The sequence below is a fragment of the Pseudodesulfovibrio sp. JC047 genome (genome assembly GCF_010468615.1).
GTDB lineage: Bacteria > Desulfobacterota > Desulfovibrionia > Desulfovibrionales > Desulfovibrionaceae > Pseudodesulfovibrio.
Genome location: NZ_WUEH01000001.1, coordinates 57672 through 115342, shown reverse-complemented (window position 1 = coordinate 115342; position 57671 = coordinate 57672). Strand labels below are relative to the sequence as shown.

Annotated in this window: 53 protein-coding genes (2 of these 53 cut by a window edge); 16 read left to right on the top strand and 37 right to left on the bottom strand. The window is 52.3% G+C overall.

The window, feature by feature from the left end; translation table 11 throughout:
* The 19 genes from GO013_RS00555 to GO013_RS00465 all read right to left on the bottom strand — a co-directional run.
* A protein-coding gene (locus GO013_RS00555; RefSeq protein ID WP_163808093.1) for a methyl-accepting chemotaxis protein crosses the window boundary here: on the bottom strand, positions 1–1419 show its 5' portion. The gene continues 465 nt to the left of window position 1, outside the view; the window shows 1419 of its 1884 coding nt (coding positions 1–1419); the start codon lies at positions 1417–1419; its stop codon lies beyond the left edge, outside the window.
* Between the two features lie 434 nt (positions 1420–1853).
* Positions 1854–2345 (bottom strand): GNAT family N-acetyltransferase, encoded by a 492-nt coding sequence (locus tag GO013_RS00550; protein ID WP_163808092.1) that lies wholly within the window; start codon positions 2343–2345, stop codon positions 1854–1856.
* Positions 2346–2348: 3 nt separating this feature from the next.
* Positions 2349–4271 carry an ATP-binding cassette domain-containing protein gene (locus GO013_RS00545; RefSeq protein ID WP_163808091.1) on the bottom strand — a complete coding sequence of 641 codons (1923 nt, stop codon included), beginning with the start codon at positions 4269–4271 and terminating at the stop codon, positions 2349–2351.
* 65 nt (positions 4272–4336) lie between these two features.
* Positions 4337–4987: a ribulose-phosphate 3-epimerase gene (rpe, locus tag GO013_RS00540; protein WP_163808090.1), complete on the bottom strand. Its 651-nt coding sequence runs from the start codon at positions 4985–4987 to the stop codon at positions 4337–4339.
* Between the two features lie 161 nt (positions 4988–5148).
* A complete protein-coding gene (locus tag GO013_RS00535) occupies positions 5149–5475 on the bottom strand; it encodes a hypothetical protein (protein WP_163808089.1) in 327 nt (108 codons plus the stop codon).
* 12 nt (positions 5476–5487) lie between these two features.
* Entirely contained in the window at positions 5488–5937 is a 450-nt protein-coding gene (locus GO013_RS00530) for an AsnC family transcriptional regulator (protein WP_163808088.1), read from the bottom strand.
* Between the two features lie 188 nt (positions 5938–6125).
* Positions 6126–7304: a heme b synthase gene (gene ahbD, locus GO013_RS00525; protein WP_163808087.1), complete on the bottom strand. Its 1179-nt coding sequence runs from the start codon at positions 7302–7304 to the stop codon at positions 6126–6128.
* Between the two features lies 1 nt (position 7305).
* Entirely contained in the window at positions 7306–8286 is a 981-nt protein-coding gene (hemB, locus tag GO013_RS00520) for a porphobilinogen synthase (RefSeq protein ID WP_163808086.1), read from the bottom strand.
* A 185-nt stretch (positions 8287–8471) separates the two neighbouring features.
* Positions 8472–9665, bottom strand: a complete 1194-nt coding sequence (ahbC, locus tag GO013_RS00515) for a 12,18-didecarboxysiroheme deacetylase (RefSeq protein WP_163808085.1) — start codon at positions 9663–9665, stop codon at positions 8472–8474.
* Positions 9666–9808: 143 nt separating this feature from the next.
* Complete coding sequence (locus tag GO013_RS00510) at positions 9809–10942, bottom strand: OmpA family protein (protein ID WP_163808084.1); 1134 nt, start codon at positions 10940–10942, stop codon at positions 9809–9811.
* 102 nt (positions 10943–11044) lie between these two features.
* Positions 11045–11380: a hypothetical protein gene (locus tag GO013_RS00505; RefSeq protein ID WP_163808083.1), complete on the bottom strand. Its 336-nt coding sequence runs from the start codon at positions 11378–11380 to the stop codon at positions 11045–11047.
* 8 nt (positions 11381–11388) lie between these two features.
* A complete protein-coding gene (locus tag GO013_RS00500) occupies positions 11389–12588 on the bottom strand; it encodes a zinc-ribbon domain-containing protein (protein WP_163808228.1) in 1200 nt (399 codons plus the stop codon).
* Between the two features lie 90 nt (positions 12589–12678).
* Positions 12679–13884, bottom strand: coding sequence for a glycosyl transferase family 2 (locus GO013_RS00495; protein ID WP_163808082.1), 1206 nt, complete (start codon positions 13882–13884; stop codon positions 12679–12681).
* Complete coding sequence (locus GO013_RS00490; protein WP_163808081.1) at positions 13881–14954, bottom strand: glycosyltransferase family 4 protein; 1074 nt, start codon at positions 14952–14954, stop codon at positions 13881–13883. Before GO013_RS00490 ends, GO013_RS00495 begins: the two co-directional genes overlap by 4 nt.
* Before the next feature lie 155 nt (positions 14955–15109).
* On the bottom strand, positions 15110–15709 hold the full coding sequence (gene fliS, locus GO013_RS00485; protein ID WP_163808080.1) for a flagellar export chaperone FliS: 600 nt from the start codon (positions 15707–15709) through the stop codon (positions 15110–15112).
* 12 nt (positions 15710–15721) lie between these two features.
* Complete coding sequence (gene fliD / locus GO013_RS00480) at positions 15722–17467, bottom strand: flagellar filament capping protein FliD (protein ID WP_163808079.1); 1746 nt, start codon at positions 17465–17467, stop codon at positions 15722–15724.
* 160 nt (positions 17468–17627) lie between these two features.
* Complete coding sequence (locus GO013_RS00475; protein WP_163808078.1) at positions 17628–18500, bottom strand: flagellin; 873 nt, start codon at positions 18498–18500, stop codon at positions 17628–17630.
* 490 nt (positions 18501–18990) lie between these two features.
* Positions 18991–19770 (bottom strand): hypothetical protein, encoded by a 780-nt coding sequence (locus GO013_RS00470; RefSeq protein WP_163808077.1) that lies wholly within the window; start codon positions 19768–19770, stop codon positions 18991–18993.
* A gap of 81 nt (positions 19771–19851) precedes the next feature.
* Positions 19852–20871 (bottom strand): zinc dependent phospholipase C family protein, encoded by a 1020-nt coding sequence (locus tag GO013_RS00465; protein WP_163808076.1) that lies wholly within the window; start codon positions 20869–20871, stop codon positions 19852–19854.
* A gap of 37 nt (positions 20872–20908) precedes the next feature.
* On the opposite strand from GO013_RS00465, the gene GO013_RS00460 reads away from it, so the two are divergent.
* The 3 genes from GO013_RS00460 (at position 20909) to dnaA (ending at position 24241) form a co-directional block, all read left to right on the top strand.
* Complete coding sequence (locus tag GO013_RS00460) at positions 20909–21436, top strand: hypothetical protein (protein ID WP_163808075.1); 528 nt, start codon at positions 20909–20911, stop codon at positions 21434–21436.
* A gap of 96 nt (positions 21437–21532) precedes the next feature.
* Entirely contained in the window at positions 21533–22261 is a 729-nt protein-coding gene (gene thyX / locus GO013_RS00455; RefSeq protein WP_163808074.1) for an FAD-dependent thymidylate synthase, read from the top strand.
* Positions 22262–22879: 618 nt separating this feature from the next.
* Entirely contained in the window at positions 22880–24241 is a 1362-nt protein-coding gene (gene dnaA, locus GO013_RS00450) for a chromosomal replication initiator protein DnaA (protein WP_163808073.1), read from the top strand.
* A gap of 132 nt (positions 24242–24373) precedes the next feature.
* On the opposite strand, the gene tsaB is transcribed toward dnaA, so the two are convergent.
* From tsaB to GO013_RS00395, 11 genes are all read right to left on the bottom strand, one after another.
* The gene (tsaB, locus tag GO013_RS00445; protein ID WP_163808072.1) at positions 24374–25162 is read right to left on the bottom strand and encodes a tRNA (adenosine(37)-N6)-threonylcarbamoyltransferase complex dimerization subunit type 1 TsaB; all 789 of its coding nucleotides are present in this window, start codon (positions 25160–25162) and stop codon (positions 24374–24376) included.
* A 14-nt stretch (positions 25163–25176) separates the two neighbouring features.
* A complete protein-coding gene (rseP, locus tag GO013_RS00440) occupies positions 25177–26235 on the bottom strand; it encodes an RIP metalloprotease RseP (RefSeq protein WP_163808071.1) in 1059 nt (352 codons plus the stop codon).
* Positions 26236–26301: 66 nt separating this feature from the next.
* The gene (gene dxr, locus GO013_RS00435; RefSeq protein ID WP_163808070.1) at positions 26302–27510 is read right to left on the bottom strand and encodes a 1-deoxy-D-xylulose-5-phosphate reductoisomerase; all 1209 of its coding nucleotides are present in this window, start codon (positions 27508–27510) and stop codon (positions 26302–26304) included.
* A 19-nt stretch (positions 27511–27529) separates the two neighbouring features.
* Complete coding sequence (locus GO013_RS00430; RefSeq protein ID WP_163808069.1) at positions 27530–28333, bottom strand: phosphatidate cytidylyltransferase; 804 nt, start codon at positions 28331–28333, stop codon at positions 27530–27532.
* Between the two features lie 96 nt (positions 28334–28429).
* Positions 28430–29167, bottom strand: a complete 738-nt coding sequence (locus GO013_RS00425; protein ID WP_203529284.1) for an isoprenyl transferase — start codon at positions 29165–29167, stop codon at positions 28430–28432.
* 12 nt (positions 29168–29179) lie between these two features.
* Positions 29180–29734: a ribosome recycling factor gene (frr, locus tag GO013_RS00420; protein WP_163808068.1), complete on the bottom strand. Its 555-nt coding sequence runs from the start codon at positions 29732–29734 to the stop codon at positions 29180–29182.
* Between the two features lies 1 nt (position 29735).
* Positions 29736–30455: a UMP kinase gene (gene pyrH, locus GO013_RS00415; RefSeq protein ID WP_163808067.1), complete on the bottom strand. Its 720-nt coding sequence runs from the start codon at positions 30453–30455 to the stop codon at positions 29736–29738.
* Positions 30456–30571: 116 nt separating this feature from the next.
* A complete protein-coding gene (gene tsf / locus GO013_RS00410) occupies positions 30572–31381 on the bottom strand; it encodes a translation elongation factor Ts (RefSeq protein WP_163808066.1) in 810 nt (269 codons plus the stop codon).
* Positions 31381–32253 (bottom strand): 30S ribosomal protein S2, encoded by an 873-nt coding sequence (gene rpsB, locus GO013_RS00405; protein WP_163808065.1) that lies wholly within the window; start codon positions 32251–32253, stop codon positions 31381–31383. The genes tsf and rpsB overlap by 1 nt, the downstream gene beginning before the upstream one ends.
* Positions 32254–32424: 171 nt before the next feature.
* Positions 32425–33537, bottom strand: coding sequence for a spore photoproduct lyase family protein (locus GO013_RS00400; RefSeq protein WP_163808064.1), 1113 nt, complete (start codon positions 33535–33537; stop codon positions 32425–32427).
* Complete coding sequence (locus tag GO013_RS00395) at positions 33530–34492, bottom strand: ParB N-terminal domain-containing protein (RefSeq protein WP_163808063.1); 963 nt, start codon at positions 34490–34492, stop codon at positions 33530–33532. The genes GO013_RS00400 and GO013_RS00395 overlap by 8 nt, the downstream gene beginning before the upstream one ends.
* A 264-nt stretch (positions 34493–34756) precedes the next feature.
* Between GO013_RS00395 and fusA the strand changes: the two genes are divergently transcribed.
* The 5 genes from fusA to GO013_RS00370 all read left to right on the top strand — a co-directional run bounded on the left by fusA (position 34757) and on the right by GO013_RS00370 (position 40405).
* Positions 34757–36817 (top strand): elongation factor G, encoded by a 2061-nt coding sequence (fusA, locus tag GO013_RS00390; RefSeq protein WP_163808062.1) that lies wholly within the window; start codon positions 34757–34759, stop codon positions 36815–36817.
* A 116-nt stretch (positions 36818–36933) separates the two neighbouring features.
* Positions 36934–37656: a lysophospholipid acyltransferase family protein gene (locus GO013_RS00385; RefSeq protein WP_163808061.1), complete on the top strand. Its 723-nt coding sequence runs from the start codon at positions 36934–36936 to the stop codon at positions 37654–37656.
* Between the two features lie 3 nt (positions 37657–37659).
* Positions 37660–39324 (top strand): ribonuclease J, encoded by a 1665-nt coding sequence (locus GO013_RS00380; RefSeq protein ID WP_163808060.1) that lies wholly within the window; start codon positions 37660–37662, stop codon positions 39322–39324.
* Positions 39325–39400: 76 nt separating this feature from the next.
* Complete coding sequence (locus GO013_RS00375) at positions 39401–39871, top strand: tetratricopeptide repeat protein (protein ID WP_163808059.1); 471 nt, start codon at positions 39401–39403, stop codon at positions 39869–39871.
* 66 nt (positions 39872–39937) lie between these two features.
* A complete protein-coding gene (locus GO013_RS00370) occupies positions 39938–40405 on the top strand; it encodes a hypothetical protein (RefSeq protein ID WP_163808058.1) in 468 nt (155 codons plus the stop codon).
* Positions 40406–40570: 165 nt separating this feature from the next.
* Here the strand turns inward: GO013_RS00370 and GO013_RS00365 are convergent, their stop codons facing one another.
* Positions 40571–41887 carry an L-serine ammonia-lyase, iron-sulfur-dependent, subunit alpha gene (locus GO013_RS00365; RefSeq protein ID WP_163808057.1) on the bottom strand — a complete coding sequence of 439 codons (1317 nt, stop codon included), beginning with the start codon at positions 41885–41887 and terminating at the stop codon, positions 40571–40573.
* A gap of 6 nt (positions 41888–41893) precedes the next feature.
* The gene (locus GO013_RS00360) at positions 41894–42415 is read right to left on the bottom strand and encodes a hypothetical protein (protein WP_163808056.1); all 522 of its coding nucleotides are present in this window, start codon (positions 42413–42415) and stop codon (positions 41894–41896) included.
* Positions 42416–42602: 187 nt separating this feature from the next.
* Here GO013_RS00360 and GO013_RS00355 point away from each other — a divergent pair, with 187 nt between their 5' ends.
* Together GO013_RS00355 and GO013_RS00350 are read left to right on the top strand one after the other, a co-directional pair.
* Positions 42603–44354, top strand: a complete 1752-nt coding sequence (locus tag GO013_RS00355) for a chloride channel protein (protein ID WP_163808055.1) — start codon at positions 42603–42605, stop codon at positions 44352–44354.
* 86 nt (positions 44355–44440) lie between these two features.
* On the top strand, positions 44441–44962 hold the full coding sequence (locus GO013_RS00350) for a hypothetical protein (protein ID WP_163808054.1): 522 nt from the start codon (positions 44441–44443) through the stop codon (positions 44960–44962).
* 77 nt (positions 44963–45039) lie between these two features.
* Here GO013_RS00350 and GO013_RS00345 read toward each other — a convergent pair whose 3' ends face one another.
* The 5 genes from GO013_RS00345 to gcvH all read right to left on the bottom strand — a co-directional run bounded on the left by GO013_RS00345 (position 45040) and on the right by gcvH (position 50067).
* Positions 45040–45486 (bottom strand): YhcH/YjgK/YiaL family protein, encoded by a 447-nt coding sequence (locus GO013_RS00345; RefSeq protein ID WP_163808053.1) that lies wholly within the window; start codon positions 45484–45486, stop codon positions 45040–45042.
* Entirely contained in the window at positions 45483–46847 is a 1365-nt protein-coding gene (locus tag GO013_RS00340; protein WP_163808052.1) for an FAD-dependent oxidoreductase, read from the bottom strand. Before GO013_RS00340 ends, GO013_RS00345 begins: the two co-directional genes overlap by 4 nt.
* On the bottom strand, positions 46837–48279 hold the full coding sequence (gcvPB, locus tag GO013_RS00335; protein ID WP_163808051.1) for an aminomethyl-transferring glycine dehydrogenase subunit GcvPB: 1443 nt from the start codon (positions 48277–48279) through the stop codon (positions 46837–46839). The genes GO013_RS00340 and gcvPB overlap by 11 nt, the downstream gene beginning before the upstream one ends.
* Positions 48276–49610, bottom strand: a complete 1335-nt coding sequence (gene gcvPA, locus GO013_RS00330) for an aminomethyl-transferring glycine dehydrogenase subunit GcvPA (RefSeq protein WP_163808050.1) — start codon at positions 49608–49610, stop codon at positions 48276–48278. Before gcvPA ends, gcvPB begins: the two co-directional genes overlap by 4 nt.
* 76 nt (positions 49611–49686) lie before the next feature.
* Entirely contained in the window at positions 49687–50067 is a 381-nt protein-coding gene (gene gcvH / locus GO013_RS00325; RefSeq protein WP_163808049.1) for a glycine cleavage system protein GcvH, read from the bottom strand.
* 312 nt (positions 50068–50379) lie between these two features.
* Between gcvH and GO013_RS00320 the strand changes: the two genes are divergently transcribed.
* The 6 genes from GO013_RS00320 to GO013_RS00295 all read left to right on the top strand — a co-directional run.
* Positions 50380–51075, top strand: a complete 696-nt coding sequence (locus GO013_RS00320; protein ID WP_163808048.1) for a methyltransferase domain-containing protein — start codon at positions 50380–50382, stop codon at positions 51073–51075.
* Positions 51076–51087: 12 nt separating this feature from the next.
* On the top strand, positions 51088–51507 hold the full coding sequence (nikR, locus tag GO013_RS00315; protein WP_163808047.1) for a nickel-responsive transcriptional regulator NikR: 420 nt from the start codon (positions 51088–51090) through the stop codon (positions 51505–51507).
* Between the two features lie 58 nt (positions 51508–51565).
* Positions 51566–52342 (top strand): GTP cyclohydrolase FolE2, encoded by a 777-nt coding sequence (gene folE2 / locus GO013_RS00310; protein WP_163808046.1) that lies wholly within the window; start codon positions 51566–51568, stop codon positions 52340–52342.
* Between the two features lie 220 nt (positions 52343–52562).
* Entirely contained in the window at positions 52563–53993 is a 1431-nt protein-coding gene (locus GO013_RS00305) for an FAD-dependent oxidoreductase (RefSeq protein ID WP_343219510.1), read from the top strand.
* A gap of 370 nt (positions 53994–54363) precedes the next feature.
* Positions 54364–55380: a sigma-54 dependent transcriptional regulator gene (locus tag GO013_RS00300; protein ID WP_163808044.1), complete on the top strand. Its 1017-nt coding sequence runs from the start codon at positions 54364–54366 to the stop codon at positions 55378–55380.
* Between the two features lie 68 nt (positions 55381–55448).
* Positions 55449–57671: the 5' portion of a tetratricopeptide repeat protein gene (locus GO013_RS00295; RefSeq protein ID WP_163808043.1), read on the top strand. Its footprint extends 897 nt past the window's final position; the window shows 2223 of its 3120 coding nt (coding positions 1–2223); it begins with the start codon at positions 55449–55451; its stop codon lies off the right edge, out of view.

Genomic DNA, 57671 nt, shown 5'->3' with positions numbered 1-57671 from the left:
GCCAGCCCGGGCGGCCTCAATGGCGGCGTTCAGGGCGAGCAGGTTGGTTTGACGGGCAATCTCTTCAATGATGGAAATGCGTTCGGCGATATTTTCCATGGCCGAAACCGCTTTAATGACGGCTTTTCCGCTTTCCTGCGCTTCTGTGGCCGTGCTGGTCGCAATCTGTTCGGTTTGCAGCGCATTTTCGGCGTTGTGGCTGATGTTGGATGACATCTGTTCCATGGACGAAGAAATTTCTTCAACCGAAGCTGCCTGCTCTGTTGCGCCGTTGGACAGGACTTCAGATGAAGTGTTCATGGACTGACTGCCGCCTGCCACATGGTTCGAGGACATTTTGACGTTTTGGACAACATGGCGCAACCGTTCGATCATGGTGCGGAGATTGTCTCCCAACTGGCCTATTTCATCCTTGGATTGGACATCCACGGTCACATCGAGGTCTCCAGATGAAATGCGGTTGAAAATCGTGGCAATTTTCGAAAGCGGAGTGATGATGATTCTGCCTGTAGCCAGGAGAATGATACAGATCATGAGGAGTGTGACCCCCAGACCTATCCAGAAACATTTCCAGGCCATTGCATCGCTTGCCGCGTACATGTCGTCCAGGCTGATGGAGGCCGCAACGCACCAGCGCGTGAGTGGGTCGGTGCCCCAAACCTGATGTTTGCGGATGCCTTTGTATGTATAGTTGGCCGCTCCTTCCGGGGTGGCGAGGAGGGCTTTGCCAAAATTGAGTTTTTTGACGTTGGTTTGGATGATGATATCCGTATTGGGGTGGGCAATGATAAGCCCTTGTGAGTCAATCATATACAGATATCCGGATTGACCTATATGAACGCCTTCAATAAATTTTTCATTGAAATCGAGAATTTCTGCGGAGAGTCCCAAAATGCCGATAACCGATCCATTGGCCGTAATCGGGATGGTGAAGAGTGCGATAGGGCGTTTGGTCATGGGAGAAAGGCTCGGGGGGCTGATTTTGATATCACCTGTGCTGCTTTGGCGGATATTTTCGGCATATATCGGATCGTTGGCGATATTTAATCCGACAGCGGCACCTTTTTTCCCATCTGCGACGATTTTTCCGTTTGGCGTCATGAGAAAGGCATTTTCATACATGGGGGAACCGGCAAGCACTTGTTCGAGAAACAGTGACGATCCGGTGTACGTCCCGTTTTGGATATCTTCGATGACTTTTTCATTGTGAACCATGATTTGGCTGTCACGAAGAATGCTTTGGGTCCAGATATCCAGTTCTTTGAGAGTTTTGTCGCGGAGTGTTTTCATCATGGTTTGCATTTCGAATTCCAGATTCGAAGCTCCGGTGGAATAGGCGACATAGGTGACGGAAAAAATTGAGAGGATGACAAGTGGAATGATGGCGAGCATGAATTTAAGACGCAGGGTGAGCTTCATAATGTCCTCCAGACGTGCAGATGAGCATGGTGGGGGGGCGGAAATACCGTGTTGTACACGGTTTTAAGCCCGATTAATTTGATATTGATCGGGAGAAGCAACCTTTGGCGAACGCACGGATTCACGACGCATTTTTTATTTGCTGGTTCTATCCCGATGTTTTCATTACCCGATTGATACATCCTCCTTCTATTGTATACCGATACCTTTGTATACTAATAGACGGTGTTTTGGTTTTCTGCATCATGTTTATAATATACCGACTGTTTGAGTGTGGAATGCACGAAAAAAAGTGAACAGAGAAGGGAAAGATCGGAAAGGGCTGTTTTGATCGGGGGCCGTTGGCATGGGGTTTGGACAGACGAATAACGGGCACGGCGCATTTCTTTACGCACCGTGCCCGTTGTTTTTGAAAGAAAGAAGGAGTGTCCTTTTTAGAGCGTCAGGGCCATTTCATGCCACTCGGCGCCGCCGTGATCGGACTCGGAAACACCGCTGTCCGTGAAACCATGCCGAGCGTAATAGGGAATGAGGTTGTCCTTGCACAACAAAAGAATACGCTGTTTGTCGAGTTTGCGGGCCTGTTTGATAAAGGCCTTCATGAGCTGATCGGCAATGCCGCGTCGTTGGAATTCAGGCAGGACGGACAGGGAGAAAATGACGATATTCTTACCTTCCGGATCATGTCCGATAAGTTGCTTGAATTCTTCGTCGGTAATATCGTCCTTGTCGGTCGCACCAGAGTTGACCTGACCCACGATATGCCCATCGAGTTCGGCGACGAGATAGCCTTCCGGGTATTCGGTGATCCGAGTGTTCATGGATGAGATCAGGGCCGCTTCAGATGGGGGGAAACATTTACATTCGATGGTATGACAGGCGGTGAGGTCGTGTGATTCAGCCATACGGATACGTACATTCTTCATAGTCTAATCCAGTTCAACGCCTTCAAGGGCGGATTCGAGTTCTTCCCAGAGTCCATAGGTGGTGTCCAATTTCGTCTCAAGCGTTTCGAGGTCTTTCTGGTCATCAGCCATGGTTTGCGGGGTTTTTTTGAAATAGTCAGGCTGCGACATTTTGGATTGCAAATCGTCGAGCTGAGTTTCCAGCGTCTCAATGAGTGCGGGCAGTGTTTTGAGTGTTTCCCGCTTTTTTTCCAATTCGAATTTTTCTTTATAGCTCAGTTTTTTCTTTGTCGATTTTGGCGCGGATTTCTGCTTGGCTGGTTTGGTCTGTGTGACGGGCGTCGTCGGGCGTTGCCTGAGCCAATCGTCATAGCCACCGACATAGTCCGCGACCACGCCGTTGCCCTCAAAAGCAATGCTTGAGGTGACAACGTTGTTGAGGAAGGTCCGATCATGGCTGACCAGCAGCAGGGTGCCGGGGTAGTCCATGAGCAACTCTTCAAGGAGATCAAGTGTCTCGGCATCAAGGTCGTTGGTCGGTTCGTCCATGACCAGGACATTGGACGGACGGGTGAAGAGTCGGGCCAGCAGGAGTCGATTGCGTTCTCCTCCAGACAGGACAGAAACCGGGACGGTTGAACGGTCCGGGGTGAAAAGAAAATTTTTCAGATGCGACATGACATGCCGCTGTTGTCCATTGATGGTCACGTAATCGTTGCCATCAGCAACATTGTACCGAGCCGACTGCGTTTCATCGAGTTGGTCGCGAAGCTGGTCGAAATAGTTGATCTGGAGATTGACACCGTGTCTGATGGAGCCACTTTGCGGTTCGAGTTCCCCCAGCAGAATTTTGAGCAGTGTGGTTTTGCCCACACCGTTCGGACCGATCAAACCGACCTTGTCGCCACGCATGATGGTGGTAGAAAAATTCGAGATAAGGGGTGTGTCATCGAATCCGAAACAGAGCGAGTTTGCCTCGACAACCAGTTTTCCGGTGCGTTCTGTTTCCTGAATGACCATGTTGACGGAACCGACACGATCTCGACGCGCCTTGTGTTCTTCCCGCATTTTTCGAAGGTCGCGGACACGCCCCATGTTGCGGGTACGGCGGGCCTTGATGCCCTGGCGAATCCATCGCTCTTCTTCGGCCAGCTTTCTATCGAAATTATGGTTTTGTTTGGCCTCGGCGTCGAGGGCCGCATCCTTGCGTTCAAGGTACGTCGCATACGGGCAATCCCAATTGAAAAGTGATCCGCGATCAAGTTCCACGATTCTCGTGGCAATTTTTCGTAAAAAGGTCCGATCATGGGTGACGAACAACAGGGCTGTTGTTTGACGCAGAAGGAAGTCTTCCAGCCAGTCGATGGAGTCGATATCCAGATGGTTGGTCGGTTCGTCAAGGATGAGCAGATCCGGATTGGAAACCAGTGCCCGAGCGAGCATGGTCCGACGTTTGGTTCCACCAGACAGGGAGGAAAAACGTTCGTCGCCATTGAGTTTGAGGTGTGAGAGGACGGTTTCGATGGTCTGATGGTGTGGCCATCCTCCGGCTTTTTCCAGTGCCTCTTGCGCTTGTTCCAGCTTGGCAACCAGCGTGTTTTCGTCAGCGTCTGTCGCGTCATTCAGTGCCCGTGACGCTGCATGATAGGTCGTCAAATGGGTGCCCACCGCCCCCAGTCCTGCCGCTGTGACGTCATAGACCGTGCCGCGCAAGTCCTGCGGAACTTCCTGTGGCAGCATGGCGACACGGGTGCCCCGCGCGTAATCGACACTGCCTGTGTCCGGAGCTGTAATGCCTTCGATAATGGAGAGCAGGGTGGACTTGCCTTCTCCGTTTCTGCCGAGCAGGCAGACCCGTTCACCCGGTTCGATCTGCATGGACACGGAGTCCAACAGTCGGGTGCCGGTGAAGTTGATTGAGATGTCGCGCAGGGAAACAAGAGCCATGATACCTATCCATTGAAAAGGGGGCTGCTAGCAGCCCCCGGAAGTGTTTTTGATAAACGACCGAGTTATTCGCAGATGTCCTGAAATGCCTGATATCGCGTGTCATACGGGGGATACCCGAAGAAAGCTGATCCGGAAACCAGCACGTCCACACCGGCCTGAGTCAATTCCCGGGCATTGTCCAGTGTCACGCCGCCGTCAATTTGAATGAGGGTTTCAGCTCGGGCTTCATCAATCATGCCGCGCAGTTCTCGAACTTTGTCCAGGCAGAATGGAATAAATTTCTGTCCGCCGAATCCCGGGTTCACGGACATGATGAGTACCATGGACAGTTGCGGGATGAGATATTTGATCGTTTCGAGCGGGGTGTGCGGGTTTAGGGCGACCGCTGGTTTGGCCCCGGTCTCGGCGATCTGTGCGCAGACCCGTTCGAGATGGTCACAGGCTTCGGCATGGACACAGATCAAATCGGCTCCGGCGTCGGCAAAGTCCTGAATATACCGTCCCGGGTCGCTGATCATGAGATGGCAGTCGAAAAAGAGATCCGATTTTTTACGCATGGCCTTGATGATTGGCGGGCCAAAGGTGATGTTGGGCACGAAATTGCCATCCATCACATCGAGATGAACCCATTTCAATCCGGCCTTTTTCAGGGCTGTCAATTCGGATTCCATATTGGCGAAATCCGAGGAAAGCATCGAGGGTGATAATATCATACAGTCAACTCCGCTTGGTCAATTTTGTTATGGGAGGTGTACCCGCTCCTGTGGCGGATCGCAAGTTTTTCGAGTGAAGCAGGGTGGAAGAGTGGCAAATCGACCTTTTGGAAAGGAAAAGCGGAGAATTTGCAATCAAGAAGCGGATGTTGGAGATTCTTTTAGTGCGGCGTGTTGATGAATTTATCAGTTGAATATCCCAGAAATCCACCGAGAATAAGAGCGAAAACAATATCTTGCAGAAAAATGATCGGTATGCCGGAGTGCATGAGGACGGCCAGAGGCAGTGCCGTCAGGCCGCCGAAGAGCATTCCGGCTGCCCAATGATTCAGAGGAAATCGGGCGTAGGAAAGGAGAACGGCAAGCCCGAGCCAATGTAGAATGATGGCCACGATCGGTTCCCATTCGGTATTGAGAAGTGCCATGGGAATGGCGTTCAGAATGCCGGCAGCCAAGCCGAGCAGCAGGCTTTTGACGATCTTGTGCACGTCGGACTCCAGCTATTTGTCCATCTTGAAATCGACCTTGATCTTGAACAGTTTGTCGGCTGGCAGATTCAAGACCTTGATTCCAGTGGCTACGGTGATGGATGCGAGGATGGCCTCCACGGTGCTCATGTCCGGGGCGATCAAGGCAAACCAGACATTGAATTCGTTTTCACGCAAATAGTTATGTGTCACGCCATCGTGCTTGTTGACCTCGGCTACGAACTCGTCAAGTTTGTCTTCCGGGCAGGATGCCGCGCAGAGGGTGGATTGCCATCCCAACGTGTGCGAACTGAAATTGGCTCCCATGCGCCGGATAACGCCGGATTTTTTCAAGTCGCGCACGCGGTTCAACACCTCGGATTCCGTGAGACCGACCTGTTCGCCAACATCTTTATATGGGCGGGAAGTCAGAGGAAAGTGGGATTGGATGATGTCGAGTATTTTCTTGTCGTAATTGTCCATACGGTATCTCCGGGCACCCCTGTGGATGTATAATCCGCGTGCAGGGGCTCCAAATTGTGTCAGTTTTTACGACCATGACGGACGCGTTGTCTCAAAAAAACGTGTGTGGCAGTGGGGCTCATAGACGAACCCGAAGGAAGGGGAAACCTTCATGATTGGTTGTCCCTTCCTTCAGATATCGAAATCAACTATTTTTTTGGTTTTTTCTTTGGCTGATAGGAGCAGAGCGGCTCTTCTTTGAGATAGTGACCGTTCATGGTCTGTGCGCGTGCTCGGCATCCGCCACAAACTCGTTCATATTCGCAATAGCCACATTTCCCATCATAGACTTCCGGATTGCGAAGATTGAGGAATTGTTCGGATTTTTTCCAAATGTCCGGGAAAGGTGTTTCACGGACCTGACCACAATCAAGATCAAGATAGCCGCAGGGCTGCACTTGACCACGATGGGAAATGAAACAGAACCCCACGCCACCGAGACAGCCACGCGAAACCGCGTCCAGCCCGAAGTTCTCGAAGTTGACCGGAATCCCATCTTCTTTGGCGCGTTGGCGCAGAATGCGGTGGTAATGCGGGGCGCATGTCGCCTTGAGCTGCATGTCGGTTGTCTTGCGGAAATCGTAGAACCAGTTGAGCACTTCTTCGTACTCTTCGGCCGTGATGATTTCTGTGCCCAGCTCCACGGCCCGGCCTGTCGGCACGAGCAGGAAGATGTGCCATGCCGATGCACCAATTTCTTCGCACAGGTCAAAGATGTCCTTGAACAAGTGGAGATTGTTTTTGGTGACGGTGGTGTTGATCTGGAATTCGATGCCCACATCCTTCAAATATTGGATGCCACGCATGGACGCCTTGAATGCACCGACTTCGCCGCGGAATTCGTCGTGTTGGGCTGCTCCTGGTGCGTCGATGGAGATGGAGCACCGTTCAACGCCGGCATCTTTCATCTGTTGGGCGGTTTCCGGGGTGATGAGGGTGCCGTTTGGCGCCATGACACACCGTAATCCCTTGGTCTTTGCGTAGGCGACGAGTTCATAGACGTCGTGCCGCATCATTGGCTCGCCGCCGGTAAAGATGATGATCGGATTGCCCACATCCGGGAATGTATCGATAAGCGCTTTGGCTTCGTCGGTGGACAGTTCGCCCTCATACGGTTCCGGGTGTGCCTCTGCCCGGCAATGCTTGCAGGCGAGGTTGCAGGAACGGGTCACTTCCCAGGCAATAAGCCGGCAAATGGGGGTGACGCCATCGTCGAGGAAACGTTTGGGTGCATTTTCAGCACCGGGATGACTCTTGCCGTGAGGATGTCCGCCGGGATGTCCTTCTGGAGGGCAGCCGCCGGGATGGCCTTGATGATGTTCACTCATGTTATTTCAGTGCCTTTAAGACGTCTTCCGTGAAGTATGTAAGAATGAGATCTGCCCCGGCGCGCTTGAAGGCGACCAGGGATTCCATGACCACGCCCATTTCATCAATCCAGCCATTCTGGGCTGCGGCCTTGATCATCGAATATTCACCGCTGACTTGATAGGTGGCCACCGGAGTGTCAAACGCGTCTCTGACCTGACGGACCAGATCAAGGTACGGCAAGCCCGGTTTGACCATGAGAATGTCCGCTCCTTCCTCAAAATCGGCAGCGGCTTCCCGCAACCCTTCCCGGGAATTGGGCGGGTCCATCTGATAGGTTTTGCGGTCTCCGAATTGCGGAGCGGATTCGGCTGCTTCGCGGAACGGACCGTAAAAGGCGGACGCGTATTTGATCGCATAGGACATGATCGGCGTATTGGTGAATCCTGCGTCATCCAACGCGGCCCGAATGGCGGCAACACGACCGTCCATCATATCAGATGGAGCGACCATGTCGGCACCGGCCTTGGCCTGGGCAACGGCGGCTTTTGCCAGAAGATTCAGCGTGGGATCGTTTTGGACGTACTCGTTTTTCACCATGCCGCAATGACCGTGGGAAGTGTATTCGCACAGGCAGGTATCGGCGATGACCATGAGATCAGGGAAGCTGTCCTTGAGCAGACGGATGGCCTTTTGGACAATGCCCTTGTCGTCATAGGCCCCGGAACCGAGTTCGTCTTTTTCAGCCGGGATACCGAACAGGATGCAGGCTCTCAGCCCGTTGTCCACAGCGTCTCCGACCTGTTTTTTCAATTGTTTCAGGGATAATTGATATTGGCCGGGCATGGATGAGATTTCCTTTTTGAAGGAATCGTCGTCCGTTTCGACCACAAAGTATGGCATGATGAGATCATTGGCTGTCACCGTGTTTTCACGAACCATCTCACGCATGGTGAGACTGCTGCGAAGGCGACGGCCACGATAGAAATCAGAGGGAATCATATGCACTCCAGATCAAGAAATTTCGTGAGAATATTTCTATACTCGTTTTCGTCGGTTCCGCCAACACGTGCAAGATTTTGCTCGCGCATAACCCCGACGCCGAAGGCGGAGCACTGAAAAATGGAAAATGGATCCGGGGAACCCTTGTGAAAAGGGTTCCCCGGCCATGAAAGGCATTTTTCGTCTTACAATTTTTCGCCGGTAATCTCGTCGTCTGTGAGATAGCAAGCGGGGTCCTGTGCCCAGAAGTCGTCGTAGTAGGACTCTGCGCGGGAGCGGAAGTTGCCACCACAGATGTTGAGGAAGCGACACTTGGCGCATCGTCCACCAACATGGGGGCGTTTGTCCTTGAGCTTTTGGAGCAGTTCGATCTTGGGATCGGTCCAGATCTCGGAGAAAGGACGTTCCAGGATGTTGCCGAAGGTGTGGTGACGCATGAACTGGTCAGCGTGAACCTTGCCGTCCCAGGAGATACAGCCGATGCCTCGTCCCGAGGAGTTGCCTTCGTTCATTTTGAGCAATTCAAGGACTTCCTTGGCGCGTTCCGGGTCTTCTCTGAGCATACGGAAATAGACATATGGGCCGTCGGCGTGGTTGTCCACGGTCAGCACTTCCTTGGGCTTGCCTTTGTCGAACAAGGCCCGGGTGCGATCCATTATCAAATCGACGACATCACGTGTTTCCTGATGATTCAAATCTTCCTTGATCAGTTCAGAACCACGGCCGGAGTAGACCAGGTGGTAAAAACAGATGCGGGGGATTTCCAGATCTTCAATCAGATTGAAGAGGTGGGGAATCTCGGCGGCATTGCGTTTGTTGATGGTGAAACGCAGACCGACCTTGAGACCTTCAGCCTGACAGTTTTCCACGCCTCTGAGGGCCAGCTTGTACGCACCGGAGACGCCACGGAATTTGTCGTGGACTGCTTCGTTGCCGTCAAGGGAGATGCCCACATACGACAGGCCGACTTCCTTGAGTTCACGGGCTTTGGACTTGGTAATCAAGGTGCCGTTGGTGGAAATGACCGCACGCATTCCTTTCGAAGTGGTGTATTTTGCCAGGTCGACAAGGTCTTCCCGGACCAGCGGTTCGCCACCGGAAAACAGCATGACAGGGGCACCAAATTGGGCCAGATCGTCAATCATTTCCTTGGCTTTTTCATTCGAAATAGGGTCCTTGTGTGCGTTGACATCAACAGCCTGCGCATAGCAGTGGACACACTTAAGGTTACACCGTTGGGTCATGTTCCAGACAACAACGGGTTTCTTATCTTTGGAAAATTGGAGAAGATGGGAGGGCAACTGCCCTGATTCACGGCCATAACGCAGGGCGTCGGAAGGTTCTACTGCTCCGCAGTAGAGCTTGGATATTCCAATCATTTAATTAAACCTCTCAGCTGAAATGAAGGTCTCAGGTACATATAATTTTCGCAGTGGAAAGAGCGCAAAAAAGGGCCAGGAAAGGCCCCTCTTCACGCGTTTCCGAATGAAAAATTAAGAATTATTGCCCAAAAGTCAAGAAGTCATTGTCCAGCCTGGTCGGCCAGACGGATTTCTACACGCCGGTTCTGCCGTTGTTCTTCGGGGGTTTTCCCCTGATTGAGCGGTCTGGATTGACCATACCCAATGGTTTCAATGAGTGCCGGATTTACTCTGCCCTTGGTGACGAGGTAGGTCTTGACCGCCTCTGCTCGTTTTTTTGACAAGGTCTGGTTGTACGCAGCGTTTCCGCTGGCATCAGAATGGCCACCGACAATGAGGTGTCTGCCACGAAGTTCCGGGGATGTGAGCGTCTCGCTCAAGGCGTCCAGGAGCGGATAGGATTTTTGCTGGATGGAAATTTTGTCAAAGTCGAACTGGATATTCAGATCGACTCCCGGCACATGGGGACGGACCACGGTGGCCGGCGTGACATCCGGTGGCAGAGCAACGCCATGTCCCGGGTCGAGAGCGTCCTGATTCTTGGACATGTGAGCTTGTTCCATAAGGGCTGGTTTGACCTGTGTCGGAGTCTCCACATACGGATACTGCGTGTCCGGTGACGGCAGCCATGCCTTGAGCGGGATTGTCATATCTTTGGCAATCGCTCGGATAATCATATTGAAGGGGGCTTCGCTCATCCTGAATTCATGTTTGAAATAGAAATAGTCGTCCGCCGGACGCTCTTCAAGACGACCGGATTGCATCATGGTCCAGAGCAGGACGCCACTGCCTGCCGCGTAGATATCGAGCTGGATGGTTATTGCGGTATCATCCACTGTATGGCCGGCATAGAAATATGGAACCTTGCCGAGGACAAGCAGGTCGGCTCCTCGTCTCCGAGCGGTTTCCAGCGCCGAGGTCATCCCTTGATACCGAGTGCCCGGTTGCATTTCCATGATGGGAAACAGCCGCTCTTCGGCCCAGGCTGAATAGAATATCTGGGCAAAGGAATGAGCCAGGCTGGCATGGTCGCTGGTTTGTTGCTGAATGATAAACGGATAAAAATAGGCGGTGAGAGGGCGATGCTGTGTGCCCTTGGGATGGACCGAGACCTGTAATGGCGATTTCCTGACGGAAGGGTCAGTGTATATCTTCGTTTGGTCAGTCAGGGACAGGTCCACGTTTGCACACGCGGAGACTGTGAGTAACAGTGCGAAAAGTAGTACTTTTTTCATGGTATTCACCGGCTTATGGTTACAACCGTCCAGTATTGTGCGTCAAGAAAACGGCGGGGACGGATGAGACTGGCTTTATTATAGCAATATATGTGCCGGAGATTATTGGACGGTTTGAGTCGGGGTGGGGGCTGACTCAATGGATTCTAACAATTGATCGCGTGATTCCTTGAGTCCCTGGCGGAGTAACAGCCGTTTCCCGGTGGAGAGCCGTTTGAATTCAGGCCGGTCAGCCAATTTGGAAAGGCGGTCCATCTCAATGATGACATTGCGGATCAATTTTTGGATGTCCCGTTCTTTGGGATTGAGTTGCGAGGCCAGCACCGCCAGATCCCGTATGTCAAGAGCCATCTCCTTGAGATGACGAGGGTCTATCTGGCGGGCCAGTTCGCGATGCGCCTTGAAGCTTTCAATCTTGTTTTTAAACCAACCGATCATGCCTTCTCCTACATCGTGGGCATTTGCCCTTGCATTCCAACCAGGGCGAGAATCAAACCGATCAACAGGGGCATGAGCATGACAGGAATAATGATGAAGTATGATATCTTGTGAATGTATTTGAGACCGATGGCGGTCAGGACCAATCCCCAGATGGCATTGACCACCATCCACACGCTGACAATTTGCAAGGTCAACAGGGGAATTATGCCGGTAATCATTGGAGCATAGGCGTAAGCAACCGCTCTGAATGAGCCTTCGAAACCTTTGGACCCGGCTTTGAATACCTTGAGGATGAGGTGATAGAATCCGGTGATGAAATAGATCGACATGGCTGCAAAAGCTGGGGTGACCAGCAGTTCGAACAGTCCATTGGTCGCGTTGTATGCAACGACTTCCAACCCATTTGACGTGATGTCGATGCTGGGAGTCAGGCCGGCAACGCCCCAGGCGAATTGTGCCAGCGCCTGGATCATGGCGACCAGAATGGCAAAGGTCAGGGGTTTGGAGAGTCCCCCGCCCACCGGCATGACCGAGAAAAACAGGCGCGGTGAAAACAGGGCGAGTTTGATGGTCATGAAGAGTCCGCCGAAGAAACCATACCGGTCCAGTTGTTCGAAAGGCGGTGGGACTTCCATGACATTTTCCGTGTCTGTGGAATTTCCCGAACCCGTTTGCATGGGGTCTGGGAAGTCCGCATTGAATTCGCCGGTCCAGCCTTCAACCGGCTGCTGTTCCTCGGGCGTGTGTGATCGGTCTGAAGACGATGTATTGTCACTATTTCGCAGCGAACCAAAGGTGTCTGTTTCGGTTTTACGCGGATGGTCGACGTCTTTTTTTTCGTGGTCCTGATGGGACACTCTGGGGGGCTGTCCATCGGGAGTCTGTCCCTGATGTTGGGACACGGGCGGGGCCATGGAGTCCAATCTATTCCAGAGGTCTTCAGTTGGTGGTTCCCCAGATGTGGGCCGGGGTGAAATTGGGTGCTCGCCCGTGCCTGTTGGAAGTGTTTCGGAGTGGTCCGGGGCCGCATGGTGTGATTCCTGAACAGAGGGGGCCGGGTCTTCCAGAATGAATTCCTGATCAGGAAGCTCGCGGAATTTAAATTTTGTATGACATTTTGGACAGGTAGCAACCTGCGAATGGGGAGGTATCTTGCTTTCGTCCACTTCGCGGGCGAAATTGCATTTGGGGCATAGTATCTGCATTGTCGTTCCTTGAATGACTTGAATAGTGACGTTGAGAGGTCCTAGCCATTTTGTACGCAACAATCAAGTCGTCTGCAAATCCGTGCAGGATTATGCAGGATTTTTTTCGAGTAAAAGCATTTGTAACGCTCCCATGAGGAGTGATGCTTCGGCAAAAAGACTTCGTTCAATACTCGGATATTCTTCATTTAACAGGTGTTTGACCGTGTTGCCGCCGGCTGCGTCGAAACGTTTCAATTTGGCGGCCAGCATGTCCGGTGATTTGAGGAGGTTGCTGGAATGCAGAATTGGCGCGTCCAAAGCAAGGGCCGTGCGTCCCTGAATTCCGGTCAGTCGTTCATGAATTGGGCGTTCGAAACGGATGCCGTCCATGTTTTTGAACAAACGTAATTGGAGGTCGGGCCATAGGCCGTAGCCCACCTTGGTGTGGTGTTCGTTTGGATACAGGGTCATCCGTGGAAAATAGCAGGCTTCCAGGCGTTTGACGAGCATACAGGCCGGAAAGAGGTCCCAGACGTCTTCACTGAACCGTTCGTCACCATCCAGATACAGCACCCAGTCGCCTTCGCAGTGGTCGAGCATTCGGTTGCGTTGTGCGGCAAAATCATCCAGTGGATGGGCGAAATGGCGGATCGGAACCGCGCAGGAAATGGGGATTTCCGGGATGGTTTCACTATCCCAGACCACGACCACTTCTTTGACCCAATCCGGGAATTGGTTGAAATAGATATCCAGATTGGGTTCATCCGGGCTGAGAATGGCACCGACTGACAGATCAGGCGCAGCCACGCCCACATGGCTCAGATAGGAGCTGTTGATGGCCTGATGTGGTTTGGTTTGTGAAAAAAGTCGTTGCAGGGACTGGTACTGGTGTTTGTTTTTTTCATCCAATGCGGGATTCAGGGCAAGGGTGGCCGATGCCGGGGTGACATTGGCAAGAGCCAGAAGATATAAGTGTGCCCATGGCGACGTATCGCAGATCAGTTGGGCCTGTGCGTCAGGGGATATCCATTCGGGGTTGGATTGCAGGAAATCACGCGCTTTTTGTGTATTGGTTTCACAGACAAAGAGATGTGCTGTTTCGGGAAGTGCGTCACGGAGGGCAAGTGCGTGCGCTCCGTCTTCCAGCCCGAAAAGCACCATGGTTTTGGCGTGGCTTTTTTGAAATATTTTCAGCATTCGTTCTGTGAAGGCCGGAATATCCTGTGTCGTGGCAGCACAGGGCGCTTGATCTTTCCCCTCTGTGAAAGTGAAGGCCAGCACAGCGTCGGTATAGTGGGATATCAGTGTACTCATGAAAGCAGTCCTTTGCGAAGAAGCAGATCCTGATAGATGGTTTCGAGTTGACGAGTCACGGTTTGCGCACGGTAGAGTCGGGTGGCTTTTTCCTGTCCGGCCACTCCCATGCGGCGGGCTGTTTCCGGGTGGGCCAAGAGAAAGATGACGGCATTGGCGTATTCTTCGGCATTTCGGGCCACCAGTCCAGTCTTCATGTGCTCCACCAATTCCAGTTGTGCGTTGTCTTTCAATCCTTCGCAGGGGTGGGTGATGACCGGAAGACCACACGCCATGGCTTCGGCGATGACCAATCCAAAGGATTCACCTGTGTCGTTGGCATGGGCCAGGAGTGAGACGGTGTCAAGAAAATTGGATATTTGCACATCGGTTTGGACCGGATCATGAAAGACGACATGGTTCGAGAGGCCGTGGTCGGCGACAAAGGCTCGGGCTTCGGGGATGGCCCCGATGATATGGTAGGTGAAATCCGGGATATCGCGAACCACCATGGGAAGAAATTCCAGAGCCAGATGTGACCATTTTCCGGGATCGGCCCGAGAGATGCGTCCGGCTGTCGGGGTGGAAAAATCCCTGTCCTTGCGTGCGACTGTCGTGAAGAAATCCGTATCGACCGGGTTGTAAAGAAAGGAATAGCGAGACGTATTCGTCGGGATGCCAGTGGTTGCGGCATATCGGTCTAGACAGAATCGAGAGACAAACAAGGTGCGGTCGATGATGGCGGCGGATGGACTGGGGTCGTGCCGGCCAAAGACGTTGGTTTCGACCACGATGGGCGTTCGTGCGCGTTTCATGGGGATAAGCAGTTCGGGTTCCGGCCAGCCCGCTCGATGAACATGGACGATATGGGGTCTGAATCGGTCGAGGACCGTGAGCAGATCCGGGTTGATATAGGTCGGAATACCGAGTGCTCGAATTTGTTGGCCCCGTTCGCCATCGCGAGGACTGAAGACGGCCACCTCGAATTGGGTGGGGTCCAGATTGGCGACAAAAAGTTGCATGACTTTTTCCGTGCCGCCAAGGGTCAGCGATTTGGTGACGTGCAGGACGCGAACAGGAGAATCAACCATGGGCGAAAGGTGACATACGGTCGGTCTCTTGTAAACATGTCCGATGCGTCTCGGAAAGAAAAAAGGGGGTTGGCCTGAAAATGCCTCGGAAGCAGATGGCTTCCGAGGCGATATGTGTGTCTGACGAGAAAACGGGGTGTGTCAGTGCGACTTTTTTATCGATTAGAATTGCTGTAGGCATTGGCCGCACGAAACTTGGCGGCAGCAGCGGCAGAGCGCATTTTGAGTGGTTGTTGTGGCGCCGTGGGAGGCTGTGGTGACGTAAGGGGCTTTTTCGCGAGAGGGGCGGCCTGTTGCGTGGTGCTGGTCGATGCAGTTGGCGTGGTCGCTTCCTTTTGAGATTGAACCGAAGCGTCAGCCGTGCCTTGTGGCGAGGTACTTTTCCCTTCGTGTCCCGGAATGATCTGAGCATACGCTGAACGGAGTCCGTCCAGAATATTGATGACGTCATCAATGCGTTTGTTGTCCAGACGAATATTTGCCTGGAGCAGTTGCGAGGTACAAAATTGGTACAGCGAAGCGAGGCGTGGCGTGATGTCGCCGCCTTTTTCCTTGTTCAGGCTTTCGGATAATTCATGGATGATCGCCATGGCCTTGGAAATGTAAATGCCTTTCTTGGCATAATCTTTTTTGTCGATCTCCACCTTGGCACGTTTCAGAAATTTGATCGCTGCCTCATAGAGCATGAGGAGTAATTCTCCCTGTGTCGTTGTTTCGATCTGTGTTGCGAGGTATGCCTTCGCTGGGTTGGCCATGTATATATCCTCCTACTTGCCAAGCTGTCCGATTGCCGAATCGAGTTGTCCCTGTTTGAGACTGTATTGCCCTAACAGTGCATCCAGACGGGCAAATTTCAGACGCATGGTTGATTCCATCTTGCTGATACGAGCGTTTTCATAGGCGATCTTGTCATCAATTGAACTCATGATGTCGTTGTAATTGTTTTGCAAGACCGAGAGGGGACCGCCCTCAAATGTAAATTTGTTGTATGGTTTGGTCAGTTCTTTCAATTCATCGATAAGTTCGCCTGCTTTGCCTTGCTGGATGGCGATCTTGCCCGAATGAGTGCCTGCCGCCGTGTTGTCGAGCCGAATGGCCATACCAACCGCATCGCCTTTCATGCCGGTAATTTCCCAGCCATTGATCGAGGCTGGTTCGCCATTGATCGTGGCACTGGTGATTTGGCTTCCGTCGCTGACGACTTCAATGTCATAAAAACCGGGCTTGGTCGAACCGTCCAGTAGTGATTTGAATGAAATGTCCGGCGATAGGCTTTTTCCTCGGCATTCTGACGAGATGAGCGAGGCGACCGCGTCCGGGTTTTCATCCAATGCCTTGGAAAGGTCTTCGTAATCAATTTTTAAAAGACCATATGTCGGCGAGCCTTGTTCCGCATCGGTCATGATGCCCAATTGAGACAGGGCGGAATAGGCGTCACCCGTCAGGGTGTCTTTATCCCAGGCAGAAAATCCAATGCCCATGTCGGCAGTGATATTCTTGAGATTTTGTGAAATAATGTCAATACCATAGTTGCCAGTCAGGATGGAACCTTTGGTTTCTGTGGGGTCAACCAGTGACTCGCCGCCTGTACTGGTTGTCCCTTTTGTCTCATCGACCTTGGTAATGGCGAGAATCTGTGCGCGGACCGTGTTGACGGCTTCGACAAATGCGGTGACCGTGTCCTGCATCGCCTGCTTGTCTGTGGTGACGCTGATGCCGATAGTACTTCCCGGAGCGGCATCTTTCAGGTCGAGTGTCAGTCCTTCAATGGCGTCGTCGATGGTATTGGTGGACCGTTCAAGCCAGCCCGTACCGGGGGCGGGAAATCCGTTGATTCGGATTTGTGCGTTTTGTGCGTCCTGTGTCTGGATGAAGTCTCCTGAGCCGAACGCGAGTGTTCCCGCATTGGAGATGACTATTTGATTGTCTGCTCCCTGATCGATGCCGGTAAGCTGTAGGTGATAGGTCGATCCGTCGTAGATGGTGGACGCACGGATGTTGTTTCGCGAATCTGGATGATTGTTAATGATATTCACAAAATTTTCGAGCGTTGTCCCGGCAGCAATATTATCGATAGTGAAGCTTTCTCCTCCATAGGAGTAGGTGAAAGAGGTGTCGGTGGAGGTCATGACCGAATTCAGGGCACTGGCCCCTGAGGTGGTAATGAGGACGTCGTTGGTGGCCAATTGACCAACTTCAACGGTGTGAGAGGCTGCCTGAGCGTCGGCATTTGCCGTGGCGACAAGGACACTTGAGTTGGTGCTTGTTACGGCTTTGGACATGAATTCGTTGACGCTATCGAATCCTTCCAGGGTCGTTTTCAAGGTGAGCATCTGGGTATTCAAATTCTGGAATTGTCCATTTTTGATTTCCCATGACGCCCTCCAGTTTTCCAGTCTGGTGACACGCTTTTCTTCAACTTCGACGAGACTGTCGATGAGTTTGTTGAAGTCTGTCCCGTTTCCAAGACCGGCAAAATTGATTGCGCCTGATGAGTATGTGCTTTCTACCATAGTGTGTTCCTTGATCGGAATATTTTTCCCATTCCATTAGGTCATCACTGCACTTGCAATCCTAGTGCCACAGTCAACGGCGTTTTCAGTTTGAAAAAAAGGCCGAACTCCGGAAAAGAGTTCGGCCCAGATGCTCGCTGTAAAGCGGTGTGCTTTACGATTAACCGATGAGAGACAAAGCCATTCTCGGCATGGAGTTGGCCTGAGACAGCATGGAAACAGCTGCCTGTGTCTTGATCTGGTTACGGACGAATTCCGTCATCTCAGTTGCGACGTCAACGTCAGAGATACGGGATTCGGCAGCCTGAACGTTTTCAGCCTGGATTCCGAGAACCGTGACCGTGTTTTCGAGTCTGTTTTGCAGGGAACCGAGGTTGGCGCGAATCTTATCTTTGGAGATAATTGCCTTATTCAGGGTTTCCAGAGAATTCTGTGCCAGGGCCTGTGTTGAAATGGAGTTACCAGCTTCGCTTCCGACACCAAGGGCGTCTGCGCTTGAATCGGCAATGTCAACGTAGTAGTAATCTTCCTTGCTGTCGTTACCGGTACCGAAGTGGACCTTCACCATACCAGTCGCTTCAATGCCGCTTCCGTCATGCGCACCAGCCAAGGCACCATTGAGCAGGTGAATGCCGTTGAAGTCGGTGGAGTCGGCGATACGAGTGATTTCCGAAGCCATGGCCTGATATTCTGAGTCAATGATCAGACGCTGGTCGGAGTTGTAGGTACCCGTTGATGCCTGCATGGCCAATTCCTTCATGCGGATCAGCTTTTCATCAATAACGCCGAGAGCACCATCAGCGGTTTGGATGAGGGAGACGGCATCGTTGGCATTCCGGATACCCTGGTTCAGGGACTGGACATCAGAGCGCATCAATTCGCGAACAGCCAAGCCGGCGGCGTCATCAGAAGCCGTGCCAACACGGAGTCCTGAAGACAGACGACGGGTGGACGTTTCCAGAGAACCATACGACTGACCCAAGTTACGGGATGCATTCATTGCCATCATGTTGTGGTTAATTACGAGAGACATAATTTCCTCCTTGAAATTGTTGCGGCTTCCTTGCCTAGGTTGCAATCTGAAATCTGTTTTTCAGATAAACCTTTCGTTTGTTGCCCTCTTTATCGTCGGGGTGCGGGAAAACTTTAGGGCGTATGCGCGTTTTTCGGCATCAAACTTTGAGAATGTTTGGAAAAGGTTTTTCCACGCATGCAAATGGTCCTTGCCGGCGTTGGATCTGACCGGCGGAGCGGGGCATTGGAAGGGAGGAATGAGTTTAGGTGGGGCTACTCAGGAAATTGGAAACACTGGGCTCGACGTGGGCATTTACCTGGTGGATTCTGGTGGGGTGTGCCACGTCCAATGCGGTGGGCAAGTCTATGGATCAAAGCAGGGGCTGCGGGCAAGGCTTCAATACATTATATAAGATGGTGATATTTCTTTGGGGTGGAAAATGGCAAGAAGCTGATGTGTCTCAAAGGCACGCCCCGAAAGAAAATGACTTTCGAGGCGTGCTGTTGTGTTATTCGTCAGAACCGAAGAGCCCCTTGAGAACGCCTCCGGCAGAGCCTGCACCATTGGTGACGCCGTCTACCGCTTTGCCCAATTCCTTCTGAAGCTGTTTGCCGACCTGGGAAATCGTACCGGTGATGTCGCCAGTCATTTCGCTCAGGACAAGGGCGAACGCTTCGGCAGGAGTGGTTTCTTTGTCTTTGCCGATGTCCTTGAGATGGATGTCGGGAAGATCAATGCCCATTGATTGTTCACCAAAGGCATTCAACATGGAGCCACCAAGGTTGATGTGTCCGTTTTTGACAATGAAATTGTTGATCTGAATCGTTTTTTCAGAGCCGGTTTCCGATGGTGTTGTTTCGGCGTGCTGGTCCTGCTTTTCTTCGCTGGCCACGGTCTTTTTTATGTTGTTGACAATGGTTTTGAAGTTGTCGGTATTGCCCTTCTTTTCATAGCTGATAATGGGGCCGTCAACGAATATTTCTTCAATGATGATTCGATCGGTTGTCAGAGAATCCTTGACGATTGAGACCCGAATCGTGTCGCATTCAATGGCGCTGGGCATGGAAAATCCTTGGGGGTTGCCGAGCAGGAAGTCGGATAAGGCCCCTGAACCTGAAAGAATGGAGATGTCGGCCGAGCCGAGTTTGACTTCGGTTTTCGTGATGGGAGGGCCATATTTTTCGACGGCCACTTTGATGATGTCACCAAGGTTGAGAACAACCAGAATGACGACGGCAATAATGGCCGCGAGAAGCGTACCGATGCCAATGAGCATGTATTTTTTCATATTTTCTCCTTTTTTGAGGTGAAATCCATTTGAAAACAGTAGGGTATTTATGGCTATAGGGCAACAGGTTCAGACAGAAAATCAGGGTAATTGCGGAAATGGTGGCGTGGCAAAATGACGCATGTCCTGGGTGCTCGAAGCGTTTTCACCTGTCTCCAGTGAAGGCCCTTTCTCTGTAAACAGGGGTGACCAGTCCGATGAGGATGATGGTGTGTCAGTGTCACAAACGGCCAGTGTCCTTGTAACAGCCTTATCGATCATGGTTTCGATGGACTCGGTGTACATCAGACCGGAAACTGGGTGTTGATACGTGATCGCATTGCGAAGCGTGTCCGCTTGTCGCAGGAGCTGTGGGGCATGGAACAGGGCAATGATTTCACGGGCCTGTCTGGGAAGAAAAGGGGTTGTCGCATAGAGGGGGCGGGCAAGCCATTGCCGGGAATTGAATTTCTGGAGTGTCGCGAAAATAGTGAGGGCCTGTTTTAATCCGGCTTGAAGCTCGTTGGCTGAACATTTGGACATCATTGCCAATTGGTGGATAGGCACGGCCTGATAGAGAGCTTCTCCGGTGCGTTTGAGAAGATGGGCGATGGAAAACAGGGGGCGACCGACCATTTCTGGACAGATGAGCATGTCCATTAGCGATTCGAGTGCGCGATGACGTTGGCGTGCCAGTGAACGAGCTTTTGGAGTCGGTGCAAAATAGTCTCCGGACAAGTACCAGACCATCGGGTGCATGGTAGCGTCTGCGAAAATATGGGATGCCATGCCAATAAACAAGGCTGTTGCCAACTCGGTGTGTGGGGTTGAACGGACGTGCTCGGCCTGGAGTTTGAGCAGGGTGAATGTGTCCTGACCGTCAATGCCGTGAAAGGCGTGGGCCAGATGTTGGAAGGTGTGTCCCTGACGGTGGATACCGTAGAAAAAAGCGTCGTGGATGATGGACCCCAGCAGCAGGCCATGAGTGTGTGTGGAGAGAACTGCAGAAAGTTGGGGATCAGCAACGCCGGTTGCCGTTCGTAGGGCTGTTTTGAAATGTATCAGTTCTTTTGGCATGACTTTTCGGTTTGCTTTTTTGGGCTGCTCCTTGATATGACTCAAGGAGTACTCACGTTTATCAGAGACTCAAGGACAATCCATGACAAAAAATTTTATCAATGAACAGTATAATGTAGAGGACCCTTCTGCAAGCAAGGGATTTGCTCCAGGAGAAAAGAGGGGCGACTATGCGGATGCCTGGCGTGAGACCGGTCGGGTCGTTTTGGTTGGCCTAGCCGGATCGGGAAAACGCGAGCTTGCCCGATTGCTTGCCGAGCGGACCGGGCTGGATGTGGTTATGCCGAAAAATGGAGCCGAAGCGGTTGCCGTCTTGACCGGTCCGGCAAGTGTTGTTGTACTCGATGATGTCTTGGTCGAAGAGGCCGAGGTCCAGTCGTCTGTGCATGATGCCGGCAAGGTCTTTTATCTTATGGCAGACTCTCGGGTGCTGTCCGAGCGGGTGGCGACCCGAGATGGAAATGACGATACAGAAGCGCTTTGGCGATTGTTCTCAGCCCGTTTGACCGTCATGGAACCGATATTTTATAGCGTGCTGCATTTCATTCTTCAGGGAAGCCAACCTGTCGAGACGCTGGTTGACGATGCCGTAAAAAAAATCAGGTATTAATTCCATTTCAGACCATGTGGGTGGATGACATGCGTTGCGGTTTGCGGTAGACACAGAACCTCGCTTGCGACACAGACTATTCAGAGGGAGATTTACATGCCGGAAAAGAAACTCAGGGTCGAACTTATGACCATGACTCCTGACGCTTTGTCACTTATTTATGCTGCTTTTCGCCAGTGCTATCATGCTGGATTTGTGGCAGATATGTGGCCAAAGTTGCTTTCTGGCGATATTGATCCCGAAGTCCAGGCCGACTTTGTGGCCAAGACCATGGAGTCCGGACACGACAGTCCTGTCGAGCATGTTTCGATGACTTTTGCCATCGAGGGTATTTCCCGGGCGTGTTCCCATCAGATCGTGCGGCATCGCATCGCTTCGTACTCACAGCAGAGCCAGCGATATGTTGCCGAAAATGACATGGAATACATCCTTCCTCCGGCCATTGCCAAGATTCCCGAAGCCAAGGAACGATTCGAAGCGTTCATGAGTGAGGTGCAGTCTGCATATTCCGACCTGCGTGAAATCCTTGTCGCCAATGGCCGGAAGGCCAAGGCCAACGAAGACGCACGATTTGTATTGCCCCAAGCGGCTGAGACAAAGATAGTCCTGACCATGAACTGTCGGAGTTTGCATCATTTCTTCCATTTACGGTGTTGCAACCGTGCACAATGGGAAGTCCGGGCCATGGCGGATCAGATGCTTGCCATCTGCAAGGAAAAATTACCAGCAATCTTCATGAACGGTGGTGCTCGGTGTGAACAGTTGGGTTATTGCCCGGAATCGCCGAAATTCGCTTGTGGGAAGTATCCGACCCGCGACAAGTAACCAATATAAGTTTTCCAAAGCTTGGGATATATTCCCATGTGTATGACACCGTGTGCTTTTAGGACATTTTTGTGTCTGTTTTTGTTTTGTTTGTTTTTTCAGTCTCTTAACGTTGTTCAAAAAAGGCCTGTTTGTGTCAGGCTTTGACGGGCAAGGCTTTTCCGTCGATGCCGTACCGCCACAGAGGATCGTAAATAAGAGTGAGAATTGTTGTTGTCAGTATTCGATATATAAAATCAAGATGTTAGCTGAATTCACGTCGGTTTCAATAGGGGTTTATATCGAAAAGGCTGTCACAAAAAAAAATCAATGGAAAAGAAAATTGGTGAAATTTTAAGTAATTTTATGAAATATTAGTTTTAAACTGTTTAAAACTTTTTTAACAGTTGTTTAAAGTAGTCCTCTCTAGACTTGTTTTAGAGCCTGAAAACCCTTGCAACACGGTTGTTTCATCGGGGGGATCGGCCCAAACAGGGGCGGGGTGCGGGTTTCTAAATTTTACCTTGTTTTACAGCAAGATAGCCCCGCGAGAGCTTGTCAATAACCTGAGCTGATGTTCGGCCTCACATAGAATTACGAGAATTGTCTCTCGAACGGTGATAAACTATTTCCAACTACATGATCGATACTGCCTGGAAGCAAATTTTGCTCTCTCTTGAAAAGAGCCTGACTCCGAGTCTCTACACTGTATGGATTAAACCCCTACAGGGTCGAGTGGATGGAGCACGGCTCACTCTGACTGCGCCCAATGAATTCGTCGCCAATTGGGTGCGCGACCGTTTGCTTCGGGTCATCAGGGAGTCTGCGGCTGAAGTGATGGGCGAAGACCCGCGCATCACCATCAAAGTTGGCGCGAAAAAAAATGTAACCCGGAAACCCCGTTCCACTCGACGCAAGCAGGTGAAGAGTACCCAGGTGCCCCAGCATCTTGGTCTGCCGCTTGAGCAGGGACCGCGTCCTTTGAAGGCACCGAACTGGCGATTCTCTTTTGATGATTTCGTCGTTGGCCCCTCCAATGAACTCGCCTGTGCTGCCAGTAAAACGATTGGGCAGACGGCATTCAATTCCGATCATCTCTTTTTGAGTTCTGGTCCCGGCCTGGGCAAGACACATCTGCTCCAGTCCGTTGGACAGCATTTGTGCAAATCCGCGCATCGCAAGAATCTGCGTGTCGCATGTCTTTCTTCCGAGGAATTCGCCACCCGTATGGTGTTGGCTTTCAAATCCCGCCAGATCGATCAGTTCAAGGCGCAGTTTCGAGAAGGGCTGGATGTCCTTTTGCTGGAAGACGTGCATTTCTTTCAGGGAAAGGAAAAGATGCAGGAGGAACTGTTGGGTACCATGACCGCCCTGCGAGAGCGGGGGTGTAAGGTTGTGTTGACCAGTTCATTTATGCCCAAGGAATTCAAAGGGGTTGACGACCGGTTGGTGTCCCGCTTCTGTTCTGGTTTCATGGCGCATATCAATCGACCGGATATGGAGACTCGATTGCGGATTGTGCGGGAAAAAGCCCGTAAGCTGCAAGTTGATGTCCCTGTTGCCGTGTCCGAATTGTTGGCGGAGCGTATTACCACGGATATTCGTCAGTTGGAGAGCTGTTTGAACAACCTTGTGCTCAAGGCACGGTTGCTCAATAGGGCGGTGACAATGAATCTGGCGTGGGAAGTGTTGGAGAATTATGCCATCCAGAATTCAACACCGGATTTCCCGCATATTATCGAATTTATCTGTAAAAGTTACAGTCTTTCCGAAGAAGAATTGAAATCGAAAAGTCGTAAACGTCAGGTGGTTTTGGCGCGAAATACCGCGTTCCTCCTGGCTCGGAAGCACACGGATTTGTCGCTGAAGGCAATCGGTGAACGGTTGAATCGCCGGCATTCCACAGTGCTTAAGGGAATCACCAAACTGGAACGTGAGATTTCGATGCAGACCCCGTTGGGCCGGCAGATCGAAAATACGACCCAGCGGTTGACTCCATAATACAGCCCCCCACAGAGTCTCCCGGAGCCGGTTCTCTTCAATTTTGAAAGTGTCGGTTCCGGGAGAAATTTCAAAGCCGACGTCATGTCGGCTTTTTTTATGGGGAAGTATCTGTGTTTTGGCAGGCAGAATTTATTTTTTGCGGAGGGCTTCGAGTTTCTTTTTGGTTTCAACAGGATCAAGCCCGCGTTTGCGCGCAATGGCTTCCAGATTGTCTTCCGCATCAGTCGGGCGGACATAGACGGGATCAATGGATTCCTGACTGAAAAAGGCCGTGTCGGCACAGGTGAGGAGTGTTTCCGGCGTCGGGTTGTCCCAGTGCCGGTCGAGCAGGGTATATCCCGGACAGGAAGCGATGAGGTCTGCGAAAAATTCGGGATTTTTCTTGACGCCGCTTCCCATGATGAACGCTGTATCACCCAACTCCTGGATGCGTTTCGCGGCTTCCGGCAGTGAGCAGGATTCCAGCGGTGCCAGCTCAGTTAATCCGGGGGCTTCAAACGATTGGGTATAGACCAGACCGCGGCGGGCATAGGTCAGCACATGGATGGGGCCAGTAAGGAGTGGGGCTGGGCCGGAAGCGAGCAAGGGAAGGTAGTCCAGACCAGCGAGAGGCAGTCCGTATCCGGCTGCCAAGCCTTCTGCCGCTGCCAGGATGAGCCGAAGCCCGGTAAAGCTGCCAGGACCCCGGACACAGGCGATACGGCTGATGGTTTCCATTCCGATATCGAAGCTGGCCAGGGTTTGTTGCAGGCCCGGGATCAGGAATTTGATGGATTGTCCGGGGACAGTCCACTGTCGAGACACCAAAAGAGTGCATCCGTCAGGACCGGGTTGTCCCAGAACCATTTGCAGGCGTTCCTCACTGCCGCCGATGGCAAGCAGGAGGTCATGTGGTTGAATTCGTTTTGGTGCGGCCATGATATCTCTCCGATTTATGAAAGCAGTCTGCGAACATCATTGAAGATGGCGAGACCCATGAGCAGCAATAGAATAAGCAGGCCAAAACGCATGGACAAGCCTTTCCATTTTTCATTGAGCGGCCGGCGGAAAATGATTTCCAGCGTGAAGAACAGGATGTGTCCGCCATCCAGCACCGGAATAGGTAACAGGTTGATGATGGCGAGGTTGACGGAAATGAGCGCCATCATGGCGAGTAGCTCATAGACGCCGTTCTGGGCGCTGTGGCTGACCATTTGAGCCAGCATGATAGGACCGCCGACCATTTCGACTGGGATGAGTCGTTCAATGATGGAAATGAAACCTTTGACCACCTGCTGTGATTGATGCCAGGTGTGCATGAGGGCAATGGTCAGGCCGGAGCCTTCTGTTTCTTCGTATCTGAATTGGCCGCTCATGTTGATGCCGACCATGGGAACGGTGACTGGTTCCCCGAAAATATTCTTATGCGTCTGCACCTCTGGAGTGACGTGCAGGGTGATGTGTGCTTCTCCGCGATTGACGACCACGGTCAAAAGTTGGCCTTCAGCCGTTTGAATGGATTGGACCATTTCCGACCATGAAGCGATGGGGTTTCCGTCAATGGAGGTGATCAGGTCGTCTTTCTGGAAGCCTGCCGAAGCAGCCGGGCTGTCTGGCAACACGCCGCCAACGAGTGGCAGGATGATCGCCTGCCCTTGGGCCAGTGCAAGGAACCAATAGATGAGAAAGGCGAGCAGGAAGTTGAAGAAAGGGCCTGCGGCAACCACGCACAGGCGTTGCCAGGCAGGGCGGTTGGCAAAGAGTTCTTCATCGGCAAAATCGGTTTCTTCTTCGCCTTGTTCACCAGCCAGAGCGACATAGCCTCCCAGCGGGATGGCAGCGAGTTTGTATTCGGTTTTGCCGGACGTGAAGCCGGCGAGTTTGGGCCCAAAACCCAATGAGAAGGCCTTGACCCCCATGCCGAATACACGGGCAACGGCAAAGTGACCCAGTTCATGAAAAAATATCAGTCCGCCGAGAACCAGAACGATGGCGATGATGCTTGTTATCATTTTTTCCTCATAGGCCGTCTGTTTTGATAACGGCTCGGATCTATATAAGCATTTTTGAAAATTTGGCTAGAGCGTACTCAATGCTTCTCTGCGTACCTGTTGATCCAGGGACAGAACAGCGTCTGAAGTGGTGACATCAACCGTGGAGTGACGCTCCAGAGCGGATTCGATTATGGCCGGGATATCGAGGAAACGGATGGTTTCGTCAAGGAATGCGGCCACGGCCACTTCATTGGCGGCATTGAGGACGATGGGATGACTGGGGCTGGCGGCATACGCATCACGAGCCAGTTGCAGACACGGAAAGGCTGTTGCATCCGGTTCTTCAAAGGTCAGAGTGCCGACGTGTGCAAGATTCAGTTGGGGAACATCCACGGTGACCCGATCGGGAAAGCACAGACAGTGGGCGATGGGAATCTGCATGTCCGGCGTTCCAAGGTGAGCGAGCTGTGAGCCATCGGTATATTCCACCAGCGAATGGACAATGGATTGGGCGTGGACCACAACGTCCACCTTGGACGGAGGCATTCCATACAGGTGGCAGGCCTCGATCAGTTCCAGTCCTTTGTTCATCAGCGTTGCCGAATCGATGGAAATTTTGGCACCCATGGACCAGTTCGGATGGGCCAGGGCTTGTTTGCGGGTCACGGTTGAGAGAAATTCAGTATCCTTGCCGCGGAATGGACCGCCCGATGCGGTCAGGATAAGCCGAGACAGTGCTTTTTCCGAGTGTTCGATATGCCCCATCAACCCTTGGAAAAGGGCGTTGTGTTCCGAATCGACCGGCAGGATGATTGCCCCGGATTTTTGACAGGTTTCACGAATGATGTGGCCGCCCAGAACAAGGGATTCCTTGTTGGCCAGACCGATCATCTTTCCGGCTTTGGCCGCGGCGAGAGTTGGTTCGAAACCGGCAGCACCGACAATGCTCGACAGGACCAGATCGACCGTGTCAAGTCGGGCCAGTTCCACATAGGCCTCGGGACCGACCAGAATTTCAGGGGTGTAGTCCGTGGGCAGATTTGCCATGAGATCCGTGCGTGCCTGATTGGTCAGCACCGCAGCGAATTGGGGACGAAATTCTGTACAAAGTTCTGCCAACTTGGTGCCGTTGTGCCCGCCAGCAAGAGCCGTGACGGTAAATAGTTCCGGGTGCTTCCGTATGACTTTGAGGGCAGACGTTCCAATGGACCCTGTCGCTCCAAGGATGCTGATGGCACGAGGAAAGTCCGGGAGCTGGGCTTTTTCAGGCCAAAGGGAAATATAGGATTTCACGAGAGTCCCGGTTCTGTCATTATTTGAAGAAAGGATGGACCATGGAAATCAATCCATAGGTCGGGATTGCCAACAAAAGGCTGTCCACTCGGTCCAGAAGACCGCCATGTCCAGGCAAGATGACCCCCGAGTCCTTGATGTCCAGTGTCCGTTTCAAGGCGGATTCGAAGAAATCACCGAATTGGGCGGCAATGTTGAGTGCCATGCCAAGCAGTATCCATTGCCACCATGCGGCCGAGCCACAGGTGATGCCATAGGCTGTCACGGCAATGGTACAAACGGCAAGACCGCTGAGTGAACCGACCCAGGATTTTTTTGGGCTGACCCGTGGCCATATTTTTTTCTTGCCCCAGAGCGTGCCTGCATAAAAGGCCGTGGTGTCGGAGATGGCCGCTGCACCGATTACGAGGATGATTTCGAGCGTGTGCATGGTCAGGAAGAAATGGAAATTGAGTGGAATGTAGACCAGACCGGCGAGGAAAATGGCCGCATGTCGGTACGAAGCGGTGATATCCTTGCTATATCTGATGAGGAAAATGAATCCGGAAGCCCAGAATGCGATGAGCAATACGGCTGCCGGGTAGTGAATATTGTCTGTGGTGAACGCGCCCAGAAGCAGGAAGGTAAAGGCCGCACCAAGGGATTTGAAGGCCGTCATGGATTGGATGGGGCGGAACATGGAATAGAATTCCCAAAGCGTCAGGACACAAAAGAGGGCGAGTACTGCGAACAGGACCCAACCTTGAAAGATAAGTGCCATGGCCGGAAGGACCGCCAGTCCGATACTCGTCGTAATTCGTTGTTTGTGTGGGGAGATATCCATATATGATTTCGACGGTTACATGTGATTGATAAATATATGCGAATTCTGTTTATGTACGCTATTTGGAAAGCGGGGGCAACTCGCCGTGCAAAACAATTATCGAATCGTCTCAGTTTCGTTGTGATTGGTGATTTGGTCGGATGTTTTGCCGAACCGTCGTTGCCTGGAGTTGAGGTCTTCGATGGCTTTATCCAGTTCTTCCGGTGTAAAATCGGGCCAATAGGTGTCCGTGAAGTAGAATTCCGAATAGGCGCACTGGAAGAGCAGGTAATTTGAAATTCGCAGTTCTCCACTCGTGCGGATTATGAGATCGGGGTCCGGCTGGCCGGTCGTCCAAAGCTCTTCGGCAAACGAGGTCTCGGTCACGGCCTCAGGAGCGATTCCTTTTTCCAGCAATGCCCGAGTGGCGCGAAGAATTTCTTCTCTTCCCGAATAGTTGAGCGCCAGATTGAGTGTCATGCCCGTGCAGTTTCTTGTCTGCCACATGACGTGTTTCAAGAGCTGGCGAACCGTCAATGGCAGGTCCGCAAGTTCTCCCAGAATCTTGAGTCTGATTCCTTCTTTTTTGAGACTTTTTTCTTCTTTGGATAAAAATGAGGTCAGCAGCTCAAAGAGTTTTTTGATTTCATCTTTTGGACGAGACCAATTCTCTTTGGAAAAGGTGTAGAGCGTGAGGTGCTTGATACCTTTTTTTCGACAGTGTGTGACCACAGCGCGAACTGCTTCGGCACCGGCTTTGTGTCCGTCGGTTCTCTTCAGTCCGCGCTGTTTGGCCCACCTGCCGTTGCCATCCATGATGATGGCTATATGGGCGGGAATATGTGTGATGTTCAAGTGGTGGTCCTGTTAAATTTCAAGGATTTCCTTTTCTTTCAGGCCAAGCACTTCTTCGGATTTCTTGACGAAATCGTCGGTCATTTTCTGGACATCAGATTCACCACGTTTCTTGTCGTCTTCACTGATATCCTTGTCTTTTTCCATCTTTTTGAGCATGTCGTTCATGTCTCGACGTACATTGCGGAGGGCAATCTTGGCGTCTTCGGTGTACTTTTTGGCGACTTTAACCAAATCTTTACGGCGTTCTTCGGTCAGGGGCGGAATGCTGATACGGATGATTTTTCCGTCATTGACCGGGTTGAGACCGAGATCGGATGTCTGAATCGCTTTTTCGACCGCACCGAAAGCCCCTTTGTCCCAGGGTTGGATGGTGAGGGTCTTGGAGTCGGGAACAGAGACGGATGAAAGCTGGTTGATGGGCGTCGGAGTGCCGTAATAATCCACGACGATTCCGTCTACCAGAGCGGTTGTGGCGCGTCCGGTGCGCAGCTTGCCGAATTCTTTTTCAAGAGCTGCAATGGCCCCTGCCATTCTCTTTTTCCCATCATCGAGTACGGATTGCATTTTAGTCTCCTTGGACAGTCGTTCCTATGTTTTCGCCGTGAGCGGCTCTGCGGATGTTGCCTTCCTTATGCAAGTTGAAGACAATAATTGGCAGATCGTTGTCGCGTGCCATGGAAATGGCGGTGGAGTCCATGACGCCGAGCCGTTTTTCCAGGGTTTCCATGTACGAGACTGTTTCATATCTGACCGCGTCGTCAAATTTGGCGGGGTCCTTGTCATACACGCCGTCCACTTTGGTTGCCTTGAAAATTGCGTCACACTTTAATTCGAGTGCGCGCAGGGCCGCTGCGGAATCGGTGGTGAAATACGGGTTGCCTGTTCCGGCAGCGCAGATGACGACACGGCCTTTGTCCATATGCCGGAGCGCGCGTCTGCGAATGTACGGTTCAGCCACGTCAGCCATGGAAAGGGCGGTCATGACACGAGTGTCACATCCGTTTTTTTCCAACGCATCCTGCACGGCAAGCGCGTTCATGATCGTGGCAAGCATTCCCATGTAATCACCCTGGGCGCGGTCCATACCTTTGGCGCTGGCAGCCATGCCACGGAAGATATTTCCTCCGCCGATGACCAGAGCAATCTGGATTCCGGAGGATGCAACCTCTGCAATTTCCTTGGCAAATTGACCGATAGCCTCCGGCTGAATGCCGAATTGCTGATTCCCGGCGAGCGCTTCGCCACTGAGTTTCAGAAGAATTCGCGAGTACCGCGCTGTTTCCATTGTTACCTCGTCGTGTATGGAAAGTTGATAAAATTCATCTCGCCCAAAGGCGATAGCATGTTTTTCAGACAAAAAAAACGGGCCGTGAGGCCCGTTTTGATTTTTTCGAGCACCAACTACTCGGCCTTTTCTCCAAGGGCGAGTCGCTGGAAGCTGGCGACGGTGGCGCCACCAAGGATCTGTTTGATGGTCTTTTTATCTTCTTTAATGAAAGGCTGCTCAACGAGACAGACTTCCTTGAAGAACTTGTTCAGACGACCAGTGACGATCTTTTCGGCAATATTTTCGGGCTTGCCTTCGTCCATGGCCTGCTTGAGGTAGAGTGCCTTTTCTTTTTCCAGGACATCCTGGGGCAGCTCATCAGAGGTCTTGCAGGCGGGGTTCATGGCAGCCACGTGCATGGCGATGTCTTTGGCCAAGTCCACATCCTCGGTGCCGGTCAATTCGACAACAGCAGCGAGTTTGTTGTTGGAGTGCAGGTAGACACCCAACACGCCGTCAGTGGTGATTTTGGCAAAACGGCCGACACCCATGTTTTCGCCGAGTTTGGCGATGAGGTCGGTGACATCGGCCACGTCGGCAGGCAGATCGTCTGCGGAGCCGGTGGTGACATCCAGATTGGCAATTTTTTCGGACAGTGCTTTTGCAAAGCCCGTGAAGTCGTCACCTTTGGCAACGAAGTCGGTCTCGCACAGCAGTTCGGAGATGACAGCGGTTTTGCCGTCTTCGGAGATATAGGGAGTAATCAGTCCCTCGGAAGTGGCGCGTCCAGCCTTTTTGGCGGCTTTGGACAGACCCTTCTCGCGAAGGTACATGACTGCTTTTTCTTCATCGCCACCGGATTCGACCAGGGCTTTTTTGCAATCCATCATGCCTGCGCCGGTCTTGTCGCGCAGTCCTTTAACTTGTGCAGCAGTGATAGCCATTATTTTGTCTCCTCGGCAGGGGCTTCAGCAGGTGCCTCGGCAGGTGCTTCAACCTGTGCTTCTTTTTTGGCTTCTTTCTTCGGGCTTACCTTTCTTTCGACTTTGACGCCGTTTTCCTTGGGGGCCTCGGGAGCTTTTGCAGCCTTGGCAGCCTTGGCTTCGGCTTCAGCTTTTGCAGCATAGTCTTTCTGCATGGCTGCGCCTTCGAGACAGGCATCGGCCATGTGTGTGGCAAACAACTTGATAGCACGGATTGCGTCGTCGTTACCGGGGATGATGTAGTCAACCATGTCGGGATCGCAATTGGAGTCGACAACGGCCACAACCGGGATACCAAGTTTGCGGCATTCCTGAATGGCGATTTGTTCACGTTTGGGATCAATGACGAAAGCGGCACGGGGAGCTTCTTTCAGCTCTTTGATACCACCCAGAGCCAAGTTCAATTTCTTGACCTCGCGGTTCATGCCCACAGCTTCTTTTTTGGTGTAGCGGGAAATGGAACCGTCTTCGAACATCTGCTCGAGGTGCTTAAGGCGATCAATGGACCGTTTGATGGTCTGGAAGTTGGTCAGTGTGCCGCCCATCCAACGATGAGTGACGAAAAACATGCCAGCGCGTTCAGCTTCCGCCTTGACGGATTCCTGAGCCTGACGTTTGGTGCCGATGAACAGCACTTTGCCGCCTTTGGCGACGGTATCAACGATGAAGTCGTGGGCGGTGGCAAACATTTTGACAGTCTGCTGCAAGTCCATGATATGGATACCATTGCGTGCGCCAAAGATGTACGGACGCATTTTGGGATTCCAACGACGAGTCTGGTGGCCGAAGTGGACGCCAGTTTCCAGCATCTGCTTCATAGTAACATAAGCCATGATAATCTCCTGGGTTTTTCGTTCATCCCGCAGTCCATTAAAGGAGTCCGTGCCATCACGGACCACCCGGAGTTATGGGCGGGATGTGTGAATTTGAAGTCGGGGGTATTTAGCCCATTAAATTATGGTTGGCAAGAGGAAAGTGTGTGTTCCTTTGGGAGAAAGTTCACGCTATTCACCAAATGCCCGGGCCATCAGTCGATTGCCCAGTCCACCGAAATCCTTGGGAGCGTAGCCAAAGACCTGCTTCCAGACTTCTGTGGATTCCATGCAGAAATACAGTTGTTTGTCCATGCCGTGCTTGCGCAGGCGGTCAACCATGAATGTAAATTGTTCCACGCGCAGTGGGCGGAGCAGGCGCGCCTTTCCATCAAGTCCCGGGATGAATTCATTATATATATAGGTGGTCTCGGGAAAATGGTCCGCGATAATCGGATTGAGTTGCGGCATACAGCGGAACGATCCAAGTGACATGTAGGCGATGTTTTCAGGACGAACATAATCGAAGATCATGTCGATGATTTCCGCATAGCCTTCTCGCCAGCCGGGGTAGTGGATGATCGGGTCAAAATGCAGGCAGACCTTGAACCCTGCTTCGGCACAGGTTCGGGCCGCTTCGAGCCGTTCTTTCAAGCTGGAAACGTCGAATTCCTCGTGTTCGTTGATGAACGGTGCATTGAGCGACCAGGCTGGAAGCACCCGGTCTGTCCGAGAGGTGGCATTCATCCAAGTGAGGTCCACGACCTTGGATTTCAGTTCCAGCACCACGTTGTCATATTTTTCAAGGAATCCAATGAGATTATGGGAATAGCCGGTCAGGTGTTCCAGTGCCAGCGAGTCCGTGAATTCGCCAGTTCCAACTCGATAGCGGGTGTTTGGGTCGGCACCAAAGGCATTGCCCAATTCCGTGAAGAGCGCGTCCTGATTGGCCCATATCTTGAGCACCCGGTCCTGAAAATACGCTTGCAGAATGCAATAGGAGCAGGCCATGGGGCAGTTTTCGCCGATGTGAATGATGCGGTAACCACAGCAGTGGTACGCTCTGGTTCCGGGACAGAATCGAAGAAATTTCCCTTTATATTCCTTAAGATACAACGCTTGGGTGTCGCCTTCGTCAAATTCCACGCGATCCTGGTCGGGTGGGACTACCGTCCATGGAATGTTTTCCTGATCGGTGCCAGCCAATGTGGCTTGAACTCGTTGGGTGATGGGGGAATCCTGCATGGATTCATCCACAAAGACATGGCCGATTTTGCGCAGATGGGAGGGGAGGAGTTTAGTCATTGCCACTTCCCAGCTTCCACACTTTTTCCCAGGCAGAGGCCTTGGCAATATCCGCCATTTCCACAACCGCTCGTTCGAGTTGTTCGGCGTCTTTGATCTGGACGGTGAGTTCGGCACCGCCTGTTTCGAAATTGTTGGGTTGATTCATGCGCCAACGGGTGCCGGAGGTGATTTCTCCGGCTGCGGCCGTGAACCGATCCTGAAGTTTGGTCAGTTCCGGGTAGCGGGCGAGTCGTGCCGCCGTGGTGAGGCGGGCGATGGCATCTTTGGGGGAAAGTCCTTGCGAGAGGATGGTGGTCACTCCCGCATCAAGCATGACGTCCTGAACCGCTTTGTCACGCATTTTTGCGGTTTCAAAAAGCCAATTTACCATGTTGACTGCATTGGAGCGAGACCATGAAAATCCGGTAAATAGAGAATGGATCGCCTCCCTGTCTTCGGTGGTCATGCGTGACAAGACCGTGGCCAGAGCCAAAGGTATGTGGCCTGTTTTCAGGAGGGCCTGCCAGTCCGCATCCATGGTCAGCCATTCCAGCAACAGACGCGCATCCTTGGATTTCGGCTTGATGCCCAATCTGGGGAGAATATCGTTTTTGAGGGTCTTGTCATCCATGAGCGGAGCAAAATACTCCAGGGCCTTGAGCCGCATTCCGTCATCGAGTGAACGATGCAGGTTGTCTGTCAGGTACAGCAATCCTTTGTCCATCTCGGTGACATCTTCGACCATTCGGGCAAGTACTGGTAGACCGTGTGTACTCAGGGCTGTCAGGCGAGCGTGTCCCGCGATGAGTACCAGACCCTCAGGGGATTGGCAGACAAGAATCGGTGTGGCCTGGCCGAATTCTTCAATGGAATTGAGGAGTGATGTCTCGGGTTTGGCTGTCCAGAACAGATGCGCCCCCGAAGCGTCTAAGGTGTCGGCTGAAACCGTGAATATCTCATTGGATAAATGCAAATCCTGCTCCTGAAAGTTTCTGTCTTAAATGATGCAACTGGTTGCAATTACGTTTAATTTGTGTTGAAATCATATGCATCCATTGAAAAAACTCAATGATTTTTCATGGATAGGCGGTTGGTGTTCATGGTGAGTAACTTGACAATTTCGCGTTGGTCTTCCTATAGGACTAAACCTGTCAAAAACCAAGTGCTGTGATTCTCGCGGGAGTCGAAGGCTCCCGAGACAATAGGGATAACCTGAAAAAAGTACGTGGAGTGAAGTATGCCTGATTTGAAAACTCAAAGAACTTATGCACTCGTCGGTCACGGCGGTAGCGGTAAAACGTCCGTCGCCGAGATGTTGCTTTTCAATGCCGGAGTTGTAAATCGCCTCGGGAAGGTCGAAGACGGAAACACCGTTCTCGATTATGAGCCTGAGGAAATCAAGCGGCGCGGTTCGATTCAGCCAGGATTTGCCAGTTACAAATGGAAAAAGAATGACCATTTCCTGATCGACACTCCAGGTGACTCCAATTTTGCAGGTGATTTGTCCTACAGCCTGACCGCAGCCGACGGCGTGGTCATGGTTATCGACGCCGTGGATGGCGTCAAGCCCCTGACTCGTAAAATATGGGCAAAAGTCCAGGAAAACGGCCTTCCGTCCATGATTGTCATTAACAAGATGGATCGGGACCGGGCTGAATTCGATATGGCATTCAATGGTATTTCTGAGGCTTTGGGTGCTCGCCCGGTGCTTTTGTATTATCCTATTGGTTCCAAGGAAGAATTCAAGGGCGTGGTGGACATGATGTCCGGCAAGGCCCAGATGTTTGGCGAAGACGGTGCTGTGACGGAAGGGGATATCCCTGGTGACATCGCTGATGAAGTTGAAATGCTGCGTGAAACCATGATCGAGAACATCGCTGAAAGTGATGAAGATCTCATGGAAAAATATTTTGAAGATGGCGAACTGTCTCCCGAGGACATCACCAAAGGTCTTCAAGCCGGTGTCAGTTCCGGTGAGCTTGTCCCTGTGGTCATTGCATCCGCATTGAATTGTCAGGGCGGCCAGATGATCCTTGATACCGTACAGAATCTGTTGCCCGGGCCGCTGGCTCACCCTGTGTGGGAAGGTGAAGACGGTGAACGGGCCAGCTCTCCTGATGAGCCGTTGGCCTGTTTTGTTTTCAAGACACAGGCCGATCCGTTTGCCGGTCAGTTGACCGTGGTTCGGGTTTTGTCCGGTGAACTCAAATCTGATTCGCATCTGCTCAATGCTTCCAACGATGAAAAAGAGCGGGTGGGCCAACTGCTGGTCATGAATGGCAAGGAACAGACCCAAGTGAAAAACGCCATGGGACCCGGTTCCATTGCGGTGCTGGCCAAGCTCAAGAATACGCATACCGGCGATACGCTGGTCGAAAAAGATCAGTTCAAGCTGGTCAAGCCCGAGATTGCACCCCAGTTGATTACCTTTGCCTTGGCTCCGGCTGAAAAAGGTGATGAAGACAAGGTGTATTCGGCGGTTTCCAAGTTGCTCGTGGAAGACATCACTTTGACCTTGGCCCGTGATGAAGAATCCAGCGACATCCTGTTGTCAGGTATGGGCCAGAATCATATTGAAATCTCTGTTGAAAAGGCCCGGCGTCGGTACAAGGCCGACATCGTTCTGAAGACACCCAAGGTTCCGTATCGCGAGACCTTCAAGACCGGGGCCAAGGAAGTGCAGGGGCGTCATAAAAAACAGTCCGGTGGTCGTGGTCAGTTCGGTGACTGCTGGATCAACGTCGCCCCCCGTCCCTCAGGCGCAGGCTATGAGTTTGAAGATAAGATCGTTGGTGGTTCGATTCCGCGTCAGTTTATCCCCGCGGTGGACAAAGGCGTTCAGGAAGTGGCTGCTCGCGGTGTGTTGGCCGGATATCCGATCATTGATTTCCAGGTGGCATTGTATGACGGGAGTTATCATAACGTTGACTCCTCAGAAATGGCCTTTAAAGTGGCAGGGTCTCTGGCTTTCAAGAAAGCCTGTGAAAAGGCCAAGATGGTCTTGCTCGAACCCGTCATGCTCGTCACGGTTGCAGTGCCTGATTCCTTTATGGGCGATGTGATTGGTGACCTGTCCTCCAGACGAGGCAAGGTACTGGGGTCAGATTCGCAAGCAGGATTGACCGAGGTCAAGGCCCATGTCCCTATGGCCGAGATGTTGAAATATGCGCCGGATCTGAATTCCATGACAGGTGGTCAGGGAACGTTCTTTATGGAATTCGCATCCTATGAGGAATGCCCTCCGCAGGAAACGGAAAAGGTCATTGCCGCACACAAAAAGGCGGAACAGACTGATTAGTCTGATAAAAAATGATTCTTACAGGGCGGAAGGGATACCTTTCGCCCTTTTTCTTTCTCTTGTTTCGTGGGGCGAATTGGTTTACTCATTGGGGAGTTAAACAATAAGGAAAGTGAATGCTTCGACGTATATTTTTTGTTCTCAATCTTTGGATAGTCACGGTTTTTTATAGCCGGAAGATGTTGACGGTTGATCCTGTCAACTCCACACCTGAAGAGTATGATCGTTGGGGGCTGGCCTGGGGCCATGCCGCGGTCAAATTATCCGGCATCACGATTGAAGCGGATATGGGTGATGTAGATCCTCAAGGTCATTATGTTTTTATTTGTAATCATCAGTCAAATCTCGATATTCCCGTTTTGTTCGATATGCTCAAGGGCAATCGAATTCGATTTGTCGCCAAGAAGAGCCTGTTTCAGATTCCTATCTATGGGAAAGCGTTGGCCCATGCCGGGCATATCTGCGTTGACCGGGAAAACCGTCGTGCGGCCATGAAGTCCTTGAATGAGGCCGTGGAGACCGCGAAGAACGGCATCTCTCCGGTTATTTTCCCGGAGGGGACACGGAATACCGAGCTTGAAGATCTGATGGAATTCAAGATTGGTGGTATTATTATCGCCTTGAAGTCCGGCTTGCCGGTGGTGCCTATTGTCATGACCAACACTGGTCTGGTTATGGGAAAGGGACAGATGATCATTGACAACCGTCCGGTGGTTCGAGTCAAGGCGCTTCCCATTATCGACCCATCGGCGTATACGCTCAAGGATCGAGAGAAATTCAAGGACGATTTGCGTGAAATGATGCGTTCGGCCTACAAGGAACTGCTGGCACAAGGATAAATGATGGGAGACTCGACAGAACCGACACTGAGCCTCTTGCCCCTCGGGGGCCTTGGCGAAATCGGCATGAATTGCATGTTGTACAAGACGCATTCTTCCATGGTTATGGTGGATTGTGGTCTTATGTTTCCTGAAGATTACCATTTCGGTGTGGACGTGGTCATTCCCTGTTTTGATTACGTGCTCAAGAACAAACGCATGTTACACGGCATTGTCCTGACCCATGGGCACGAAGACCACATCGGGGCTTTACCCTGGTTGTTGCAAAATGTGGATGTGCCTGTCTATGGATCTGAATTTACTCTCGGCCTGGTTGAGAATAAACTCAAGGAACATGATTTGGACCGTTGGGCCGATCTGCGTCCTGTCAGACCGTATGACCGGGTGCTTTTGGGCGATTTTAGGTTCAATTTCATTCCGGTATGTCATTCAATTATCGAAGGCTTTGGTTTGGGAATCGAGACCCCGGCCGGACGTATTGTCCATACCGGAGATTTCAAGATCGATCGAAATCCACTCGGTGGACACGCCACGGATTTGGCCGCATTCCGGGATTTTTCCAAGGATGGCGTGCTGCTCATGTTGTCGGATTCTACCAATGTGGAGACCGAAGGTTTTGCCTTGACCGAGCGTGAAATCAAGGTGTCGTTGCGTGAAATTTTTTCCAAGGCCAAAGGCCGTATTCTTGTTTCTCTTTTTTCCAGCCATATTCAGCGGATACAGGAAGTTTTTGATTTGGCGGATGCCGAAGGCCGAAAGGTGGGCATCTCGGGCAAATCTTTGCACCGGAATATTGAGCTGGCATTGGATCAGGGACACCTCAAACTCCCGAAAGGTATACTGATCGATTTGGATTGCCTGGATGAGTATGGCGATTCCGAATTGGTGCTTTTGGTAACTGGTTCACAGGGAGAGCCGTTGGCCGCATTGTCTCGGATGGCCATGGGTGAGCATCGACAACTGACGGTCAAGCCGGATGACCTGGTCATTCTTTCATCCCGTTTCATTCCGGGCAATGTCAAGGCGATCAATCGGGTTATCAACAATTTGTATCGATTGGGGGCCGAAGTCCTTTATGAAAAGATGTACGGTATTCATGCCTCCGGCCATGCTCATGCCGGGGAGTTGACGCTCATGCTGGAAACCGTGCGGCCGGAATATTTTGTCCCGGTACATGGTGAATATCGGCATTTGGTCAAACACCGTCGTTTGGCCGTGGAATGTGGGGTGGAGGCTGAAAAATCCCTGGTCGTGGAAAATGGGCAACCCATAACATTTGACGAAGAGGGATCTCTGGTCCTTGCTCCCCGTTTCTCGGCTGAAAAGATTTTGGTCGATGGCAAGGGCGTTGGTGACGTGGGACAGAGTGTGCTCAAGGAACGGCAACTGCTGGCTGGTGAAGGCATGGTTATCGTGGTCATGGTGGTGGACGAAGCCACTGGCGAAATTTCCATGGGACCGGATATCATGAGTAAGGGCTTTGTGTTCGAACAGCAGTATATGCACCTTCTGGAAGATGCGAAATGCATCATTTTTGATGTTCATGAAAACATTCAGCCGGGTGACACGACCAAACTCAAGGAACGTATTCGTTCCGCTCTTCGCCGATTTTTCCGCAAGGTATTGGGACGCGATCCTGTTGTGGTTCCACTGGTCATTTCCATATAGGTATCTGGACTTTACAGTCACGATACGCTAGATAGTGTATTGATGAGACGAATCCAAGACCGTGAGGATAAGTGAAATGAAAAAAGTCATGTTTGCAGTGGCGATGGTGTCCATGCTGTTCATGGTTGCCGCATGTGGGGCGCAGAAAAATGAACTTGATGACGGGTATGCACTGGTGAAGCAGGGGGATTGTGCGGGGGCGCAACCATATCTGGATGCGACAATTGCCGATCCTGAACAATTGATGGACTTGGCATATGCCTATTTTTTGAAGGGACAATGCGCTGAAAAGGCCGGTGATTTTGAAGCCGCATACAAGAATTTTTATGGTGCCAAGGTCGTGACGTGTTACGCCGTGAATGAAGAGATACACGTCAATTTCAATACTTATGGGCGGAGCGAATTTTGTGAGCGGATTATTCCCGAGAAGCTGGCCAAGTTGCACAAGCAAATTGGGAATGATCAGACGGTTGAAGCGATTATCAACACAATGGATGAAGTGTTGAACGCACGATATCTCCAACGTTTTCAGAAGCGACTCGATTAGTTTTCATGAACGCCTCGATTACGCCGGGGCGTTTTTTTTATGTGAGGGTGAACACCGGGAGCGACCATGCCGTTGAAAGAGTACACCGTCATTGTTGAGCGACTGCAACAGACCTTGGGGCGGGGATTCGCCGATGAACCGTGGCTGTTGAATCTGCCCGGGAAATCTGTGGTCTGCAAAATCGATCCACATTATTATCTTGCTGTCATGCCTGCCTTTCTCGAAACTTTGGGACGGCTGGGGGGTGTTTTTCCGGATCAGGTCCGTGAAGCGTTGGTCAAGACCGGAAATTTGCTGACCAAGGCACCAGAACGCGATCCGAATTTGCCGTTGACCGTGTCCTGGGGAGGAAAGAGTTTTACCATTCAGGGTGCGTTTGTGGATGCTGATTTTATCGACCGTGCCGTCAAAACCTATGGTGGCTCCGCATCCATCCTTCAAGTGTCTGACCTTAAAATATCTCGAGATGACAAATCTCGCATCGAAACGTTTTTTATCGAAAAAACACCACCACAGGACTTGGCCTATTATTAACGGTCCTGCCTTTTTTTTCTGTAATAGGGCTTCATCCTTCCCTTTCGCGAAGCGACCCAAAAAGTTTTGGAGCGTCCAGAGAAACTTTTTCAAAAGATTCTCTGGTCGTCGAAGACGCCCTCCCGGCGAGGGACCGCCGGCGGCAAAAAACGACCGAAGATCGGATCAAACTTCGTTGAACTGTTTTTCCAACATGATGTTCAGAATGGTCTTGTCTGTTTGAATCATGCCGTCCACAGCCAGCGTGCCGACGTTGCGCATGGTTTCTTCCGGGGATTGACCGATGATGCCGTCGGTGTGATGGACGTTGACACCTTGAAGCGCGAACAGTGCTGCCTGAACCGCTGTGCCCGCAGCCGTGGCGAGCTTGAGCGCACACCCGGTCTTGGCACCGTCGCAAATGATACCGGCCAGATCTTCCATGAGATTCTTGATGGCCCCGGCAATGTGCGTGGCGTCACCGCCGAGCAGAAAGGTGATACCGGCGGTCGCTCCGGCCCCGGCTGCCACGGAACAGCCGCAGATGGCAGAGAGCCTGCCAGTATGCGCTTTGACGTAGGCCGTGATGATGTGAGAGAGGGCGATGGCTTCCAGGACGGACTTGGTCTCGACGTCATCCACATAGTCCTTGATGGCCCAGATGGGCAGGATGGCGGTCAGTCCATGATTGCCGGACCCTGCGGAACTCATGGCGGGGAGCGAGACCCCGGACATGCGCGCATCAGCCGCCGCTGACGCGAGAATTCGGGCTGCCAACATCATGTCTTTTTTGATAAGCCCCTGACGGACGAGGCGTTCGAGTGTTTTGCCGACACCCAGACCAAGACCGTATTTCAAGCCTTGTTCAGCCAACCGCATGTTAACGTCCACACCTTCTTGAAGAAATGCGTAATCCTCGTCGTCTAATTGGTCGGTGAGGGCGATCAGCTCAGTGAGCGAAAGCCCTTTGAGCCATTCTTCCATTTCGGCGACAGGAGAGGGGGCACCTTCTTCCCGGTGCTCGATCAGCGGACTGTTAACCGGCAGACCGTTGAGCGTCAACGACGTGATGTTGTCGTGTAAGTCTTCAATGACGGATTCAGCGATATCGGTCCCGGAAGTTGCTCTGCTTCGAATCAAGAGTCCATGTTGATCCTTGAGTAACGTGATGGTGACCTTGCCGTCAGCAATGGCTTTTTGGGCCGCAGCCACGAAGGTGTCGTTGATGGGTTGCAGAACTTCCAGACGCAAGGCGGGGTCGCCGCCGGTTGCGCCAAGGGCGGCCGCCATATCCAGCCCGGATAGCCCTTTGGCTCCGGGAATGGAAACGGCCAGCCCGTTTTTATAGACATTGGGGTCCACGGCGACTTCGAGCGTGTCAAAGGTCGGTGATGGGAGAAGTGACATGGCTGAGGCCGCGCCAAGCGCAATGGCGACCGGTTCGGTACAGCCGAGTGCCGGGGCGACCTGGATGCTGAGAACGTCTTTGACCGTGAACTGCATGTGATTTTACCTTTTTACGGTGCTTTTGGGACAGGTGTCGCTCATATAACAGACTTCGCAACCGCCCGCATAGGGGTAGGGGGTCAACACTGCGTATTTGCGATTGACCGTGCCCTCGTCGTTCCAGGTCAGATCGAGTTCCTTGAATGCGCTGAGGATGCCTTCACCCGGACGGGGCAGGGGCGCACATTTTCCGGTTTGCAGTTCGGGAACAAGACTTTGGGCGGAACTCATGACCATGGTGATGGCCAGGGCGTGGAAAAGCAGTCCGTTGGTCGGAGAATCTTGCCAGATGCCTTCAATGGTTTCTTCGGCGGCTTCATCGAGAAAGATCAGAACGAATTTGCCTTCACCTTCCGAGTTGGACAATTCATAGGCATTGAGGCTTTCCTGAGCCCATTTGTCCCAAAAGGTTTCGAAGTCCTCAAGGATGTCTCCTTCGATCCGAGTTTCTCCGGCAACTTCCATGAAATACATCATGTCGAATTCTGGCTGGGGGGTCAGGGGGCTAATGTCAAATTTGGGCATGTATCTTCTCCTGAAGGGATGTCGTTTATTGGGGAGGTCTCTGAGTACCTCTTTTCGGGATTCCACTCAAGTTTTACGACTATGCGTTGCGCTCTGGAGGCAAGTCGGGTTATATCTCAATCAAGTTGAAGTATATACGGTGCATGATTTGTCAATATCTCCTGCTAACGTGAACTCTGGAGACTCAATGGCCGTTGAACGGGGTGAACCGCTCTTTCAGAAATTGAAGCGACCGAACATCAGATATTTGCTTCTGGCCGTGCTCATCGGCGTGCTTGCCGGGTACGGTGCCGTTCTTTTCAAATTGGTCCTCAAATTCATGCAATGGGTGTTTTATCAGAATACCAGTGACTTCATGACCTTTGCCACTTCCGTGCCGCTATGGATCAAAATACTCATGCCAGCGGTCGGTGGTCTCGTCGTGGGATTGGTGGTCACCAATTTTGCGGCGGAAGCCAAGGGACATGGCGTCCCCGAGGTCATGCAGGCCATTGCCCTTCGTGGTGGACGGATTCGTAAAAGGGTGGCCGCAGCCAAGATTTTCGCCTCAGCCGTGACCATCGGATCTGGCGGGTCCGTGGGACGGGAAGGGCCAATGGTGCAGATCGGGGCGTCGATCGGGTCGTCCATCGGTCAGGTTTTCAAGACACCCAGTGTACATATGAAAACCATGGTCGGGTGCGGGGCGGCGGCCGGTATTGCCGCGACCTTCAATGCGCCCATTGCCGGCGTCCTGTTCGCTTTGGAAATCATCATCGGCGATTTCGGGGTGATGCAATTTTCTCCGGTGGTGTTGTCTTCGGTGACAGCCACGGCCATATCCCGCTATTATTTTGGAGATTTTCCGCATTTTGATATCCCGGCCTATTCCATTGTCAGCCTGTGGGAATATCTGTTGTATCCGTTGCTCGGCATTGTGTCCGGGCTGGTCGGGCTGTCCTTTACCAAGATTCTCTATTGGTTTGAGGATGGATTTGACGCCATCCCCATTCCCGATTGGATCAAGCCCGCCATCGGCGGTGCGGTGTTGGGCGGGATATTGGCCGTTTTTCCTCAGGTGTTTGGTGTTGGCTATGGGGCCATGAACTTGGCTCTGGTCAACCAGATGGAATTTCAAATTCTGTTTATCCTGATTTTCGTGAAAATTCTGGCTTCGTCCGTGACCCTCGGCTCTGGCGGCTCTGGCGGTATTTTTGCTCCATCACTGTTTCTGGGCTGCATGACTGGCGGAGTCTTCGGTTTTGTGGTGCATTTCCTGTTTCCGACCTCTACCGCCATGCCCGGTGCATATGCGCTGGTCGCCATGGGTGGAGTGGTTGCCGGAACAACCTATGCCCCCATTACCGCCATCCTGATTATTTTCGAGATGACCTCGGATTATTCCATCATCCTGCCGCTCATGCTGACGTGTATCACGGCCACGGTCATGAATTCCATGATTGACCGGGCGTCCATCTATACGACCAAATTGCTTCGGCGGGGGATCGATATCGAAGCCGGACGTGAACGGCATTTGCTCGATCATATTGTGGTGAAAGAGGTCATGACCCGTGATTTCGTGACCATTCCGGCTGCGGCACCCCTGTCGCAGATCATCTGGACGTTCAAGACGGAAAATGCACCATATCTCCATGTTGTTGATGGGGAAAAACGATTGGTTGGTATCATTTCTTTTCGTGATATTCGAGCGGTGCTGAATGAGGAAGGGCTGCTCAATCTGATTATTGCCCATGACATTGCGACGCGGGATCTGGTGACCGTGACCATGGACGACACCGTGCAGGAGGCCTTGGATAAGATTACAGATAGAGGGGTTTCTCAAGTGCCCGTGTTGATATCGGGGCGGGATAGACAGTTGGCTGGAACCCTGACTGAGCACGCGATCAATGCGGCGTACAATTCCGCGATCGTCAAGGAAGAGCTTGCCGGAAGACGGTGATTTGATTTTGATTGAGTGGTGTGGGCGTTTGTGCTACTTCCGTGCCTTCAATTATCTATCTGGCATTTTTTTTAAGGAAAGCGAATATGAGTGAGATCAGGATATCCGTGACATTGTCCCTGGATGAAAAGCATCCCGAGGACGGATATATCGATTTTAATTTGTCGGTTGATGGGCAGTATCTGCACGATGCCGGGGTGTATATCGACCCGGTGGACCTGGTTTCTTCGGCCACGATGGCCGGTGAGTTTTTCATTTATACCTGTGATTGCGGGAATCCAGCCTGTCAGGGAATTGATGAGGGCGTGATGGTTTCGCATACCGACGACGTGGTCATTTGGAAGCTCAAGAACCCCATAGCATGGCCTCCGGGTGAACCCAAACCGGAATGGAGCCATGATGCGAAGTTCGTTTTTCCCAAAGAACTGTATGTGCAACAGGTGGCCATTGCCCTTGATCATGCCAAGCGGTTGGTGCGGGGGCTCACTCTTTCCGGTGAATTGTGGGTCGGGCCGGATTTAACCGTGGAAGCCCTGATGGCGTTGGAAATCCCTCGACAGGAAGAATCTTTTTTTGCGCTTGAACCGGAAGGTCGTGCGCTGCATTAAGCGGTCGTCGATACTGTCTGCGATGAAAAAACGGGAAGCCTCTTTTGGAGACTTCCCGTTTTTTTGTGGTCAAGTTGTTAGATTTTAATTTTGAGAATGATTTTGTGTAAGAAACCATCTGAGATTGTGGGGAGATGTCCATCTCCCGGAAAGTAGATGGCGAACATGCCGGGAGTGACATCGGTCCAGACCGTCGGCTCGTCATCGTAAAAGGCGAGATCCTTGTCCGGGTCGGACGCCTCATTTGCAGGGCCGAGGGCCGTGCGCGCCTTCCACCCCATGTGATCAACGCCATCGACAACATATTGAATGTCGATGAATTGGTCATGGGTTTCGATGGAGGCTTCATCTGGTGTGCGGCCGGGACCTTTGGCGATCCAGGCATAGGAATCGCCGTCATTGAGATCATGGCGGCCTTCCGGTAGCGAGGTCAGATCGGTCCGCCGCAACAGGGCAAAGGCCGCTGCAAAGTCCGGGTGCAAGTCAATATAGGTATTGGCGTTATCCAAATGGTCGAGTATCATTGAATATCCTTTCGTTCAGCCTTGAGAGCCATGAAGAGGGCTTCGTCCAGTGACGGGTGGGAGAAGATGATCGAATGGATATCTTCGGCAGTCCAGCCCTGTTGAACGATGATGGTTGCCGCCGTTACCAGTCTGGACACATCGTGCCCCACGGCGGTAATGCCGACAATTTTTCCACCGGACCAGATCACTTTGACGAATCCCTGCGTGGCCGCATGGGCCTGTGCCATGGGATTGGCGGCCAATTGCGCGCGCGATGTCTGGCAGGTGCTGTTGTCCTTGAGAAACGCTTCGTTTTCCATGGTGCCGACACGCATGGCCTCGGGAGCACCGTACAAGACGCTTGGCACTGGCCCGGACGTGTAAGCTGCGTCGGTTTTTCTCGCAATGAGAGCGGCCACATAGTGGGCCTGATGGGTTGCGGCATGGGCGAGCTGCATGATGCCGTTGGCATCGCCGATGGCATAGATATCCGGTGCGGCCATGAGATGGTCGTTCACCTGTATCTGGTTGAATTTCAGGGTGACACCCGCTTCTTCAAGGCCGATACCTTGGGTGACCGGACCACGGCCCACTGCGACCAGTGCCTTGTCAGCAGTTATCTGTTCACCTGAGTCGAGTGTCAGGACGGCCTTGCCGTCCACGGTGCGGACACCGGACACGCGTTTTTCCAGCAGGATATTCCATTTCCACCGTTTGAAGGTGGAACGTAATGCCTTGGACACCTCGGGGTCCTCCAACGGGGCCACACGGTCCATGGCATCCACCACCGTGACCTGTGCGCCGAACCGGTGGGCGACCTGCGCCATTTCCAGTCCGATGAATCCCGCGCCGACCACGATGAGTGATTCGGGCATGGTTCCCATGGCAAGGAACATGTCGGAATCAAGCACGCAGTCGTTGTCCGGCTCCAGGCCTGGAAAGAAAATGGGTTTGGACCCGGTGGCGACAACGAGTTTTTTATATTCGAGGGAGTGCTCGCCGTCGGGAGTGGCGATGGAAAGTGTGCCTTTTCCGGCAAGCGAGCCTGTGCCTTCGATGTATTCGATACCAAGTTTCTTGAGCTGCATGACCATGGCTTTGCGGGTGCCGGTCAGGTGTTTGCCCACCCGGCCCTGCAACGCGGCGAAATCCACATGGATTTCGCCGGATGCGACTTTCATCTTGGCCTGGTTATGCAGTTCATCAATGGCAGACGTTGCTCCGAGCCAAAGCTTGGTCGGGATGCACCCTCGGTTAAGGCAGGTGCCGCCCAGAACGTCCTTTTCCACCAGCGCGACCGACAGGCCGTGTCCGGCGGCTTCAACGGCACAGTCAAACCCTCCCGGGCCTGAGCCGAGGACCACGAGATCATAAATCATCAGTCAGCTCCATGGCGCGGGCGGCTGTGGTTTCGTCCAGACGGGTCACAGGCAGATTGACCGGTGCCGAGGTCAGGGCCTCGGGATTGGTATCCACTGTCTCCGCCAACTCGATGAGATCATCAATGAATTGGTCGAGTGTTGCCTTGTTTTCGGTTTCGGTCGGCTCGATCATGATCGCTTCGGGGACGATGAGCGGGAAGTAAATGGTCGGGGCGTGGTGGCCCTTGTCGAGCAATCCCTTGGCAAAGTCCAGAGCGCGTACGCCTTTCTTGGCTTGAGCCGATGCGCTGGCAACGAATTCGTGCATACAAATGCGATCGTAAGGGACTTCAAAGTGGTCGCTTAAGCGCTTGCGCATGTAGTTGGCAGCCAGCACCGCGTTTTCCGAAGCACGTGTCAGACCAGTGCCTCCCAGTCGCAGGATGTAGGCGTATGCCTTCAGGTACACGCCGAAGTTGCCATAGAACGGGGCGACGTAGCCGATGGATTTCGGGTGATTGTAATCAAGGAAGTATTGGCCGTCTTCCTGTTTTGCAACCCGGGAAATGGGCAGGTAGGGCACCAGCCGTTCGGAAACGCCCACCGGACCAGAACCGGGACCGCCTCCACCGTGCGGGGTGGCCATGGTTTTGTGGAGATTCCAGTGAACCACGTCAAAACCGACATCTCCCACGCGCATTTTGCCCATGATGGCATTCAGGTTCGCACCATCGTAATACAGCAGCGCGTCCACTTTTCGGAGCATCTTGACGATCTCTGGCAGATGTTTTTCAAAGAGTCCCAAGGTGTTGGGGCACGTCATCATCATGCCAGCCACTTCGTCGTCCAACACTTCGGCCAGTGCGTCGGGATCAACAATACCGTCCTTGGATTCGATGGAGACGATATCATATCCCGCGATGGTGGCCGAGGCCGGGTTGGTCCCGTGGGCTGAATCCGGGATGATAATTTTGGTTTTCTTGTTACCCTTGTCCCGGTGGTAGGCTGCGATGAGCATGACCCCGGTCAGCTCGCCATGCGCTCCGGCCATGGGATGCATGGTGTATGCGGCCATGCCGGTGATTTCCGCCAGCAGGCGTTCGGTTTCGTACATGACTTCGAGCGCGCCCTGACAGAGTCCGCCCGCACCTTGCAACTGCGGCAGGACCGGGTGCAGCCGGGTGAATCCGGGCAGACCGGCCACGATTTCGGTGAATTTGGGATTGTACTTCATGGTACATGATCCCAAGGGATAGAAATTGCCGTCCACACCGTAGTTGGACTGGGACAGTTTGGTGAAGTGACGCACCACATCCAATTCACTGGCAGAAGGCAGGCCGATGGTACCGTCTCGCAGCAATTCGGAGGGAATATAGGCTTCTTCGGCAATACCTTCGCAGGGCCAGCATCCTTCGCGTCCGGCTACGGATTTTTCGAATATGGTTTTCATTTGAGTGCTCCCTTGAGCATCTCGGCAAAGATGCCGATATGTTCTTCACTGGTTTTTTCGGTGCAGGCAACGAGCAGTCCGTTTTCCAGCCCTTCATAGTAGCGACCCAGCGGGAATCCGGGCACGTAGCCCCGTGCCGTGAGTTTGGCGATGGCATCAAAGGCGTTGGTGGGCAGGGTGATGGCGAATTCGTTGCCGAACGGTCCCTGTGTCAACATGTCCACACCGTCGATGGCGGTGAGTCTTTCGGCACAGATATGGGCGCGTTCGATGGACAGTCTGGCTGCCCGTTTCATGCCCTGTTCACCCAGTGCGCACATGTGGACCAGCGCACGCAAGGCACACAGTGATTGGTTGGAGCAGATATTGGATGTCGCTTTCTGACGACGGATGTGCTGTTCGCGAGCCTGGAGTGTCAACACGTAGCCGGTCCGGCCTTCGGAATCCTTGGTCCGGCCAACCATGCGGCCCGGCATTTGACGGACCATCTTTTTGGTACAGGTCATGATGCCGAGGTAGGGCCCACCGAACGACAAGGGCAGCCCGAGCGATTGCCCTTCGGCCACTGCGATGTCGGCTCCCATGTCGCCAGGTGTTTTCAGCAGAGTCTGAAGGACCGGATATGATGAGATGATCGACACGGCCTTCTGGGCCTTGGCTGCGGCAAACAACGTCGTGAAGTCGTTGATGGAGCCGAAGAAGTTCGGGTTTTGTACCAACAGGGCGGCGGTTTCGCTGTCGATGGCGTTTTTCAATCCTTCGATGTCGGTCATGCCGTTCTTGTGCGGCACAGTGACCAACTTGACGTCGAGGTTGGACGTATAGGAATCGAGCATGACCCGGTAAATGGGGTTCAGTGCTTCGGAGACCACGATCTTGCGGCGTTTGGTCTTGCGAACGGCCATCATCATGGCTTCGTACAGTGCGGTTCCGCCGTCGTAGACAGACGCATTGGCATAGGTCATGCCGAGCAGGCGGGTCACTGCGGTCTGATATTCGAAAATAGCCTGGAGCGTGCCTTGGGACGCTTCGGGCTGATACGGCGTGTAGGCCGTGTAAAATTCTCCGCGCATGGTGAGCGCATCGACTGCCGCCGGGATATAGTGGTCATAGAACCCGGCTCCCAGGAAACTGATCCTGTCCGTGGCGTTTTTGGCGGCCATGGCTTCGAGTTTGGAGAGGACCTCCATCTCGCTCAACCCCTCGGGCAGATCAAAGCTTTTGGGGCGCATGTCTTCCGTTATCTCGGCAAAGAGAGCGTCCACGGAATCGACACCGATGGTGGCGAGCATTTCCCGGACTTCATCTTCAGTATGAGGAACATACGGCATAGTTGTACCTACTGATGTAATACGTGGTGATGAAAGAAGAAGGCCGGAGCGTGTGCCCCGGCCTTGAAAGTTCCCGTTAGTGGGCTTCGGATTCGACGACCTCGGTGTATGCCTCGGCGTCCAGCAACCCCTCTGGGGTGCCTTTTATCTTGAATTTGAGCATCCAGCCTTCGCCGTATGGCTCTTCATTGACTTTTTCGGGAGCGTCTTCGAGCGCCGTGTTGATCTCAACGACTTCGCCCGTCACCGGAGCGTAAATTTCGCTGGCGGCCTTGACGGATTCGACAGAACCCATTTCGGAACCGGCTTCAAAGGTGTCGCCGACTTCGGGCAGCTCGACAAAGGTCAGGTCGCCGAGTTGTTCCTGGGCAAAGTGAGAAATGCCAACAGTTGCAATTTCGCCTTCAACCATGACCCATTCATGGGATTTGGCGTACAAAAGATCTTTGGGAATCATATCGTCTCCTTTTCTGGAAAAAGTGGCTTTGCAGTAGTTTTAGATGGCTGTCCTTACCATGGGTTTTGTCTTTTGGAAATTGTAAAAAAAATGACGTTTTCGTGGGTTTTATTTTGTGCCATTTGAGAAAAAAAATAAACCGCCAAAAACCTGACGGCTGAAATGGATTCGTTTTTGAAAAAAATCAATATATTAAAGTTATACTGGCTTTTCTGTATATATATGTAGTCATACTAATCGGTTGCTACTGGCACGGAAGGTATTACGAATTGTATTGACGATAACACGAGTGGGGCGTATCTTTTTTCGCCTATGACGAAAGAAATCAAAAAGAGTCCGGTTGATGACCCCTTTTCCTTCCCTGATCCCGGTTCGCAAGTGCGTGTCGAGGTGGAGGGAAAGACCTGGCTTCTCGACCGGGCCGCTGATCTGGAAGCCCTCTGGGACCAGATGGACGAAGCCGATCTCGGCGACGACGACAGGGTGCCGTACTGGGCTGAAGTCTGGCCAGCGAGCGTGTTGCTTGGGCGACACATCGTGCGGAACACGGACCGTTTGCGGGGCAGGAAGTGCCTTGATCTCGGTTGCGGGTTGGGATTGACCGGCATGATCGCCAGTTCGGTCGGCGCGGACGTGGTGGCGTTTGATTACGAGTGGCCCGCAGTTCGTTTTGCCCGCCATAATGCTGACCTAAACGGTGTCCCTCATCCGTTATGGATGGTCATGGATTGGCGACAGCCCGCACTTCCAGCCGCATCCTTCGAGTATATGTGGGGTGGAGACATTCTGTATGAAAAGCGGTTTTTCGAACCGTTGATGCAGCTGTTTCGTCATGCGCTCAAGCCCGGTGGTTCCATCTGGATCGGTGAGCCGGTGCGCACGGTCTCCCGCCCGGTCTGGGACGAGTTGCGAGCGCAGGGATTCGCCCCTGTCAAGATAACAGTGGAAAAAGTGGCCCTGTGCGGCCAGAATCAAACAGTGAATCTGTGGGAAATCACAATTCCCTGAGTGGAGGAAATCATGGGCAAGACAATACGATTTGGCGTTTCGCTTGATTCGGATCTGTTGAGTAAGTTTGACAGTCATTGTGAGGAACGCAGTTATCAGACCCGGTCCGAGGCCATTCGCGACCTGATTCGCAATACATTGGTACAGCGGGAGTGGGAGCAGGCCGAGGGCGATCTGGCTGGAACATTGACTCTGGTCTACGATCATCATAAGTCCGGGCTGTCTCAACGGTTGACCGAGATTCAACATGACCATCACGATGTCATCCAGTCCTCGCTGCATGTGCATTTGGATCACCATAACTGCCTGGAAGTCATTATCCTCAAAGGGGATGCTGATATCATCAAGGCATTGGGACAAAAACTGATCTCGACCAAAGGGGTCAAGCACGGAAACCTTGCGTTGACCACCACTGGAAAGAACTTGATCTAGAACCGAAGTTCCTTGCCTGCAATCGAGGCGGGACAGGACTGCCGGAGGCTGTATTTTCATGGAAGATGTTCAGAAGCAGCAAGCCACGATCGCCATGCCCATCGACCGGGTGGGCGTCAAGGGCCTGCGTCATCCCATAATTGTTCGGGATAAGGAATCCGGCACCCAGCACACGGTTGCTGATGTTTCCCTGTCCGTGGATTTGCCCGCTGAATTCAAGGGCACGCATATGAGCCGTTTTGTCGAGGCCCTGAAACATTGGTCAGGCGATCTCGATTACACCTCGTTTCGGACATTGCTCGAAGATGTCGTGGTCCGACTTCAGGCCAGGAGTGCCCATGTCCGCTTCGTTTTTCCCTATTTTCAACACAAGCGTTCGCCCAAGAGCGGGGCATCGTGCCTGATGGATTATACCTGTCGTGTGGATGGGTATCTCAAGGACGGCGAATTGCGGTTCACGCTCGGTGCGGATGTGCCGGTCATGACGGTCTGTCCCTGTTCCTTGGCCATTTCCGATCAGGGAGCGCATTCGCAGCGGGCTGAAATTCGCATCCGAACCAGGTTTCATGGTTTTCTGTGGTTGGAAGATCTCATCGAGATCGGTGAATCCGCCGGGTCCAGTCCGGTCTATTCCCTGCTCAAACGCGAGGATGAAAAATTTGTCACGGAGTCGTCGTTTGACAATCCGATGTTCGTGGAAGACGTGGTGCGCGCCGTGGCAAAAGGCCTTTCCGATCATCCGCAGGTCGATTGGTACACGGTCGAAGTGGAAAGCTTTGAATCCATTCACAATCATTCCGCATTTGCCGTTGTGAACAGTACCCCCTCCGAATAGCGTGCGGTTTATTTTTGAAAGTGAGTCTGAACATAGGGGATGATCGGCCGAGGTCAAAGCGGTTTGAGCGTCCCTTTTTTTGTCGTGACTACGGTCTTTTCTGGTGGTGGGGAGCGTCGTTATTTTCTCTGGACGTGAGGGGTTGACACCGTCGCAATTCCTGTCATACGGTCGATCATGGCCCGTCTGCGTGAACTCCTTTTTTTGAGAGTTTGCCCCAGTGCGGGCCATACTTGCGAGATACAGAGAGGATACAATGAACAAGGCAATCAAGACTGCGTATGATGTGATTATCGTTGGTGGAGGTCCGGCCGGACTCTTTGCCGCGTACTACCTGGCGGAACATTCCGACCTGGATGTATTACTTATAGATAAGGGCAAATTGTCGTTGAAGCGAAATTGTCCGCTGTCCGGCGATCAGGAGTGCATCAAATGTCAGCCCTGCAATATCCTGTGCGGTGTGGGGGGAGCCGGGCTGTTCTCGGACGGCAAACTGAATTTCATTCACAAGCTTGGCAAGACTGATCTGACCCAATTCGTGGGCGTGACCGAGGCCCATGCGCTGATTGAGGAAACCGAAGCCATTTTCAACCGTTTCGGGATGGATGGTCAGGTTTTCCCCACAGATATGGACAAGGCCAAGGATGTCCGCAAGGACGCCCGCAAGCATGGCATTGACCTGCTCGTCATCAAGCAGAAACATCTGGGAAGTGACAATCTGCCTGGGCATATCGCTGTCATGGCCGATTATCTTCGGGAGAAGGGTGTCACGTTCCACACCTCCGAAAATGTGAAGGACGTGGTTGTGGACAAGGGTAGGGTCACCGGCGTGGTCACCAGTAAGGGGACCTACACAGCCAACAATGTCATTTTGGCTCCGGGGCGCGTGGGGGCCGAATGGGTCGGCCATGTGGTGCAGAACCATGGAATCAACGTGTCCCAGCGTGGCATCGAAGTCGGTGTGCGTGTCGAGGTCCACAACGAGATCATGCAGGATTTGTGTTCTGTGATCTATGATCCGACATTTTTTGTGCGGACCAATAAATATGATGACCAGACCCGGACCTTCTGTACCAATTATGGTGGGTTTGTGGCGCTGGAAAATTATCAGGATTTCGTGTGTGTCAACGGACACGCCCTGATGAATACGAAGTCCGAAAATACCAATTTCGCCTTTTTATCCAAGGTTGTCTTGAATGATCCTGTCGAGGACAATCAGGCGTATGGCGAATCCATTGGGCGACTGGCGACCTTGATTGGTGGTGGTAAGCCCATTTTACAACGGTTTGGCGATTTGCGTCGGGGACGGCGGTCCACGTGGGATCGTATAGGTAACGGTTACATTGAACCGACCATGAAGAACGTGGTTCCGGGCGATATTGCCATGGCCTTGCCGGAACGAATTTTGACCAATCTCATGGATGGTTTGGAGCAGCTCAATAACGTGGTTCCGGGCGTGTCCAATGATGAAACCCTGCTGTATGCGCCTGAGATCAAGTTCTTTGCCACGCAGGTGGACACTCGTGAACATTTGGAAACCAGTGTTGAAGGACTGTTCGTTGCCGGGGATGGCCCTGGTGTGGCTGGTAATATTGTCGGTGCTGCGGCCACGGCTCTTATTCCGGCCAAGGAAATTCTCAAACGACAGTAATTGGATGAGTTCTTCTTTCCGAGATCGACAGTACTGCGTATCGGAAGGGTAAAGTTGTTTTAGAAAGAGATGAATTGTTTGGTGAGGGTCGGTACGGATGTCTGTCCGTATCGACCCTTTTTTTTGGGCGGTGTGCTTTTTGCAAATCGACTGGGATTCGCCCGCAGACTGCTGTTTGCAGTGGGGGCGGCTGTGGTTTTTGTTGTGCTATTCGTTATCGAATCCATTGTTTTTTCTGTTTTTTTTGCCAAATTTTCCGCAATGCGTTGACATACTGTCAGTTTGTTGACAGTAAAAATGTGTTATCGAAGTAATAATTGCAGATTGGATCAATTTGCTTGAAGAATAGGCATGTGATTTTGGAGGAGAGATGGGATTGAATCTGGATGGCATAATCGGCAATAGCCCCGCTCTGGCAAGTGTTTTCAGGGTGTTGGGAAAAGTTGCCCCCACAGATAGTACCGTGCTGGTCACTGGTGAGTCAGGCACAGGCAAGGAACTGCTTGTCAGGGCCTTGCATGAGAATAGTGCCCGCCGCAATAGACCGTTTGTGCCTATCAATTGTGGTGCTATCCCGAGGGAATTGTTGGAATCCGAACTCTTTGGCCATGAAAAGGGTGCGTTTACCCATGCCATACGATCTCGTCCGGGTCGGTTTGAGTTGGCGGATGGCGGGACGATTTTTCTTGACGAGATCGGAGATATGGATCTTTCGCTGCAAGTCAAGATTCTCCGTGCGCTTCAGGAAAAAGAGATCGAACGCGTTGGCGGCACCTCTATCAAGAAGGTGGATGTCCGGGTTGTGGCCGCGACAAATCGAGACCTTGAAAAAGAGGTCGAAGCCGGACGTTTTCGCGAAGATTTGTTTTATCGGTTGAATGTTATTCCTCTGCATGTGCCGGCCTTGCGGAAACGGGGGAATGATATCTTATTGCTGGCAGAACATTTTTTATGCAGCCAGTGCGCCAGAAAAGCTCGGAAGAAATTGAATGTTTCCAAGAAGGCTCAGGAAATGCTATTGTCCTATTCCTGGCCCGGCAATGTCCGTGAACTAGAAAATTTCATGGAACGTCTCTCTATCCTTTGTGATGGATGCCAGGTCTTGCCGGAAGATTTGCCTGACAAGATTTTTGAAGATATCGGCGAGTGCCCTTTGAAAAAGATCGAGTCGTTTCAGCCTGTTGTTCCAGCAGGTTTCGCCTGGCCTCATTTGAAGGACCTGCGGGACAGGAATATGAAGCTCAAGGAATTTCTGGAAAAGATCGAAGGCCATTTATTGACCGAAGCCCTGGAGCAGGCGGGCGGCGTGAAAAACAAGGCCGCTGAGTTGGTCGGTATCAAACGAACGACATTGATCGAGAAATTGAAAAAACGGGATTTGTTGTAAATCAGGTGTGCTGGTCCGGAAATGAGTGGCCGGGTTGCATGACAATTGCATAACTGTCTGACGTGAGAGTGAAAAACGCCAAAAAAATACTATGGCCCATTGTGGCGGCCCTGTGTGCCGGAGTGATTTTCGTCAGTCCGGCCAAAGCGTTACGTGTAAATTTTCAAGCACTTGGCGATTCAGATAAGGTTACTTTCTCATTTGATTCCAACGCGTTGCCAAAGGCAGTTGTTTCTCGCACCGGCGCAACCGGACTGCTGATTTCTTTGCCTCCCGGAATATGGGACACGGAACCCAAGCCGACGAACAAGACCTATCCCGGCAAATTGGTACAATCCATCACCAGTTCGGAAAAAGGGGTGGTCCTTGAAACTCGAACCAATGCGTTTGGATACATCCGTCTTCCCGTGCCTGGTTCATCCGATTTTGTGGTCCAGGTATTTCGTGATCCCATCGGAGCGCGGTGGACACCCGAGAAGACCACGCCCAAGCCTGCGTCGACGTTTTCTTCTCAGTCCAAAGTGCAGCCAAAATCATTGCCAATACCTGCGGTTCAAACCGAGCCAGTGGCAGTTCCACAAGACGCTGTCGAGCCTCCGGCTGTCATTCCCGACGTGGAAAAAAAGACGACGTCCACATCAGAGAGTGATCGAAAACCTTTTTTTGCGGTTCCTTATTCTGTCAGAAGTGAAGTGGCTCCTCCCCCCACAGGGAGGGGGTCAAAGAAGATGCCTGTGGCGGCTTCCACTTCTGATATCGAGAAAGAAAAGAGTGTCATCCCGGTCGATCAGCCTGAATCCGTGAAGCCGGATGTTCCCCGCGAAGTGGTGACGGGAATCTATCCCGCGTCCAATGCGTTACGGTTCAAGGCCGTGAAAAAAACGGCGGATGATGTGCAATTTGCGGAATTGGCTCGTCCTGTTGTGGAATCTTCGGCGGCTGTTTCCGGGAAAGGGCAGGTCAGTGGTCAGGTGATGGCATCACCGCCGACCGTGGTGAATGGTGCGCCTCCGCCGGCTGCGACACCGGAAGAGACGGCTCAGGTCGTGGAAAGTCTGGAAGCGGCACGAAAGGATGCGGTTGCTTCCCCCGATGTTTCATCCGTTGTCTCCGATCAGGCACAAGCCGATGGTGCGGCAGCTGACGGCGAACAGGTCGCGCAATCCGGGACAGGCGAAGAGCCGGTGCCGGAGTTGTCGCCGGAAGAGCAGGCAAAAGCCCATCAGGAAGAGATTCGGGATGCGTTATATGACGCACAGTCTCTGATGTTCAATGGGGCGTTGGAAGCGGCTCTTCCATTATATGAAGATATTTTGAAACAGGCCGATGTCCCGGACGATGTGCGGGAGGAAACCCTGTTTGCGGTGGCCGATATCAAGAAACAGTTGTATTCGGGAACACTTGTCGATCGGTTTGATGAGGTCGGACAGGCGTATATTGCGGCCATGAATGCGAATTTGCGTTCTACTCGTGTGCCGCGTGCGCTGCTTAATTTGGGACTGTTGAATTTACAGGTCGGCAACTTTCCGGAAGCGCGTGCCTATTTCAAGATTTTGCAGGAAAAATATCCTGATGACGATAACATTCCATCCATCAGTTATTACTGGGGAGAGTTTTTCTATCGAAAGAAGGAATATAAAAAGGCGGCGGATCAGTTCCAGTATCTGATTCAGACCTACCCAGAGCATCAACTGGTCAAGCCGGCGGCGTTTTATCTGGCCGATTCGCTCAACCGGACCGGGTTCCTTGAGCAGGGATTTCAGATCGTGGATTACATCGATAAGCGGTGGCCGAATTATTACATGGAAAATCCGGAGTTTTTGCGGTTGGCCGGTGATGTGGAGATGGAACTCAAGAAATGGCAGGCAGCCAAGAATCATTATTTTACCGCATACAACTTGAATCCAGATGCTGATGGTGCAGACGTTGTTCTGGCACGGATAGGTGATATTTATATCCGTCTTGGCGAAAAACAGTCGGCCAAACAGATTTATGAGAAAGTGGTGACCAACTATCCCGATGCAGAGGGTGGATTGATTGGCAAGATGCGGTTGGCTGAAGAGGGGATTTATGACGATCCCGCCATGCATGAAATGGTGGATGTCTTTGACAGGCCGTACAATCTCAATCCCCAGCGGGTGTACAAGGATATTGTCACTCAGCACCCAGACAGTCCGTTGGCTCCCATTGCCCAGCTTAAACTGGCCATGTGGTACGCATTTAACAAGAAGTATCCCGAGGCATTGACGGCGGCACAAGATCTCGTTGAAAATTACCCGGACAACCCGCTT

Excerpts from the sequence above, each read along its gene's own strand:
- GO013_RS00530 (WP_163808088.1), bottom strand. The coding sequence starts at position 5,937 with ATGGACAATTACGACAAGAAAATACTCGACATCATCCAATCCCACTTT.
- GO013_RS00470 (WP_163808077.1), bottom strand. The coding sequence starts at position 19,770 with ATGAAAAAATACATGCTCATTGGCATCGGTACGCTTCTCGCGGCCATT.
- fusA (WP_163808062.1), top strand. The coding sequence starts at position 34,757 with ATGCCTGATTTGAAAACTCAAAGAACTTATGCACTCGTCGGTCACGGC.
- hemB (WP_163808086.1), bottom strand. The coding sequence starts at position 8,286 with ATGATTCCCTCTGATTTCTATCGTGGCCGTCGCCTTCGCAGCAGTCTC.
- GO013_RS00350 (WP_163808054.1), top strand. The coding sequence starts at position 44,441 with ATGAGTGAGATCAGGATATCCGTGACATTGTCCCTGGATGAAAAGCAT.
- pyrH (WP_163808067.1), bottom strand. The coding sequence starts at position 30,455 with ATGGAAACAGCGCGGTACTCGCGAATTCTTCTGAAACTCAGTGGCGAA.
- GO013_RS00400 (WP_163808064.1), bottom strand. The coding sequence starts at position 33,537 with ATGACTAAACTCCTCCCCTCCCATCTGCGCAAAATCGGCCATGTCTTT.
- GO013_RS00490 (WP_163808081.1), bottom strand. The coding sequence starts at position 14,954 with ATGGTTGATTCTCCTGTTCGCGTCCTGCACGTCACCAAATCGCTGACC.
- GO013_RS00505 (WP_163808083.1), bottom strand. The coding sequence starts at position 11,380 with ATGATCGGTTGGTTTAAAAACAAGATTGAAAGCTTCAAGGCGCATCGC.
- gcvH (WP_163808049.1), bottom strand. The coding sequence starts at position 50,067 with ATGATTCCCAAAGATCTTTTGTACGCCAAATCCCATGAATGGGTCATG.
- tsf (WP_163808066.1), bottom strand. The coding sequence starts at position 31,381 with ATGGCTATCACTGCTGCACAAGTTAAAGGACTGCGCGACAAGACCGGC.
- dnaA (WP_163808073.1), top strand. The coding sequence starts at position 22,880 with ATGATCGATACTGCCTGGAAGCAAATTTTGCTCTCTCTTGAAAAGAGC.
- ahbD (WP_163808087.1), bottom strand. The coding sequence starts at position 7,304 with ATGAGTGAACATCATCAAGGCCATCCCGGCGGCTGCCCTCCAGAAGGA.
- GO013_RS00375 (WP_163808059.1), top strand. The coding sequence starts at position 39,401 with ATGAAAAAAGTCATGTTTGCAGTGGCGATGGTGTCCATGCTGTTCATG.
- GO013_RS00510 (WP_163808084.1), bottom strand. The coding sequence starts at position 10,942 with ATGAAAAAAGTACTACTTTTCGCACTGTTACTCACAGTCTCCGCGTGT.
- GO013_RS00500 (WP_163808228.1), bottom strand. The coding sequence starts at position 12,588 with ATGCAGATACTATGCCCCAAATGCAATTTCGCCCGCGAAGTGGACGAA.
- tsaB (WP_163808072.1), bottom strand. The coding sequence starts at position 25,162 with ATGGCCGCACCAAAACGAATTCAACCACATGACCTCCTGCTTGCCATC.
- gcvPB (WP_163808051.1), bottom strand. The coding sequence starts at position 48,279 with ATGAAAACCATATTCGAAAAATCCGTAGCCGGACGCGAAGGATGCTGG.
- gcvPA (WP_163808050.1), bottom strand. The coding sequence starts at position 49,610 with ATGCCGTATGTTCCTCATACTGAAGATGAAGTCCGGGAAATGCTCGCC.
- GO013_RS00380 (WP_163808060.1), top strand. The coding sequence starts at position 37,660 with ATGGGAGACTCGACAGAACCGACACTGAGCCTCTTGCCCCTCGGGGGC.
- GO013_RS00550 (WP_163808092.1), bottom strand. The coding sequence starts at position 2,345 with ATGAAGAATGTACGTATCCGTATGGCTGAATCACACGACCTCACCGCC.
- folE2 (WP_163808046.1), top strand. The coding sequence starts at position 51,566 with ATGGAAGATGTTCAGAAGCAGCAAGCCACGATCGCCATGCCCATCGAC.
- fliD (WP_163808079.1), bottom strand. The coding sequence starts at position 17,467 with ATGGTAGAAAGCACATACTCATCAGGCGCAATCAATTTTGCCGGTCTT.
- GO013_RS00345 (WP_163808053.1), bottom strand. The coding sequence starts at position 45,486 with ATGATACTCGACCATTTGGATAACGCCAATACCTATATTGACTTGCAC.
- fliS (WP_163808080.1), bottom strand. The coding sequence starts at position 15,709 with ATGGCCAACCCAGCGAAGGCATACCTCGCAACACAGATCGAAACAACG.
- rpe (WP_163808090.1), bottom strand. The coding sequence starts at position 4,987 with ATGATATTATCACCCTCGATGCTTTCCTCGGATTTCGCCAATATGGAA.
- GO013_RS00460 (WP_163808075.1), top strand. The coding sequence starts at position 20,909 with ATGACAAAAAATTTTATCAATGAACAGTATAATGTAGAGGACCCTTCT.
- frr (WP_163808068.1), bottom strand. The coding sequence starts at position 29,734 with ATGCAATCCGTACTCGATGATGGGAAAAAGAGAATGGCAGGGGCCATT.
- GO013_RS00355 (WP_163808055.1), top strand. The coding sequence starts at position 42,603 with ATGGCCGTTGAACGGGGTGAACCGCTCTTTCAGAAATTGAAGCGACCG.
- GO013_RS00545 (WP_163808091.1), bottom strand. The coding sequence starts at position 4,271 with ATGGCTCTTGTTTCCCTGCGCGACATCTCAATCAACTTCACCGGCACC.
- GO013_RS00320 (WP_163808048.1), top strand. The coding sequence starts at position 50,380 with ATGACGAAAGAAATCAAAAAGAGTCCGGTTGATGACCCCTTTTCCTTC.
- ahbC (WP_163808085.1), bottom strand. The coding sequence starts at position 9,665 with ATGATTGGAATATCCAAGCTCTACTGCGGAGCAGTAGAACCTTCCGAC.
- GO013_RS00365 (WP_163808057.1), bottom strand. The coding sequence starts at position 41,887 with ATGCAGTTCACGGTCAAAGACGTTCTCAGCATCCAGGTCGCCCCGGCA.
- GO013_RS00370 (WP_163808058.1), top strand. The coding sequence starts at position 39,938 with ATGCCGTTGAAAGAGTACACCGTCATTGTTGAGCGACTGCAACAGACC.
- rpsB (WP_163808065.1), bottom strand. The coding sequence starts at position 32,253 with ATGGCTTATGTTACTATGAAGCAGATGCTGGAAACTGGCGTCCACTTC.
- thyX (WP_163808074.1), top strand. The coding sequence starts at position 21,533 with ATGCCGGAAAAGAAACTCAGGGTCGAACTTATGACCATGACTCCTGAC.
- rseP (WP_163808071.1), bottom strand. The coding sequence starts at position 26,235 with ATGATAACAAGCATCATCGCCATCGTTCTGGTTCTCGGCGGACTGATA.
- GO013_RS00340 (WP_163808052.1), bottom strand. The coding sequence starts at position 46,847 with ATGATTTATGATCTCGTGGTCCTCGGCTCAGGCCCGGGAGGGTTTGAC.
- nikR (WP_163808047.1), top strand. The coding sequence starts at position 51,088 with ATGGGCAAGACAATACGATTTGGCGTTTCGCTTGATTCGGATCTGTTG.
- GO013_RS00385 (WP_163808061.1), top strand. The coding sequence starts at position 36,934 with ATGCTTCGACGTATATTTTTTGTTCTCAATCTTTGGATAGTCACGGTT.
- GO013_RS00300 (WP_163808044.1), top strand. The coding sequence starts at position 54,364 with ATGGGATTGAATCTGGATGGCATAATCGGCAATAGCCCCGCTCTGGCA.
- GO013_RS00430 (WP_163808069.1), bottom strand. The coding sequence starts at position 28,333 with ATGGATATCTCCCCACACAAACAACGAATTACGACGAGTATCGGACTG.
- GO013_RS00495 (WP_163808082.1), bottom strand. The coding sequence starts at position 13,884 with ATGAGTACACTGATATCCCACTATACCGACGCTGTGCTGGCCTTCACT.
- GO013_RS00360 (WP_163808056.1), bottom strand. The coding sequence starts at position 42,415 with ATGCCCAAATTTGACATTAGCCCCCTGACCCCCCAGCCAGAATTCGAC.
- GO013_RS00475 (WP_163808078.1), bottom strand. The coding sequence starts at position 18,500 with ATGTCTCTCGTAATTAACCACAACATGATGGCAATGAATGCATCCCGT.